The sequence below is a fragment of the Streptomyces sioyaensis genome (assembly GCF_004122735.1).
In the GTDB taxonomy this organism is placed as follows: Bacteria; Actinomycetota; Actinomycetes; order Streptomycetales; family Streptomycetaceae; genus Streptomyces; species Streptomyces sioyaensis.
The window spans coordinates 1-50,831 of record NZ_SDIF01000046.1 but is presented as its reverse complement, the minus strand read 5'-3'; the positions used below and the strand labels follow the sequence as shown (position 1 = coordinate 50,831).

Genomic DNA, 50,831 nt, shown 5'->3' with positions numbered 1-50,831 from the left:
CCCCCTCCGGCCCACCACCTCCCGTCCGGGAAGGCGACCCCCGTCCGGTGGGAGTGCAGAAGAAAGACAAAGACCAGAAGCTCGGCCCGAGTAGAACAGGGCCGAGCTTCTGGTTTTGACAGATCCCCCACCGGACGGGGGTCGCTTTCCCGGACGGGAGGTGGTGGGCCGGAGGGGGTGGGTGTTCGGACGTAAAGCGAAGCAGTCCGAACACCCACCCCCGGAGGCCCGCCACCGGCACCCACCACACACAGCCAGCGGCCCCCGCCCAACCACCCCACCCCGCCGAAGGCGAATCGCACGGCGCCGCAGCCGAGTACGTCCGCCGGGCCGCCAGGCAAAATGGCGCCGCAGCCGAATACGTCCGCCGGGCCGCCAGGCAAAATGGCGCCGAAGCCGAATACGTCCGCCGGGCCGCCAGGCTTCACGTCAACATGAGGCCGATCCCTATCACCATCAACCCCGCTGCCGCGATCCGCGGCCCGCCGAACCGCTCACGGAAGAAGACCGCACCGATCGCGGCGCCGACGATGATGGAGGACTCGCGCAGTGCGGCGATGGGGGCGAGTGGGGCGCGGGTCTGGGCCCACAGGACCAAGCCGTAGGCGAAGACGGAGAGCACCCCGCCGGCCAGCCCGCGCAGTGCGACGGGGCGCAGCTCGGTGAGGAGTTGGCGGCGGCGGGTGGCCAGCGCGTAGGCGGGGATCACGATGCCTTCGAGGAGCATCAGCCATGCGATGTAGCCGAGGGAGCTGCCGGAGGCGCGGACGCCCAGGCCGTCGACGGTGGTGTACGAGGCGATGGCCAGGCCGGTGGCGAGCGCGGCGATGATCGCCGGCCAGTGGGGGCGCGTGCCGGAGCCGCGGATGCCCCACAGGGCGACGCCGACCAGACCCGCGGAGGCCAGTGCCACGCCGGCCAGTGCCCAGCCGTCGGGGACCTCATGGACGAAGACGGCTGCCAGGACGGTGACGACCAGCGGCGCGGTGCCCCGGGCGATGGGGTACATCTGGCCGAACTCGCCCAGGCGGAACGACTGCATGAGCAGGGCCTGGTAGACGATGTGCAGCACGGCGGAGGCCAGGAGGTAGGGCCAGGCGCCGGCGGCGGGGAGCGGGGTGACGGCCGTCATGGCGAGCCCGCAGAGCGCACCGCCGCCGCCGACCAGGGTGAAGGCCAGCAGCTGATCGCGGATGCCGTGGGCGAGGGCGTTCCAGCTGGCGTGGGTGACGGCGGCCAGCAGGACGGCCGCGACGACGAGCGGCGTCACGAGGTGCGCTCGCGCACGTCCACGACACGGCCCTGGGCGTACTCGATCAGGGAAGCGGGGTCGAGCGGGAAGACGGTGTACGGGGTGCCGGCGGCGGCCCAGACCGTGTCGTGCGCGAGCAGCCCGCGGTCGGCGAGGACGCGGGTGCGGGTGAGGTGTCCGAAGGGCGGTACGCCGCCGATGGCGTAGCCGGTGGCGGCGCGGACGAGATCGGCATCGGCGCGGCCGACCGTGCCGGCGCCGAGTTCCGCGCGCAGGCGTTCCACGTCGACGCGTGCGGAGCCGTCCATGAGGACCAGCACCGCCTCACTGTCCGCAGTGAAGATCAGCGACTTGACGATCTGTGCGAGCTCGCAGCCGACGGCCGCGGCGGCCTCGGCGGCGGTGCGGGTGGCCTCGGGGAAGCGGCGGACCTCGACGGTCAGGCCGAGTTCGGCGAGGGCCGCGGCGAATCGGGGGTGAGCCGGTGAGGGGGTGGCGGTCTCCCGGGGGGTGTCGGACGTGGAATCGCTCATGGCCCGCACGCTAGCGAAAGCTGTACGGGCCATGCGACCTTCTTTTGACCGATGAGACGAGGGGCACGCGGCCGTGCCCCCGCTGCCTCAGCCGGCGGTGAGCATCGCGCGGACCAGCGGGCCCGCGTTGGAGCCGCCGTGGCCGCTCGCCGGGACGACGGCCGCCGCCGCGAGGTCGTCGCGGTAGGCGGTGAACCAGGCGTTGGGCTTCTTCTGGTTGTCGACCTCGGCGGATCCGGTCTTGGCGCCGATGTCACCGCTGACCCCGGCCATCGCCTGGGCGGCCGTCCCGGAGGTCGCGGTCAGCTTCATCAGCGACTTCAGACCGCTGAGGGTGGACGGCTTCATCGTGCGGGAGGCCTTGGCGAGCGTCCGGTTGTCCAGCGACGGCGCGACGATGTACGGCTGGTGGAAGGAGCCGGCCCGGACCGTCGCGGCGAGCGAGGCCACATTGAGCGGGTTCATCCGCACCCCGCCCTGACCGATCAGCGAGGCCGCCATCTGGGCGTCGTGCTGCACCGGCACCGCGCCGTCGAAGGTGGGGATGCCGGTCTGCCAGTTCAGACCGATGCCGAAGACGTCCCGGGCCTCGTTGGTCAGGTCGTCGTCCTTGAGGTCCTTGGCGTGCGAGATGAAGGCGTTGTTGCAGGACGCGGCGAAGCTCTGCGCGAAGGTGCCGTGCTTGATCTCGGACTTGTCGAGGTTCTGGAACTTCCAGCCGCCGACGGTCACGTACTTGGGACACGGGTTCTGCTTGCCGGGCGAGGTCAGGCCCTTGTCCATGAGCAGCGCCGAGGTCACGATCTTCATCGTCGAGCCGGGGGCCAGCGACCCCTGGGTGGCCATGTTGAAGCCCTTTTCCGGGGCGTTGGCGATCGCCAGGATCTCGCCGGTGCTGGGCTTGACCGCGGCCGCGGAGGCGGACTTCTTGCCCTTGACCGCCCGCTCGGCCGCCGACTGCATGGCGGCGTCCAGAGTGGTCTTGAGCGTGCCCGGCGTCCCCTTGGAGAGCACCTTCAGCGTCTTGTCGGGCAGCTGGTCGGCGGGCTTGGCGCTCTTGGCGCGCTGGATGAACAGCTCCACGCCGGGCTTGCCGTCGGTCTTGTCGCCGTACTTGTCGCGCAGGCTGTCCAGCACCCCGGCGAGCGCCGGATGCGCCTGCGGGGTCAGCACGGCGCCATGGCGGTCCACGGCCTTGATCGGCGGCGCCTCGGCCTCGCCGGTCCGCAGCTGGTCGCCCTTGGCCAGGCCCGGGTGCAGCACCGTCGGCCGCCAGGCGACCTGCGGCTTCCCGGTGGTGGTGTCCCGCTGCACGGTCGCGGACGTGCGGTACGAGTAGGCCGCTTTGGTGCCCTTGTAGTCGATCTGCGTAGAGACGGTGTACGGCACCTTCTCGCCGTCCGGTGTGCCGGGCGTCACGGTCATCTTGGAGAACTTCGCCTGCTTGCGGAAGGCCTCCATCGCGCTCTTGCAGGTCTCCGGACTGTCCGTCAGCCCGGCCGCCTTGGCGGTGTCGCCGGACTGCCAGGCGGACAGGAACTGCCGGGACGCCGTCTGCACTTCCTTGGCCGACAGGGGGCCGGTCGGCACCTTGGTCCCCTTGTCACCCGACTTGGCATCCGCCGACTTGACCTCGCGCGAAGACGAGTCGTCCGAGCCGAACAGCGTCAGGCCGCCCACAACTCCCGCGACCAGGGCCACCGATCCGCCGATCAGCCCGTACATCACCTCACGGCGCATGCCACCCATTCCCTCCGAAGCGTCGTCCTTGAATACGCACACAAGAACGTGCCTCGCACTCTAAGGGACACGGGGAAACCGTGAGTCTCGATCCGGGCACGGTCCGGTGACGCACTGTTGTAAGCCTGTGACAGAACTGTCGAATAAGCCGGTTCACACCCAGGTGTCGAACCACATCCGGTGGTGCCAGGCGCTTTTGGGGATCGGCATACCCGTGTAGAGCGGATAGAAGTAGATGAAATTCCACACGATGAGGAGGACCAGGACACCGGCGCCCACCGCGCCGGCCGTGCGGCGCCGCTCCGTTGAGCCCGGAGGCCCGATGAGCGCGCCGATCATCATCGCCAGCGCCAGACACAGGAACGGGACGAACACCACCGCGTAGAAGAGGAAGATGGTCCGTTCCTGGTAGAGGAACCACGGCAGATAGCCGGCCGCGACCCCGCAGGCGATCGCCCCGGCCCGCCAGTCCCGCTTGAACAGCCAGCGGTAGAGCACGTAGAGCAGCGCGAAGCAGGCGGCCCACCACAGCAGGGGGGTGCCCAGCGCCAGCACCTCGCGGGCGCAGCCCTCGGCCGCCGTGCAGCCGTCCTGGCCGGCCTTGGGGTCCTCGTAGAAGTACGAGACCGGGCGGCCCAGGACCAGCCAGCTCCACGGGTTGGACTGATAGGTGTGCGGGGTGGTCAGTCCGGTGTGGAAGGCGTAGACCTCGGTCTGGTAGTGCCACAGGCTGCGCAGCCAGTCCGGCAGCCAGGTCCAGGCGCCGGTACGGCCCTCCGGGGTGGTCGCCCAGTCGCGGTAGTAGCCGCCCTTGGTGGCGATCCAGCCGGACCAGGACGCGAGATAGGTGGCGAGGGCGAGGACGACCGTGGACCCGAACGCGGGCAGCACGTCGCGGCGCAGCACCGACCGGAAGGGGCGGCGGGCACCGGCCGTACGGCGGGCCGCGACATCCCACAGCACCGACATCAGGGCGAACGCGGCGAGGTAGTACAGACCGTTCCACTTCGTCGCGGCGGACAGGCCCAGACACAGCCCCGCCGCGATCCGCCACGGCCGCCACCCCAGCCGCAGCCGGTCACCGACCGCGTCGTCCGGGCGGGCCGGGCCCGCTCCGTCCCCGGCTTCACCGGCGAGCGGCAGCGCCGCCGCCAGCCGGGCCCGGGTGCGGTCCCGGTCCACCAGCAGGCAGCCGAACGCGGCCACCACCCAGAACATCACGATCAGGTCGAGGAGGGCGGTGCGGCTCATGACGAAGTGCAGCCCGTCGACCGCCAGCAGGGTTCCGGCCAGACAGCCCAGCGCCGTCGACCGCAGCAGCCGCCGGCCGATCCGGCAGACCAGCAGCACCGACAGCGTGCCGAGCAGCGCCACCATGAACCGCCAGCCGAAGGGGTTCATCCCGAAGGCCCACTCGCCCAGCGCGATCAGCCACTTGCCCATCGGCGGATGGACGACGTACGAGTGCTCGGGCGAGAGCAGCAGTTGCGGCGGATGCGCGACCAGCGCGTCATTGGCGTTCTTGGCCCAGGTGCCCTCGTAGCCGTACTGCAGCAGCGACCAGGCGTCCTTGGGGTAGTACGTCTCGTCGAATATCACCTTCCGCGGGCTGCCCAGGTTCCAGAACCGCAGCACCCCGGCGAACAGCGCCACCAGCAGCGGACCGGCCCAGCCCGACCAGCGCGCCAGCCGGGCCGCCGCGTCCGGACCCGCGCCGAACACCGCCCACAGGCGGCCGCTCGGCTCGGGGAAGGGGGGCACCAGCCGCGCCCGGACATCGGCCTGCGGGCGGGCGGGGTACCCGAAGCGGCGCAGCCGCCGCCGCCACACGGGCGGCCGTCCGGCCGGCTCCGGGGCGTGCTGCGCGGCGGCGTCGGTCGCGGTGGTGTCACTCGTCACGCGGCCCATCGTAGGGAAGCCGCCTGTGGACCTGCGGGGAGCGCCACCGTGCGAACCGGCGGGTCGGGGCGCGGCGCCGTCCTGGGAGGATGGGCGGGTGACTGGAACGCTGGTACTTGCAGGGACGCCCATCGGCGAGATCGCGGACGCGCCGCCGCGGCTCGCCACCGAGCTGGCCGCCGCCGATGTGATCGCCGCCGAGGACACCCGGCGGCTGCGCCGGCTGACCCAGGCGCTGGACGTCCAGCCGTCCGGGCGGATCGTGTCGTACTTCGAGGGCAACGAAGCGGCCCGGACGCCCGAACTGGCCGAGGCGCTGGCCGGCGGGGCGCGGGTGCTGCTGGTCACCGACGCGGGGATGCCCTCCGTCTCCGACCCGGGCTACCGGCTGGTCGCCGCGGCCGTCGAGCGCGACATCAAGGTCACGGCCGTACCGGGCCCCAGCGCGGTGCTCACCGCCCTGGCCGTCTCCGGTCTGCCGGTGGACCGCTTCTGCTTCGAGGGGTTCCTGCCGCGCAAGGCGGGGGAGCGGCGCTCCCGGCTGCGCGAGGTCGAGGGCGAGCGGCGCACGCTGGTCTACTTCGAGGCGCCGCACCGCCTGGACGACACCCTGGCCGCGATGGCCGAGATCTTCGGCGCGGACCGGCGCGCCGCGGTCTGCCGCGAGCTGACCAAGACGTACGAGGAGGTCAAGCGCGGACCCCTGGGCGACCTCGCGTCCTGGGCGGCGGAGGGGGTACGCGGCGAGATCACGGTCGTCGTCGAGGGGGCGCCGGACGCCGGGCCGCCGGAGCTGGGCGCCGAGGAACTGGTCCGCCGGGTGCGGGTCCGCGAGGAGGCCGGGGAGCGCCGCAAGGAGGCGATCGCCGCGGTCGCCGCGGACGCCGGGCTGCCCAAGCGGGAGGTCTTCGATGCGGTGGTCGCGGCAAAGACCGCGGAGAAGAGCGCGGAGAAGAGCGCGGCGAAAACCGACTCATCAGAAGGTAAATGACTGGCCTCGAAGGTAAAGGGTCGGGCTGCGCGATCGGGTGTTTTTCCTGCCGCCGGCCAAAACTGGGCCAATACGATAGAAGCACTACTGCGCTGTGGCCGGAAAAGGCGTTCCCTGGGTGAGGGGCGAACGGTTCCCCGAAGACCTTGTCCAGCGGACAAGAGGAGCGCACATGAGTGAGATCGCGAAGGCCACCGGCGTCACGACCAGCGAAGACCGCACCCTCTCCAGGCCCGAGGCCGCCGCACACGAGGCGTACTCCTTCGCCTGCATGAGGTGCGGCCATGGCTGGGAGCAGGCGTACGAAATAGTCCATCAGGTCGACGGCAAGGGCGATCAGCACGTCGTCTACTACGCCGACGGCGAGCGGGTCCCGTCGCCGCTGACCCACCCCTCCTGCCTGAACTGCGCCAGCGATGTCGTGCGCATCATGCGGTCGGGTCAGGTCTCGATGGTCTCCGACGCGATCGCGAACATGCACCAGCGTCAGCCCGGCAGCGAGAAGCGGAAGGAACCGACGCCCGCGGCGGACGCCGGCGGCAGCGGCAGCACCTCCGAGGGCACCGGCCGCCACCACTGGCACCTCTCCGACCTGCTGCACCCCTTCCAGCACCACCGCAAGTGAGGCCCGCGCCGCGGCCCTCGTAGGATCGCGGCCATGGCACCGCAGGACAAGGACACTCCGCCGCCGCTGCCCGAACCACTCCGGGTGGCGGTGGCGGATTCGCACACCCACCTGGACATGCAGGGGAGCACCGTCGACGAGGCGCTCGCCAAGGCCGCCTCGGTCGGGGTGACCACCGTCGTCCAGGTGGGCTGCGATCTGGCGGGTTCGCGGTGGGCCGCCGAGACCGCGGCCGCGTACGACAGCGTGCACGCGACGGTGGCGCTGCACCCCAACGAGGCGCCCAGGATCGTGCTCGGTGATCCGGACGGCTGGTCACGGCAGGGCGCCCGGGAGGCCGGTGGCGACGCCGCGCTCGACGCCGCGCTCGCCGGGATCGCCGAGCTGGCCGCGCTGCCGCAGGTGAGGGGCGTCGGCGAGACCGGCCTGGACTACTTCCGTACGGGTCCCGACGGCATGGCCGCCCAGGAGCGCTCCTTCCGCGCCCACATCGAGATCGCCAAGCGGCACGGCAAGGCCCTGGTCATCCACGACCGGGAGGCACACGACGACGTGCTGCGGATCCTGCGCGAGGAGGGCGCCCCCGAACGGGTCGTCTTCCACTGCTACTCCGGTGACGCCGCGATGGCCGAGATCTGCGCCGCGGCCGGTTACTTCATGTCCTTCGCCGGCAACGTCACCTTCAAAAACGCCCGGGCGCTGCGGGAAGCCCTCGCCGTCGCCCCGCCCGAGCTGGTGCTCGTCGAGACCGACGCCCCCTTCCTCACCCCCGCGCCCTACCGCGGGCGGCCCAACGCCCCGTACCTCGTTCCGGTCACCCTGCGGGCGATGGCGGAGGTCAAGGGGATGACGGAAGACGCCCTGGCCACCGCCGTCGCGGCGAACACCGCGCGGGCCTTCGGCTACTGAGCGGCCGGCGGCCCGCGGCGGCGGGCCGCCGACGGTCCCGCCCCGCGCCCACGCCCCCCTCGCGGCAACCGGAGCCCCCCGGAACGACCACTATCCGTACTGGTCCGACTTTGGAGAGTTACCGGGCACTCCGCTACATTCCGGCCGTCAACCGCAGCCGGGGCATGTGGAGCGCGCCGTGAGTCATTCGCAGAGCAGCCACCGCGTCGCGCGCGGCCGTCGCAGACGTCGCGCCGAACACCCCGACGCGCTGCGCCGGCTGCTGCCCAGAGCGCTGGTCGTCGCCTTCCTCGCCGGCGGCACCACCGCCTTCATCGCGCACGACAAGGCCGTCCGGCTCACCGTCGACGGCACCCCGCGCACCCTGCACACCTTCGCCGACGACGTCGACGACCTGCTGGCCGACGAGCATCTCGACATCGGCGCCCACGACATCGTCGCCCCCGCCCCCGGCACCGCGCTCGGCAGCGGCGACGAGATCGTCGTCCGCCACGGCCGCCCGGTCGTCCTGACCATCGACGGGCAGCGCCGCACGGTGTGGACCACCGCGGACACCGTCGCCGGCGCGCTCCACCAGCTCGGCGTGCGCGCCGAGGGCGCCGTGCTGTCCGCCGACCGCTCCCGGCGCATCGAGCAGCACGGCATGGAACTCGCGGTCCGCACCGAACGCTCGGTGATCATCGTCGCCGACGGCCGGGAACACCGGGTCCGCACCAACGCCGCCACCGTCCGCGAGGCCCTCGCCGAGGCCGGACTCGCGCTGCGCGACCAGGACACCACCTCGGTGCCGCCGGACAGCTTCCCGCGCGAGGGCCAGACCATCTCCGTGCTGCGGATCACCGGCTCCAAGGAGGTCCGCGAGCAGCGCCTCCCGTTCCGTACGATCCTGCGGGCCGATCCCCGTCTGGCCCGCGGCGTCCGGTCGGTCGTCCAGCAGGGACGGCCCGGCGTGCGGCGGGTCACCTACCGGGTGCGCACCGTCAACGGCGTCCGGCAGAAGCCGAAGCGGCTGCACAGCGAGATCGTGCACGCCCCCCGCCCGCAGATCGTGCACCTCGGCACCATGGTGCTGCCCACCTCCGTCCGCGGCGCCGACCATCTCGCCTGGCACGCGCTGGCACAGTGCGAGACGGGCGGGCGGCCGAACGCCGTCGACGCCTCGGGCACCTACGGCGGGCTCTACCAGTTCGATGCCGGCACCTGGCGGGCCCTCGGCGGCCGCGGACGTCCGCAGGACGCCTCCCCCCAGGAACAGACCTACCGAGCCAAGAAGCTCTACATCAGAAGGGGGGCGAGCCCGTGGCCGGTCTGCGGCCGTAAGCTTCACGGGTGAACGAGCGCACCGAGGCTGTGGCATGAGCAAGAGCACCACCGACGATTCCGGTCCCCTGCTGGGCGCCGCCGACATCCGCGAGCTGGCCGCCGCGCTGGGCGTCCGCCCCACCAAGCAGCGCGGCCAGAACTTCGTCATCGACGCCAACACCGTCCGCCGGATCGTGCGGACCGCGGGCGTGCGGCCCGACGACGTGGTCGTCGAGATCGGGCCCGGCCTCGGCTCGCTGACCCTGGCGCTGCTGGAGGCCGCCGACCGGGTCACCGCCGTCGAGATCGACGAGGTGCTGGCGGCCGCGCTGCCGGGCACCATCGCGGCCCGGATGCCCGAGCGCGCCGACCGCTTTGCGCTGGTGCACAGCGACGCGATGCACGTCACCGAGCTCCCCGGCCCCGCGCCCACCGCGCTGGTCGCCAACCTCCCCTACAACGTCGCGGTCCCGGTGCTGCTGCACATACTCGCCACGTTCCCCTCCATCGACCGCACCCTGGTCATGGTCCAGTCCGAGGTCGCCGACCGGCTCGCCGCCCGCCCCGGCAACAAGGTCTACGGCGTCCCGTCGGTCAAGGCCACCTGGTACGCCGAGGTCAAGCGGGCCGGCGCGATCGGCCGCAACGTCTTCTGGCCCGCCCCCAACGTCGACTCGGGGTTGGTCTCCCTCGTCCGCCGCGAGAAGCCGATCGAGACCTCGGCGAGCCGCGACGAGGTCTTCGCCGTCGTCGACGCGGCCTTCGCCCAGCGCCGCAAGACGCTGCGGGCCGCGCTGTCGGGCTGGGCCGGATCGGCCGCGGCGGCGGAGGCCGCACTCGTCGCCGCGGGCGTCTCCCCGCAGGCCCGCGGGGAGGCCCTGACCGTCGAGGAGTTCGCGCGGATCGCCGAGCACAAGGGACCGGGCGGGGAGCCCGGCATCCGGCAGACAGCGGCTGAGCAGACATCACGGGGAGAGCAGACCTCAGGGGGAGAGCAGGCATGACCACCACCACCTCGATCACCGTCCGGGTGCCGGCCAAGGTCAACGTCCAGCTGGCGGTGGGCGCCGCCCGCCCGGACGGCTTCCACGACCTGGCGAACGTCTTCCTCGCCGTCGGCCTCTACGACGAGGTCACCGCCACCCCCGCCGACACCCTCCGGATCACCGCCGAGGGCCACGACGTCGACCGGATCCCGCTGGACCGCACCAACCTGGCCGCCCGCGCCGCCGAACTCCTCGCGGCCCGCCACGGCATCGAGCCGAACGTCCACCTCCACATCCGCAAGGACATCCCCGTCGCGGGCGGCATGGCCGGCGGCAGCGCGGACGCCGCCGGTGCTCTGCTGGCCTGCGACACCCTCTGGTCCACGGGCGCCTCCCGTTCCGAACTCCTCGACATCTGCGCCGAGTTGGGCAGCGACGTGCCGTTCAGCCTGGTCGGCGGGGCGGCGCTGGGCCGCGGCCGGGGCGAGCTGCTGACCCCGCTGCCCGTCGGCGGCACCTTCCACTGGGTCTTCGCAGTGGCTGACGGCGGGCTCTCCACCCCGGCCGTCTACGGCGAGTTCGACCGGCTGACGGCGGGGACGGACGTGCCGGAGCCGGAGGCCGCACCTGCGCTGCTGGCCGCGCTGGAGTCCGGCGACGCCACGGCGCTGGCCGCGGCTCTGGCCAACGACCTGCAGCCTGCGGCGCTGTCCCTGCGGCCGTCGTTGTCGGCGACCTTGGAAGCCGGTACTGCCGCCGGTGCGCTGGCCGCGCTGGTGTCCGGCTCCGGGCCGACGACCGCCTTCCTGGCCAAGGATGCGGAGGCGGCCGGGCAGGTCGCCCGGGAGCTGCTGGCGTCGGGGACGTGCCGGCAGGTGCGGGTGGCGGGGTCCCCGGCGGCGGGGGCGACGGTGCTCTAGCCCCGTACTTCGCGGGTCGTTGATTCGTATGGACTCATGACGGTCGTCGCGCTGACGTCGGTCGACTTCCCCGTGGCGTGAAACACACCACGCAACCTCGTACGTCTGTTCGTCATCAATCAGGACGAAGCAGTCAAGCGGCGTACGGACATGAGGTGCTGGCGTGGGCGCGAACATCACGCGGTGGCGGCGGATCGCGGTGGCATTGCTCGCGGCGGGGCTGATACCCGGGCTCATATCGGGGTGCTCGACCGCTTCGGAGAAGTCGCCCACCGCGGACAGGGGGAATTCGGCCACGACCCCCGCGCCCGGGGGCGGCTCACATGCCGAGGCCGAGGGCGACGGGGCTGGTTCCGGCGGCGGTGGGGCGGGCTCCGGCGCCGCCTCGGCTGCCGCGTTCCGCAAGTGGGGCATCGAGCCGTTGGCCGCGCCGCCCGCGCCGCCGAAGACCAAGCCGGTGACCCTGCGCGCGAACGGCGACGTGCCCGTGATCAGCGACATCCCGGTGAAGGACAAGGTCGTCTTCATCACCGTCGACGACGGGGCCGAGAAGGACCCGAAGTTCGTGACGATGATGGAGGAGCTCAAGATCCCCTTCTCGATGTTCCTCACGGACTCGGCCGTCAACGGCAACTACGGTTACTTCCAGCGGCTGCGGCAGCAGGGCAACGGCATCCACAACCACACCCTGACGCACCCCAACCTCCGTGCCCTGGGCGCCGCGGCACAGAAGCGCGAGATCTGCGGCCAGCAGGACAAGCTCAAGGCCCGGTACGGCACCGCGCCGCGCCTCTTCCGCCCGCCCTACGGCAACTGGAACGAGGCCACCCGCGCCGCCGTGAAGGCCTGCGGCGCCCAGGCGATCGTGCTGTGGCGCGAGTCCATGCAGATCAAGAACATGCAGTACCAGCGCGCCGACCAGAAGCTGCACCCCGGCGACATCATCCTGGCCCACTTCCGCGGCCCCTCCGAACTCAAGGGCACCACGATGACGGAGATGACGGCGAACATGCTGCGCCACATCCAGGAACAGGGCTTCACGGTCGCGCGCCTGGAGGACTATCTCTAGGGCCCTGGCCCGGTCTAGCCGGCGAACGGGAGCGGAGCATCCTTGACGGCGGAGACGAAGGACGACCAGGCGGCGGCGGGGAAGATGATCGCGGGGCCGTGCGGGTCCTTGGAGTCGCGGACGGGGACGACGCCGGGGAGGTCGTCGACTACCTCGACGCAGTTCCCGCCCTCACCGCTGGTGTAACTGCTCTTGCGCCAGACGGCGGTGCTCAAGTCAATGTGGCTGCTTGCCATTTCGGTAGTCCTCTGCGGCCGCCTCGATCATGGTGAGGGACGCCTCCGGCGGTAGCGCGGCGGCCCTGAGCCGATCGTATGCCTTGCGGTACTTCTTCACGAGAGCCGGATCGTCGATGGTGTGACCGCTGTACTCCGATTCCAAATAGGCCAGCGGCGGGGCGTCCGGGAAGGTCATGAGCTGCAACAAGCCCACCAGCATGAGGGGGTGCGGGCCGCAGTTCCACGGCTGGATCTGTGGAATGACCCGGTGACGCCTCGCTAGCCGCGCGATGCGGTCGAGCTGATCGGCCATCTCCTCCGGAGGGAGGATCGGGCAGCGCAACACGTACTCGGACAGGATCACCCAGTATTCAGGGATCGTGTGGTCGTCCTCGAACAGGTGGGCCCGCACCATGCGGGCGTTGACCTTCTCCTCCACCTCCTCGTCGGTCGCCAGCGGTTGCGTCGCCCGCACCACTGCCCGCGTGTACGCCGCGGTCTCCAACAGGCCGGGGATGAGCGTCGGGCACCACTCCTCGATGGTCTCCGCGCGCTTCTCCGCCTCCAGGATGTGCTCGTAGTGGGCGGGATGGCTCGTCCGCCTCGCCTTCCGCACGTCCTCGCAACGCCGCTCGAAGAAGCCGTCCGTCTTCAGCACCTTGTCCACGTGCTCGGCCAGTTCCGCCGGCATCCGCCGTTCGCCGCGCTCGATCTCGCTGAGGTGACTGGGGCCGTAGAAACTGCCCTCCACCAGTTGCTGGAGCGTGAGCCCGGCCGACTCCCGCTGGTAGCGGAGTTCCTTGCCGTAGAAGGTCGGAACTCCCGCCGAGCCGTCAATGTCCTTGCCTCGTGCCACGGTTCACCGCCGTACGTGTAGCTGATTCACAGTCGTTGTGGACGAGCCCCGGCGATTCCCGCATTTCCACCACGTCACACCGCGCATTCCCCGGACCACGGCCGGGAGCCCAATCCCCTTTCACGCTACGCCGCGTCACGTCACTCTGTAATCGGTTCATTGCGATGCGTACAGAAAGGCGGGGTCCATGCCCCTCGACCGCTCCCTCCCCGACGACGTGCACCAAAGCGCCGAAGAGCTGCGCAGCGCGCTGAAGGAGCACGGCATCACGCTGCCGTCGCTCGGCGTCGATCTGCCCGGCTTCGCGGGCGTCTACGGCGTCTCGCTGGTCGCCCTCGGTAACTGCAACGCGGCCACCGCCCGCCGGCTCGCCGAGGTTCTCCGCACGGCGGCCGCCCGTTGAACGGTGGGCCGGGCCTCGTCCGGACAATCCCCGGAAAGCTGCTGAGCTGGTTACTTCCGGGGCGGGGCGGCCATCGGGCGACCATCGGTACCGGCATCAGTACCGGTGAGGACAGGGGCCCAGCCCGGCGGCCGTACGTCGCTGCCCCGCAGGCCCGGCAGCGCGCGGCTCAGGAGGCCCGGCGCCGGGAGCTGGAGGAGGCCGTGCGCAGGCTCAACACATGGTCGTCGGGTGGGGGCGGGCGCCGCTGAGGCACCGCGAGGAGCCGGCCGGAGGATTACGCCCCGGCAGCCTCGGCCAGTACCCCGGCCACCATCCGGCCCGCCGCTACGGCGCGTGCCTCGGTCGTCGGGACGCAGCGGTCCGCCGCCGGGTCGTACTCGGTCATGATCACGCCTGCGTGGTCGGTATCCGGCTCCTGGAGCGTCACCGCCGTGACCGCCCGGCCCGAGGCCCGCAGCGCCTCGGCGAGGTCGCGGGAGTAGTGGGCGTCCAGGACCGCGTCGCGGCTGCCGTGGACGAGGTGGACCGGGACGCCCGGGTCGCGGCCCGCGGCGAGATCGGCCAGCGGCGCGGTTCCGGTGGTGCGCGCCGGCAGGTCGTAGCGGCCCGCCACGCACACCACGGCCCGCGGCCGCCATCCGTCCGCGATCTCGGGCCGCAGCGCGACCCCCAGCGCGGCCCCGGCCCCCGCCGACCACCCGGCCAGCACATACGACTCCCCGTCGCCGCCCAGCCCGCCCGCTTCCTTCCGGGCGAACGCCAGCGACTCCAGGAGATGGGCCCGGCCGCCGTCCGCGGCGTCCGAGCGCCAGTCCGGGACCAGGGCCAGCAGGCCGTGCGCCGCCGCCGTGCGCGCCAGCGGTTCGAGCACATCCCGTTCGTCGGGGCCGATGCCGTGCCAGAGCAGCACGGCGGGCACCGGCCCGGACCTCCCCGCCGGCCGATACACGTCCAGCTGCTTGCCGCTGGGGCCGTAGACCAGCCCGCGAACCGTCTCCGTCTCCACTGCCATGCCCATGTCCGGTGCCATGACGGCACGTTATCCAACGCGCCGCGGCGGCACCCGGACGCCCACGAGGCCCGCACCACCACCCGCCGCGCACCGGTGCCCCGGGTACGCAGCACCGGCTCGGCGGCGGGACGCTTCCGCACGCCGACTACGCTGGGAAGGTCGCCCGATGTGAACCGCAGGAGTGAGATGGCCGTCAACCTCGTCAATCTGGAAGCCGTCGGCAAGGTGTACGGAACCCGTGCCCTGCTCGACGGTGTCTCGCTCGGCGTCAACGAGGGGGACCGGATCGGCGTCGTCGGACGCAACGGGGACGGCAAGACCACCCTGATCCGGATCCTCGCCAAGCTGGAGGACACGGACGACGGCCGGGTCACCCACAGCGGCGGCCTGCGCCTCGGCGTCCTCACCCAGCACGATTCGCTCGACCCGGCCGCCACCATCCGGCACGAGGTCATCGGCGACCTCGCCGACCACGAGTGGGCCGGCAACGCCAAGATCCGCGACATCCTGACCGGCCTCTTCGGCGATCTTCACCTGCCGGGCTTCACCCACGGCCTGGACACCGTCATCGGCCCGCTCTCCGGCGGTGAGCGCCGCCGCATCGCCCTCGCCAAGCTGCTGATCGCCGAGCAGGACCTGATCGTCCTCGACGAGCCCACCAACCACCTCGACGTCGAGGGCATCTCCTGGCTGGCCGGCCATCTGCGCGCCCGCCGCTCGGCGCTCGTGGTCGTCACCCACGACCGCTGGTTCCTCGACCAGGTCTGCACGCGGATGTGGGACGTCCAGCGCGGCGACGTCCACGAGTACGAGGGCGGCTACAGCGACTACGTCTTCGCCCGGGCCGAGCGCGAGCGGATCGCCGCCACCGAAGAGGTCAAGCGGCAGAACCTGATGCGCAAGGAGCTGGCGTGGCTGCGGCGCGGCGCTCCGGCCCGTACGAGCAAGCCGCGGTTCCGCATCGAGGCCGCCAACGAGCTGATCGCGGACGTCCCGCCGCCCCGCGACAACGCCGAGCTGATGAAGTTCGCCAGCTCCCGCCTCGGCAAGACCGTCTTCGAGCTGGAGGACGTCAGCGTCCAGGCCGGGCCGAAGGTGCTGCTGAAGCATCTGACCTGGCAGCTGGGTCCCGGCGACCGGATCGGCCTGGTGGGTGTCAACGGCGCCGGCAAGACCTCGCTGCTGCGGGCGCTCGCCGAGGCGGCCCGGACGCAGGGCGAGACCCAGCCGGTGGCCGGCCGGGTCACCGTCGGTAAGACCGTCAAGCTGGCGTACCTCTCCCAGGAGGTCGGCGAGCTCGACCCGGCACTGCGGGTGCTGGAGGCCGTCCAGCAGGTGCGCGAGCGGGTCGACCTGGGCAAGGGCCGGGAGATGACCGCCGGCCAGCTCTGCGAGAAGTTCGGCTTCACCAAGGAGAAGCAGTGGACGCCGGTCGGCGACCTCTCCGGCGGTGAACGCCGCCGCCTGCAGATCCTGCGTCTCCTCATGGACGAGCCCAACGTCCTCTTCCTCGACGAGCCCACCAACGACCTCGACATCGAGACCTTGACCCAGCTGGAGGACCTCCTCGACGGCTGGCCCGGCTCCCTCATCGTCATCAGCCACGACCGCTACTTCATCGAGCGCACGACCGACCGCGTCCACGCCCTCCTCGGCGACGCCACGCTCCGCATGCTCCCGCGTGGCCTGGACGAGTACCTGGAACGCCGCCAGAAGGTCATCGAGGCCGCGACGCCGGCGCCCGCCCAGCAGACCGCGGCGCCCAAGAAGGCCGCCGCCGTGAACCGCGCCGCTCAGAAGGAACTCCAGAAGATCGAGCGCCAGCTGGACAAGATCGGCGACAAGGAGACCAAACTCCACGCCCAGATCGCCGAAAACGCCACCGACTTCGAGAAGGTCGCCGGCCTCGACGCCCAGCTCCGCGAACTGACCTCGGAGAAGGACGAACTGGAAATGCGGTGGCTGGAGTTGGCGGAGGACGCGTAGGGGCCGACGGCGGGCCTTTGAGCGACGCCGGTCACCGCGGGAGGACGTCCTGCTGACCACCCGGTGACCGGCGATACGTCAGGGGCAGCCCGGCATCCGGCAGCGGGAACTCACCCCAGCGGTTTTCTGACCTCACCACGAATCTTGTCGGCCTTGTCAGCGAATTCCTGAAGGTCGATGGACTGCGGGTCCTCCGCCAGGTGCGCCGCGTCGGTTTCCGCGACATTCCCGCTCGTACTGGAATCGGCCCAGACGCAGAACGGCAGCGTGACCTTCTGCCCCATCTCCGTCCGCACATCCACACCGCAGGTGAGCGAATCTCCGCCCCCACTGGGCGTGAACTTCTTCTCCGCCACGGCGACTTCCGTCTTACCGTCGCGCGTCATGCCACGGATGGTGTGGTCGACCGCAGTCTCGGGATCATCAATGACGCCGTAGAGCCCCAACATCACCAGCGACTTGGTCCCGGACGAGTACTGTCCGCCCGCCGCTTTGATGTCGTGCTCATTGGCCCCGTCCTGCGGCACCGAACTGCCGGCCTGCTGGGATATGTCCTTCGCCAGCTTGTACTTTCCGCCTGCCAGCGTCTGCGGCACCGTGATCCGGTACTTCGGCCCGCCGGACCCACCGGATCCGCCGGACGAACCCCCTCCGCCCCTGAACGCCCCGGCCGACGCCAGCGTCCCGATCACCAGCACACCGGCCACGGCGCCGACGATGCCCCACACCTTCCCGGCTTTCCGTCTGGGCGGTATGGGCGGCGGCATCCCGGGCCCGCCGCCGTACCCGAACTGGGGCGCCTGCTGCGGCATCCCGTAGGGCCCCGGCCCCGGCTGCCCGTACGGCACCGGCCCGCCGGGGTACGGCTGCTGCCCATACGGCCCCGGCCCACCGGGGGCGGCACCTGGCGGATACCCGGCGGGCTGACCGGGCTGCGGGAAGCCTTGCGGTGCACCGTAACCCGGCGCCTGCCCGAAACCACCTGGTGGCTGCTGCGGTGTAGTCATCTATGTCCTTCTTTTCCGCTGTGTGGACGAAACCCAAGAAGGGCTTCTTGGGCAAACGGTCGCCGGCCTCGATGCCCAGCTGCCGGAGGTGATCGCGGAGCGGAACGAGTTGCAGATGCGATGGCTGGAGTTGGGGGACGACGTGCGGGGCGTCGCGGGGGCTCTTGCCGAGGGCGACGGGGCCGGACGGCGACGATATCGACGCTAGCAACTGCCCCGGACCTGCCGTTTACCTTCTCGGCAGGGGCTTCACGGTTCAGGTCGATTCGATCTTTTCCTTTTCGTCGTGATAGCAACCTACGGCCCACTCCTCGCCGTCCATGAGGCTTTCCCAAAACCCCGGCGCGTGCCATAGGGCAGGGCGGATGGAAATCCCCCCGTTCGTACCAATGAAGGTTCTCCAATTGATCGGAATTTCGGATTGCGTGACATGGAAAAGTCGCGAGTCGAAAAGTCCCGGAAGTTGCCCTGGAATACTCTCGATGCGGATGAAATTGGGACCTTCGGATTGGGTGTAGATTTCCAATACCTGGTACTCGATTCCTGTCTCCAGGGAGCTCGCCCCCTGGGTGATTCCCTCATTGTGGGATGCTGCGCCCGTGAATCGAACCTTCACTTTTGTCACCCTCCGAACTTCGCTTTGTAGTCGTAAAGAAGAATTTGTCCGGTCCCTCGGTTTCTGTAGAAGTGAACCTCGAAGTTTCCTGAGGGGCTGGTGTATCGCTTCGTTGTATATTTGCTCCAGTCGGAGAAATTTCCCGGCTGTTCGCGAAAATGGCCACCGACTCCATTTTCTCCGACCAGGTGTTTGTTTCCCATATCTTCAGCAGCAATAATTGGCCTTGATTCCTTGATGGCTTCATCGGTCAGGAACCCATCTTCGCGGAACGGAGAGCTGGCCTCCTCGTGGCGCAAGCGATCGGCGAGCCGTTGTCCTTCTGAAGAGCCGGGTTGGTAGTATCCAAGCTCATCTTTCCCCTCTTTCCCTAGATCGTTCAGGGACCTGCACCCTTTGAGCCCCATTGGGTCTATCGACGCATGAGGGTTCTGTACATAGGTGACCGGGTTTGATGCTGGTATCAAGCCGAGTGGGTCAGGCGACAGGTAGCGACTGGTACTCGGATCGTAATGGCGATGAAAATTGTAGTGTAGCTGAGTTTCCTCGTCGAAGTATTGACCGGGAAAACGCAACGGCGTGTATGCAGTGGCGGCTGCATTCCAGGTGGTTGTTCCCCAAACGGTGGCTCTCGTGTGCCATGCAATATCGCCGGACTCGGACAGTAGCTCCGTCGGTGTGCCGACCAGGTCAGTAACTATCGCGAAGAATCGTTGGTCGATGACCTGTTGGTTTTCCTGAGCGTGGCTCGGCGTAGTAAATTTCCGTTCGGTTTGGGTCAGCGCTCTTAGGCCCTGATGGTTCCACGTGAGAGTTACATTATCGGTGATACCTGAGGTGTGATTCGCCTGTTCACAAAGGGTCAATCCGTCCCAGGTGAACGTGGTGAACTCTGCGACCGTGTCACCGCCCTTGCGCAGGTGCTGTTTGGCTACGCGGCGACCAAAGGGGTCGTAAAGGTAGCGCCAGGTCGTGCCGTCCGGTGTGACGACGGACGTGATTCGATCCTCGGTATTCCAGGCGTAGTGCCAGGTGTCCGGCTTGCGAGAGAGGCGGGTTCTTTGGCGGAGGGTCACACGGCCGAGGGGGTCGTGCTTATAGCGGACGGCACCGGCGCGATTGATGCGGGTGCCGGTGTATGACCTTTCGCCCCGGGCTGAGGGGCTGGCGTGGCGGTCGGGCCAGGTGGCGTGGGTTTGGTTGCCGGCTTCGTCGTAGGCGTAGGTCTCGGTCCAGTCGGTGGCGTGGACGGCGGTGACGCGGCCGGCGCGGTCGAGGGCGAAGGTGCGGCGGCCGGTGTGGGAGTCGTCGATCGCGGTGAGGTTGCCGTCGGGGCGGTAGGTGTAGCCGCGGTGGAGGAGCCGTTGTGCTTCGTCGGCGGCAGGGTTCCGTGCCCCGGACGCCCCGGTGGGGGACTGGAGAGTGCCCGTGGCTGCTGTGGTGAGGGACTGGGTGGTGAGGCGGCCGGTGGGGTCCCAGGTATGGGAGAGCTGCAGGTGGTCGCCGATGGTGCGGGTGAGTTCTTGGCCGGCGGCGTCGTGGTCGAAGGCGAGGACGTGGCCGGCGATGTCCATGGTGGTGCGGTTGCCGGCCGCGTCGTAGGTGTAGGTGGTGGTGTGGCCGGTGGGGGTCGTGCGGGAGGTACGGCGGCCCAGGGCGTCGTAGGTGAACGTCATGGTGCGGCCGTTGACGGTCTCGGCGGTGACGCGGCCCAGGGTGTCGCGGGTGTAGGTGACGGTGGCGTCCGGGTTGGCTGCCTGGTGGAGGTTGCCGGCGGCGTCGTGGGCGTAGGTGGTGATGAGGCCGGCCGCGTCCTTGTGTGTGATGCGGCCGAGGGTGTCGCGGGTGTAGGTGGTGACTTCGCCGAGGGCGTTGGTGCGGGTGGCGAGTTGGCCAGCGCCGTCGTGGGTGTAGGTCAGGACGCGGTCGTCGAAGTCGGTCTCGGATATGAGGCGGCCGGCGCCGTCGTATCCGTAGTTCCAGGTCAGGCCCTGGGGGTTGGTGACCTGGGTGAGGCGGAGTTCGGTGTCGTGGGTGAAGGTGTGGCGGACGCCGTCGGGGTCGGTGCGGGCCGTCAGCAGGTCGAAGTGGCCGTATTCGTAGTGGGTGGTCTGGCCGATGGCGTCGGTGTGGGTGAGGCGGTTGCCCTCGCCGTCGTATGTCCAGTGCTCTGTGGCACCGGATGCGTCGATGCGCGCGGCGAGCTTCCCTTCCACCGTCCACACCATGTGTGTGGTCTCGCCCAGGGGGTCCGTCACGGACGTGGTGCGGCCGAAGGCGTCGCGCCGGTAGTGGGTGGTGGCGCCCAAAGGGTCGGTGACCGATACCGGTAGGCCGGTCTTGTTGCAGTAGAGGTGTGTGGTGTTGCCCAGGGCGTCGGTGACGCCGGCGATATGGCCGCGTTCGTCGTGCGTGTAGGCGGTGGTGGCGCCGCTGGGGTCCGTGGTGGAGGTGCGGTTGCCGTCGGCGTCGTAGGTGTGGGTCCAGGTGGTGCCGTCGGGCCCGGTGACGCTCACCGGGTGGCCGTCGGTGTCGTACGTGGTGGTGGAGCTGCTGCCGTCCGGGAGGGTGACGGTGACCGGGTGGCCGGCGTGGTCGTAGTCGATGTGGGTGGTGCGGCCCAGGGGGTCCGTGGTGGACAGGATGCGGTGCGCCGCGTCGCGGACCGTGCGGGTGGTGGCGCCGGTGGGGTCGGTCTCCGCGACGATCTGGTGGCGTTCGTTGACCTCGTACCGGGTGACCTGGCCGAGGGAGTTGTGGTGGAGGTTGGTGCGCAGTCCCGTCACCGGGTCCGGGTCGCCCCAGGTGAAGTGGGCGCGGAGGTGGCCTTCGATGCCGCCCTGGGAGGTGCATCGGTCCTGGTCGTCGTAGGCGTAGGTGTAGCTGCTGTTGTTGGTGTCGGTCCAGGACGTGATGCGGCCGAGGTCGTCGTAGGTGAAGCGGAGCGGGAGGCCGGAGGAGTTGGTGGTCGTGATGAGGTTGCCGGCGTCGTCGTAGCCGTACGTCATCAGGAGTTGGTCGGAGCCGTCGGGAGCCCCGCCCGCCAGGTGGAGGGCGGTGATGCGGCCGTCGTCCGTGGTGAGCAGGAGGCGGTAGCCGGCGCTGTGGGTGATGGCGGTCGGCGTGCCGTCTTCGGTGTAGTCGAAGGTGTGGTGATTGCCGCGGCGGTCGGATATCTCGTCGAGGACGGCGAGGTCTTCGGTGTAGGTGGTGAAGTAGCGGCGGGTGCCGGTGACCGGGTCGGTGAGGAGGTAGTCGCCGTCCGGGGTGAGTTCGAGGGGTGCGCCGTCGCCTTCGTGGGGGAGGGTGGGGACGCCGACGGCGGGGTGGGGGTAGAGGAGGAAGTTGCCCTCTTCGCCGATGAGGATGACGCCTTCGGCGTCGATCTCCAGGCGCTGGTCGACCGTGGACATCCACGTCGGGCCGAACCAGCGGCCGGTGCGGTAGGACGACTCGAAGGTGCGGGTGAAGGTGAGGGGGAGGCTGCCGGGGAGGGTGATGTCGGTCTGCGGCAGGATCATCCGGCCGGTGGCCATGTCGATGGGGTCGCTGCCGAAGGTCTTGCACCAGGCGGTTCGGGCCCGGTCCATGATGGTGCGCTTGCCGCCTTCCTTGACGGCTTCTCGTGCGGCCCCCTTGGCGGCGTCCTTCGCCCCCGCCTTCAGCAGGCCCTTGCCGACGGCGCCGGCGCCCTTGCCGCCGACGAGGTTGGCGAGGAGGCGCCCGAACGCGTCCCCCGGGTCGCTGCCCCAGCCGTCGCCGAGCATCCCCTTGGCCAGGCGCCCGGGGTGGGCGGCGGAACTGGCCAGGCCGAGTGAGGTCTTGGCGACGTTGGCCAGGTACATATGGGGGTGGGCGATGTTGTACGGCTCCATCGGGTTCAGCGTGCGGGCCAGATTGACCGTTTCGACAAGGCCCTTGCCCACGCCACCGACGACGTGCATCAGGTTCATACCGCCGGCCGCGACGCCGTCGGCGACATCGAAAGCCGCCTCGGTGGTGAACTTCGGTGCCTGCGGGGCGTGTTCCAGGGCGCCCTTGAGGGCGTGCTGCGCCTTCTCCGCGGCCTCGTTGCGCTGGCTGCGGGCGTTCTTGAGGATTTCCTGTGCCGCCTGGCGGCCCTGGTTGCCGGGGTCGTGGAAGTCGCCGGGCTTGTCGGGCCTGGGCCCGGGGTCGGAACCCTGGTCCCGCGCGGCGTTGTAGGCGTCGGCCTTCGCGTTGTACGCATCGACCTGGTGGCGGTAGGCGTCGAATGCCTTCTTGCTCTTGTTCTCGGCCGCCTGCCACGCGTCGATGGCCTCCTGGGCCTTCTTCTGGGCCCAGGAGACCGTCTCGGCGTAGGAATCGAGAGCCTTCCATGCCGACTCACAGGCATCCGCGGTGCGCATCCACTGTTTGGGGTGCACGTCGAACTTCTCGTGGAAGCTGTCGGCGGCCTTTCCCTTCCAGGATCCGGCGTCCAGTTTGCGGATTCCCTGTCCGACGCGTTCGAAGGCCGCGTAGAAGTCCTTCAGGTGCGCGGCGGATTCATTGATCTTCGCGACGTCGCCGTGGATCAGTTCCTTGGGGTCGTCACTCTCGCCCAGCTGCCGCTCGTCGACCTGCGCGCCCAGCGCATCGGCGACGTCGGCACCGGCTGAGCGGACGGCCTTGGCCGCGCCCTCCGCACCGACGTAGTCGAGAGTGTCGGCGGTTTTGTCCGCGGCGTAGCCGACCGCCTCCCCGGCCGCTTCCTTGACGTCATCGACGGCGTTGCCGACCTTGTCGGCCGTGGAATTGATGCCGTCCTTGACGTCCCCGAGAAAGTCGCCGAGGCCCATCGGTTCCCAACCCCCAGTGGTGCTGTGCAGCAGTGGATGTGCGGTAGTGGCGGTGCAGCGGAGACTCAGGATCCGTCGTGGTCGTCGGCCTGCGCCTGGCCGGCAGGGGGCGTTCTCAGTGGCCGCAAGGCCCAGTTGTGGTCCGCGTCGCCCGCCCACTTGGACGTCGAGAAGTCCTTGCCCGTCTGGTCCGCCGCCTGCCCGACTTCATGAAATGCCTTGAGGGACCTGGCCGAGGTGGGGTCCCAGTCCGCGTCGTCGAACTGGGTGACCGCGTTGTCCTCGCCCACCTGCTTCCACGTCCGGTGCTTCAGCCGTTCCTCCGTCATCGTCGGGTCCCCCATCAGCAGGGCGTTCGCCCCGACCTTCAGCGTCGTCGAAACGTACTGCTCCTGCTCGTGATAAAGCCCGGCCGTCAAATCAAGGCGGCGCGCGAATTCGTTGGCCTCATGGATGAGCAGGCGGACGCCCCAGCCCCAGCGTTCACAGAAGGAATCGAATACGGAACTCACGCCGGCATGACCGCTCTCCATCCCGGAGAGGGCCAGCTTGTCGAATCCCTGGCCGAGTTGGGCGCTGGTGTCGAAGCCCAGCTCCTTCAGTTCCGCGATCGCGTCGTGGATGCCCTTGGTGACCTGCTTCAGGGCCTCCGGGTCGAGCTCGTATCCCTCGGCGGATGTCATGCCGCACCCCCGGCCATGGGTGCTCCGGGTCCGCTTCCGGTGTGGCCCGGCTCGGTGAGGTCGACCGCCACGGAATCCGGGACGATGCCGCTGACCGGCGGAAACACCATCGCCTGTGCGCTGCCCGCGTCCAGCACCACGCCCGCCGGTCCCTCGATGGCGGGGATGACGATGTCGAGTAGACGGGCACCGGCCGTGCGGACGTAGTGCAGTTCGGTCTCGGGGCCGGCGCCCCGGGAGACGGCGAAGCGGGTCAGTTCCTGGTCGTCGGAGAAGGCGTACAACCAGCGGATACCGGTCATCTCGGCCGACATGAGGGATTCGTTGACAATCGGCACCCATACCGACGTCCGGCGGAACTCACCCACCAGCGCGGCCGGATTCGGGTGTCCTGCGTGAGCTGCCGCGACTTCGTCGGCCAATGACATGCCGGATCAGTCCCTCCCCCGATTTCTCCTCACCTGTCGAACCTACCTTCGCATACGACACCGACAGTGCCGACAAAGGCACTTCGGCGAAATACCGACCGCTGGTTCTTTTTGATTTCAACCAGGCGAGGGGGTGCGGCGTCCGGCTTGATGCGGCTGCACCGTGAGTGCCGGCCAACGGCGGGGAGGGGGGCGCGAATTGCCGGTCGGCGTCGTCGGAGTGGTCCGTACTCGGAGTGGTCCGTACCCGGCTCGGTCGAGTCCCGGCCACGCCCCCACCAACGCCAACCGGCCCACATTGGCCGGGATTCCAGCATTCCGGGGGCTTCTCCCCGGTTGGGGGCGCAGTATCGCAGCCGAGCGTGTAGCTTCCCGGGGACACAGCGGCCCGGCCAGGGGCCGCGCCGGGGTCCGCCGGAGCGGGGGAGGTTGCTCGATGGGCGTGCGGCTCATGGTGGTCGACGATCACCGTCTGCTCGCGGAGGCGCTCGCTTCGGCGCTGAAGCTGCGCGGGCATCGCGTGCTGGCGGCGGCCGCGCCGAGCGTGGGGGCCGCGGAGCTGGTGGTGAGCCGGGCGCCCGAGGTGTGTCTGCTGGGCACCGCCGCGCCCGCCCAGCCGGGCGCCTTCGACCCGGTCGTACGGATCAAGAAGGAGCGGCCGCAGGTGGCGGTGGTGGTGTTGGGGCCGGTGCCCAGCCCGCGTGGGATCGCCGCTGCTTTTGCCGCCGGGGCGTCCGGGTACGTTCGCAACGACGAGCGGATCGAGGGCGTGGAACGCGCCATGATGAAGGCGCGGGCGGGGGAGTCGGCGGTCTCGCCGCAGCTGTTGCAGCAGGCCTTCGAGGAGTTGTTGCATCCGGCGGCGCAGCCCGACGACGAGGGCGCGCGGCTGCTGGAGCTGCTCACCCCGCGCGAGGTCGAGGTGTTGATGCGGGTGGCGGACGGCGAGGACACCCGGCTGATCGCGGCGGGGATGGACATCGCGCCGAGCACCGCGCGGACGCATGTCCAGCGGGTGTTGATGAAGCTGGAGGTCGGATCCCGGCTGGAGGCCGCCGCGCTGGCGGCGCGTACCGGGCTGCTGGACCGGGCGGCGGGCGGCCGGGCGATACGCGCCACGGCGGCGGAACCGGGTGATCCGGTGCCGCCGCCGCAGTAGCCGGCGCCGCGCTCAGCCCTCCGCGGGGCCGTCCTCGGACGCGGCCCGCAGTTCGTCGGCGGTCGGCGGGACGGTCGGCCGCAGCTTCAGCCAGACCAGGAAGAACACCCCGAGCGCGAGCATGCCCACGCCCGTCCACAGGTTGATGTTGATGTCCTGGGCCTTCCTGAGGTCCGCGTCCGAGGCGGTCAGGCCGGCGATGGTCACGATCACGCCGTAGACGACGAACAGGCCGCCGATGATGCGCCGTACGTCGAAGAGCCGCGCGGCGGTCGCCGATTCGCGCTCCAGCTCCTCGACCTCGTGCTGGTAGTCACTCATGGTGCGTCAACTCCGCTGGTTCGGACGGGTTCAGAAGGAGAACGGGATGTAGCAGACGGCGGCGAGGACGAGCGCGCCCCAGCCCAGCAGCGCGGGCTTGCGGTACCAGGCGTCGTCGCCCTCGGCCGGCGGCTCTTCCATGCCGGGTGACCGGGTGCCGTAGACCAGGCCGGCGAGGGATGCGGCGGGCTTGGGCTTGGTGACCATGGTGACGACGACCATGACGAGCGCGCCGACGACGAAGGCGACGATCGAGGAGACGAAGTTGGCGCCCTGGTCGGAGGGGATCGAGATGATGCCCTGCTTGTAGAACCAGAAGTAGTTGACCATCGCGGCCACGGTCCCGGAGAGCAGCCCCCAGAAGCCGGCCGCGGCGCTGGTCCGCTTCCAGAACATGCCGATGATGAAGACGACGAACAGCGGCACGTTGAAGAAGGAGAAGAGCGTCTGGAGGTAGTTCATGATGTTGCTGAAGGACGAGGCGATGAAGGCGGTACCCATGCCGATCAGCACGCCGACCGCGGTGACCACCCGCCCGGTCGCCAGGTAGTAGCGGTCCTCGCGGCCCTTCTTGAGGTACGCGGCCCAGATGTCGTTGGTGAAGACCGTGTTGAACGACGAGACGTTGGCCGCCATACCGGCCATGAAGGCGGCGAGCAGGCCGGTGACGGCGATGCCGAGCACACCGTTGGGGAGCAGGTCCCGCATCAGCACCGGAATCGCGTCGTTGTACTGCAGCCCGCCCGCGGACTTGCCCAGCGTCGGCTCCATGACCAGCGCGATCAGGCCGGGGACGACCACCACCAGCGGGATGAAGATCTTGGGGAAGGCGGCGATCAGCGGGGTGCGCTGGGCGGCGGAGAGGTTCTTCGCGGACAGCGCGCGCTGGACCTCGGCGAAGTTGGTGGTCCAGTAGCCGAAGCTCATCACGAAGCCCAGGCCGAGGACGATGGTGAGCCAGTTGGCGCCGAGCGGGTTGGACTCGCCGATGCCGGTGCCCTTCCAGGCGGTCAGGAAGGCGTCGCCGTGCGAGGAGGTCAGTGAGTGGGTCAGCCCGTCCCAGCCGCCGACGCGCTTGAGGCCGACGACGGTCAGCGGGATCAGCGCGGCCAGGATGACGAAGAACTGGAGCACCTCGTTGTAGATCGCCGAGGACAGACCGCCGACGGTGATGTACGCGAGGACGAACAGCCCGGCGATCACGATCGCGACCCACTGCGGCCAGCCGAGCAGCGCCTGCAGCACGATCGCCATGGCGTAGAGGTTGACGCCCGCGATCAGGACCGACGAGACGGCGAAGATCACGGACGACAGCAGGTGGGAGGACGGTCCGAAGCGGTGCAGCAGGAATTCCGGCACCGAGCGGACCTTGGAGCCGTAGTAGAACGGCATCATCACCAGGCCGAGGAAGACCATGGCCGGGATGGCGCCGATCCAGTACCAGTGGACGGTGTAGGCCCCGTACTGCGCACCGTTGGCGGCCATCCCGAGGATCTCGGTGGCGCCGAGGTTGGCGGCGACGAAGGCGAGGCCGGTGACCCAGGCAGGCAGTGACCGCCCGGAGAGGAAGAAGTCCAGGCTCGTCTTCACACTGCGCCTGGCCGCGAATCCGATGCCGAGGACGACGGCGAAGTAGATGGCCAGGATGGTGTAGTCGAGCCCGTTGGTGGGGAGCCGTAGCCCTTCGGCCAGCGTGATCATGAGGGCACTCTTTTCGGGGGTCCGGGGGGTGTCCCCCAGGAGACAGAGCGGTGTGCGCGAGCTGAACGCACAAAAAGCTACGCTCGGTCGTTGAGAAACTGAACACTTCTGTTCGTTTGAGTTGTTGATTCGTGACCGGGGTAGACGGTTTGTCCTAAATGTCGGGCCGTGGGCCCCACATTGACGCTGCTGTTTAGTTGTGCTTCATTGTGTTTGTTTGTGTTTGGAGTGGATGAGGAGCTCCCGTGAAGAAGACGACGACCCGGCTGGCGGACGGCCGGGAGCTCATCTACTACGACCTGCGCGACGACGCCGTACGCGACGAGCCCGACCCCCGCCCCCTCGACCCCGTCGCCACCGCCGCCGAGATCCGCGAGGACCGCCTGCTCGGCGACCGGGTCGCCATCGCCTCGCACCGTCAGGCCCGCACCTACCACCCGCCGGCCGACGAGTGCCCGCTGTGCCCCTCCCGCGAGGGGCGGCACTCCGAGATCCCCGCCCCCGACTACGACGTCGCCGTCTTCGAGAACCGCTTCCCCTCCCTCGCCGGGGACCGCGGCCGCTGCGAGGTGGTCTGCTTCACCTCCGACCACGACGCCTCCTTCGCCGACCTCACCGACGAGCAGGCCGCCCTGGTCCTGGAGGTCTGGACCGACCGCACCGCCGAACTGTCCCAACTTCCGGGCGTGGAACAGGTCTTCTGCTTCGAGAACCGCGGCGAGGAGATCGGCGTCACCCTCGGTCATCCGCACGGCCAGATCTACGCGTACCCCTTCGTCACCCCGCGCACCTCGCGCATGCTCGGCTCGCTCGCGGCGCACCGTACGGCCACCGGCGGGGGCAACCTCTTCGACGAGGTGGTCGACGGGGAGCTGGCCGACGGCCGCCGCATCGTCCTGGAAGGTGCGCACTGGGTGGCCTTCGTCCCGTACGCCGCCCACTGGCCGTACGAGGTGCACCTCTACCCCAAGCGCCGGGTACCCGACCTGCTCGCGCTCGACGACGCGGCGCGCACCGAATTCCCACAGGTTTACCTGGAAGTCTTGCGGCGGTTCGACCGGATCTTCGACGAAGGGGACGGGGAGCGCACCGCCCGCACGCCGTACATCGCGGCCTGGCACCAGGCTCCGCTGCACGCCGAGCACCGCGGAGAATTTGCACTCCACCTCGAGCTTTTCACCATTCGCCGCACTTCCGGCAAGCTGAAGTTTCTCGCGGGTTCCGAATCCGGCATGAACGTGTTCATCAATGATGTGCCGCCGGAGGCCGCGGCCGAGCGACTGCGAGAGGTAGCGAGCAAGTGAGCAAGAAGTACCTGGTCACGGGCGGTGCCGGATATGTCGGCAGTGTCGTTGCGGCGCATCTGCTGCAGGCCGGCCACGAGGTCACCGTGCTGGACGACCTGTCCACCGGCCACCGCGACGGCATCCCCGCCGGAGCCCATTTCCTTGAGGGCCGCATCCAGGACGCGGCGAAGTGGCTCGACCCCTCGTACGACGCGGTGCTGCACTTCGCCGCCTTCTCCCAGGTCGGCGAGTCCGTGGCCGACCCCGAGAAGTACTGGCGCAACAACGTCGGCGGCACCATGGACCTGCTCGCCGCCATGCGCGACGCCGGTGTCCGCACCCTCGTCTTCTCCTCCACCGCGGCCACCTACGGCGAGCCGGCGTCCACGCCGATCACCGAGTCCGCCGAGACCGCGCCCACCAGCCCCTACGGCGCCAGCAAGCTCGCCGTCGACCACATGATCAGCGGCGAGGCCGCCGCCCACGGCCTGGCCGCCGTCTCGCTGCGCTACTTCAACGTCGCCGGCGCCTACGGCAGCTGCGGCGAGCGCCACGACCCCGAGTCGCACCTCATCCCGCTCGTCCTCCAGGTCGCCCAGGGCAAGCGCGAGGCGATCTCCGTCTACGGCGACGACTACCCCACCCCCGACGGCACCTGCGTACGCGACTACATCCACGTCGCCGACCTCGCCGAGGCCCACCTCCTCGCCCTCGACGCGGCCGGCGCGGGCGAGCATCTGATCTGCAACCTCGGCAACGGCAACGGCTTCTCCGTCCGCGAGGTCATCGAGACCGTCCGCAAGGTCACCGGCCACCCCGTCCCCGAGATCGCCGCCCCGCGCCGCGCCGGCGACCCCGCCGTACTGGTCGCCTCCGCACAGACCGCCATCGACCGCCTCGGCTGGCGGCCCAGCCGCGCCGACCTCTCCGGCATCGTCGCCGACGCCTGGCAGTTCGCGCAGCACCTCGATCGGACGAAGGAGTCCTGATGACCGCTCACGGAGCCGTCACCCCGGCCACCGGGCACGCGCAGCGCGCCCGGCACGCGGCGGAGCGGTTCGCCGCCGTGTACGGCGCCGCGCCCACGGGCCTGTGGGCGGCGCCCGGCCGGGTCAATCTGATCGGTGAACACACCGATTACAACGACGGTTTCGTGATGCCGCTGGCCCTTCCGCACACCACGATCGCCGCCGCCTCGGCCCGCACCGACGGGGTGCTGAGGCTGCACTCCGGCGGCGTCGGCGGCGGCATCGTCGAACTGCGCACCGACGCGCTGCGGCCGGCGCCGGGCCCGGCGTCCGAGGCGCTGGAGCGCAGCCGGGGCGGAGCGCAGCGCAGCGGGGGCTGGGCCGCGTATCCGGCCGGCGTCGTCTGGGCGATGCAGGAGGCCGGTCTGTCCGTCGGCGGTGCGGATCTGCACTTCGAGAGCACGGTCCCCACCGGAGCCGGACTCTCCTCCTCCGCCGCCCTGGAGGTCGCCACCGCGCTCGCCCTCAACGATCTTCATGCGCTCGGCCAGCAGTCGCAGCGGCTGGCGCAGCTCGCCCAGCGGGCCGAGAACGCCTTCGTCGGGGTGCCCTGCGGGATCATGGATCAGACCGCCGCGGCCTGCTGCACCGCGGGCCACGCCCTGTTCCTGGACACCCGCGACCTCACCCGGCGGCAGATCCCGTTCGACCTGGCGGGGGAGGGGCTGCGGCTCCTCGTGGTGGACACCCGGGTGCAGCACGAGCTGGGCGACGGCGCATATGCCGAGCGGCGCGCCGGCTGTGAGCGTGGCGCGCGGGCGCTCGGGGTGCGGGCCCTGCGTGACGTGCCGTACGCGCATCTGCCCGAGGTCCTCGTCGAGTTGGCCCACGATCCCGTCGTCCAGGCCCTCGTCCGGCACATCGTCACCGAGAACCACCGCGTCGAAGAGGTCGTCGCCCACCTCGACGCAGGCCGCATCCGGGCCATCGGCCCCCTGCTGACGGCCGGTCACGCCTCGCTCCGCGACGACTTCGCGATCTCCTGCCCCGAACTCGATCTCGCCGTCGACGCCGCTCGGGAGGCGGGCGCCCTCGGGGCCCGGATGACCGGCGGCGGCTTCGGCGGCTCGGCGATCGTGCTCGTCGAGGAGGCGGACGCCACGGAGGTCGGCGCGGCCGTCACCGAGGCGTTCGCGGCGGCCGGCCATGCCCGGCCGCGGATCTTCGAGGCCGTCCCCGGTGCGGGGGCGCACCGCATCGAGTAGGGCACGCCGGCGCGCGGCCGCCTGACGGCTGCCGAATGGCCCGCCCGGGCAAGCAGTTTCGTCAATCACCTTCCCTCGCCGCACCCCGTCCGTACGCTGAGATCCTGCACCGGTGGGGGCCGGTGCCGATCAGGGGGCGAGACCGTTCGGGTACGACACCCGGGGTGGGGTGGCGAAGCCGGCGCGGCGGCGGCCGTGCGGCTGAGGCGATCTTCAATCCGGGTGTCGTGCCCGCTATGGTCCGTTCACCGGGACAGGGGGTCTCTGTGCAACGCATCCGGGTTCTGGTGGTCGACGACCACCGCATCTTCGCCGAATCCCTGGCGGCCGCGCTCGCCGCGGAGCAGGACGTGGACGTCGCGGCCGCGGGCAGCGCGCCTGCGGCCCTGCGCAATCTGGACCGCGCGGCCACCGACGGCCGCCGCTTCGACGTGCTGCTCGCCGACGCCGACCTCACCGCGCCGCTGCTCGCGGTGCCGCCGCAGTCGTCGGCACCACTGCGCGAGAGCGTGCCGCGCGCCTGCCCGCGGGACGGCATCGCGCTGGTCTCCGGCCTGCGCACCAGCCATCCGTATCTGCGCACCGTCGTTCTCGCCGACCGCGACGACCCGCGCCGCGCGGCCGCCGCCCTCCAGGCCGGCGCCTCCGGCTGGGTCGCCAAGGACTGCTCGCTCTCCCGGCTGCTCGCCGTGATCCGTGGCGTCCTCCGTGACGAAACGCATCTGCCGCCCGCGCTTCTCACCGGTGTGCTCCGGGAGCTGACGGCCGCCCGCAAGCACCGCTCGGAGAGCGAGCGGCTGGTGGAGTCGCTGACCCCGCGCGAACACGAGGTACTGCGCTGCATGGTGGCGGGCCTGGGCCGCAAGGCGGTCGCCGAGCGGCTGTTCCTCTCCCCGCACACGGTCCGCACCCACATGCAGAACGTGCTCGGCAAGCTTGGCGTGCACTCCACCCTCGCGGCAGTGGCCCTGGCCCGCCGGGCCGGCGTCGGCCCGGTCGAGCTGGAGGCCGCGGCGGCGTCGGTACCGGTGCCGTGAGCGGCGGGGGGCGGGGGCGTTGTTCCGGCGCGTACGCCTAGGGCCTGTCCGGCGATCACGAGCCAAGCCGAGTAGCGCGTGCCCCTCTCTCAGGGGCTGACTCCGCGCCGGCAGCCCGCCGCTGCGGTCGCTGTCGGGCACGGCGTTGCCGGCGGTCTCCACCGCCTCAGCGAGCGACGCATAGTCTCCGCCGCAACAGAAGTACACGCCGTGTCCAAAGGAATCGGGGACCCCCATGCCCGCTTACGTCATCGTCAACGTCAATGTGCTCGACGAGGAGGCCGGCCTGGCCTACGCACACGTGGCCCAGAAGTCCATCCTCAGCTACGGCGGCCGGTACCTGGTCGCGGGCCCCACTCCCGAACCCGTCGAAGGCACCTGGGACTCCTCCCGGCTCGTGGTCATCGAGTTTCCCGATATGGACCGGATCCGGGAGTGGTACGACTCCTCCGAATACCGACGGGCCCGGGAGATACGAGAGGGCAAGGTCACGGTGGGGATGCTGTTCGTCGAGGGCACGCCGCCCGAGGGCTTCTCCCTCCCGGACTAGGACGTGTTGGGCGACCATGTGCGGAGCCAGATGATCAGGGCTGCCCTCAACCGCACCCTCCTAGGCCTCGGTCAGGACCGCCACGCCCCGGGCCCCCAGCGTGATCCGGTCGACGACCGCTTCCTCGGCCCCGTCCGCTCCGTCCGCTCCATCTGTTCCGTCCGTTCCGTCCGCTCCGTCCGCTCCGTTCGCCGCCGCGAGTGCGTCCCGCATCGGGGTCGGCAGTCCGACCTCCACGGGCCGCGTCCCGTGGTTGAGCAGGAAGAGATAGCCCCCGCCGGTGCCCTCGCGGAGGGTGGCCTGGACGCCCGTCGGTAGGCCCGGCAGTACGGGGGCCACGCCGGCCGCCGCACGGACATCGTCCAGCAGGGTCCGCATCAGGGTCGCTTCGAGTCGGGTGCCGAGGTACCAGGCCGTGCCCTGCCCGTAGGTGTGCCGGGTGAGCGCGGGCCGGCCGGCGAGGTCGCCGTCCGTGAAGTGGGCCAGCGCCTCGGCCCCTTCGAGTTCGATGGCCTCCGACCACAGGTCAGCCCGCCCCGCGTAGGTTCCGCGGCCGACCGCCACCGATCGTCCCGCGTCCAGCGGCCAGAACTCCTCCACCCGCAGCCCCAGCAGCTCCCGCAGCGGCGCCGGATAGCCGCCGGGGTGCACCCGGTCGTACTCGTCGACGATGCCGGAGAAGAAGGACACCAGTAGTTGGCCGCCGGCGTGGACATAGGCGGTCAGCCGGCGGGCGTCGGACGCGGTGAGCAGATACAGGTTGGGCACCACGACCAGCCGGTAGCCGGACAGCTCGCGCCGCGGTGGCACCACATCGCAGGCCACGCCCGCCTCGAAGAGCGGCCGGTAGTGGTCCAGCGCGATCCGGGAGTGGTCCAACGCGGTCGACGGTTTGGAGTCCAGCTCCAGCGCCCACCAGCTGGGCCAGTCCGCCAGCAGCGCCACATCTGCCCGCGAACGGGTCCCCTCGATGTCCGGCAGGGCCGCCAACTCCCGTCCCAGCTGCGCCACTTCACGGAAGATCCGGGTGTCGGTGCCGCCGTGCGGCAGCATCGCCGAGTGGAACTTCTCCGCGCCGCCCAGCGACTGCCGCCACTGGAAATACAGCACCGCATCCGCGCCCTGGGCGACCGCCTGCCAGCTCCACAGCCGCATCGCGCCGGGCGGCTTGGGGCCGTTACGGGGGCGCCAGTTGACCGCGCCCGGCGCCTGTTCCAGCAGCATCCAGGGCTTCCCGTCGCGGGCCGAGCGCATCAGGTCGAAGACGTAGCCCGCCCGGATGTGGTCGTCGGGCACATACGGGTCCTGGTAGAAGTCCAGCGCCATCGCGTCCATGTGCGGGGCCCAGGCGAACGCGTCGACGGGCTTGTGCTGCGGCATCAGATTGGTGGTGACCGGCACCCCGGGCGTGACGCGCTCCAGTACGGCCTTCTCCGCCAGGTAGCAGGCGCGCAGCGCCTCGTCGCCGAAGCGCAGATAGTCCAGCTGCTGTGCGGGGTTGGGGAAGGTGGGGGCGGTGCGGGGCGGCAGCACCTCGTCGAAGTCGCCGTACGCCTGCGACCAGAAGGCCGTCGACCAGGCGGCGTTCAGCGCCTCGATGCCGCCGTAGCGGGCGCGCAGCCAGCGCCGGAAGTCGTCGGCCGACACCTCGCAGTAGCACTGGCGGGTGTGGCAGCCGTATTCGTTGCCGACGTGCCACATGGCGAGCGCCGGGTGGCCGGCGTAGCGGGCGGCGAGCTGTTCGACGAGGCGTACGGCATGTGTGCGGTAGACGGGGCTGGAGGGGCAGTAGTGCTGCCGGCCGCCGGGCCAGCGGCGCCGGCCGTCGGCGTCCTCGGGCAGGATCCCGGGGTGCGCGCGGGAGAGCCAGGGCGGTGGTGAGGCGGTCATGGTCGCCAGGCAGACGGCGATCCCGGCGCCCGCCAGGCCGTCCATGACGCGGTCGAACCAGCCGAAGTCCCAGGCGCCGGGCCGGGGTTCGACCCTGGCCCAGGAGAAGATCCCGGCGGTGACCATGTTGACGTGGGCCGCCTTCATCAGCTTCAGATCCTCGGCCCACACCTCCTTGGGCCACTGCTCGGGGTTGTAGTCGCCGCCGAATCGGATGCCCATCGGACCTCCTGCGTCGAAGCTCGGGCGGGGCGCGCGGCCCCGCCGCCCGGTTCAAGAAGAGTTCTTGTACACGCTCCAGCCGCCGTCGACGACGAGGCTCGCGCCGGTGACGAAGGACGCCTCGGGGGAGAGCAGGAAGGCGATGGCGGCGGCGACCTCCTCCGGCCGCCCCAGCCGCCGGGCCGCCGTCTGCGCGGCGCTGGCCTGCCGGTCCTCCTCGTCGATACCGTCCCAGGCCGCGGTCAGTACGGGGCCCGGCAGCACGCAGTTGACCCGCATCGCGGGCCCGTATTCGACGGCCAGCTGCCGCCCGAGACCGGTCAGCCCGGCCTTGGCCGCGGCGTACGCGGGCCGCCCCGGGAGCCCGATCAGCGCGTGCACGGACGAGGTCAGCACCACCGCGCCGCCGCGCGCCCGCAGATCGTCCAGGGCGGCGCGCACCCCGAGGAACGAGCCGGTGAGATTGACCGCGAGCTGCCGTTCCCAGTCGGGGAGCGGGGTGTCGCCGACGGTCGCCACATACGGCAGAAAGGCGTTGCTGACCAGCCCGTCCACCGGGCCGTAGCGCCGCCGGGCCGCCTCGACGGCCCGCCGCCAGTCGTCCTCGACCGCCACATCGCAGTGCTCGTACGAGGCATGGCCGCCGGCCGCCCGGATGCGGCGGGCGGTGTGCTCGCCGCGGGCGTCGTCGATGTCCAGCAGCAGGACGCCGGCGCCCTCGGCCGCCAGCCGGTCGGCGGTGGCCGCCCCGATCCCGGCGGCGGCGCCGGTCACCAGGACCGTACGGCCCTCGAACCGCTTGCCGTACGGGCCGTTCGACGGATGCGGTGCGCGCTGCTGGCTCATGGCGCGATCCAAGCCCACGGGCCGAGCGGCGGGCAAGGGGACGTGGCGCGAGGGGGCGCGCACAGAATCAGGGGGCGCACGCGAAGTGCTGACGCATCGTCATATACGCGCGTGCCAACCCGTCGTGCGCCCGTATCGAGCCGCTTCCGCGGGTGCCCGCCGGGCGGCTCCGCCGCCGCGTCGACAGCGCCCGCGCGCCTGGCCGGGAGTCACCGCCTCTCGCCCGTCCGCGAAAGAAACCGGCCATGGGGGGGAGGGGGAATGCCGCCCGCTCGGCCCGGAATGTGCCGGATGTCGCCGGGAGATGCGGCGAACGGATCGGTCGGCCGGCCGGGAATGTCGTCGAACGGACCGGGGGGTTGGCCGGCTGGCCGGGAAGGTTGTCGAACGGACCGGACCGCTGGCCGGTTAGCCGGGGATGTTGTCGAACGGACCGGACCGCTGGCCGGTTAGCCGGGGATGTTGTCGAACGGGCCGGTCAACCGCCGCAGTAGTCCGGCCAGTTCGCCGCGCTGCTCGCGGGAGAGTTCGGCGAGGATGGCGCGCTCCTGGATCAGCAGTCCGGCCAGCGACCGGTCGGCCTTGTCGCGGCCCGCCGCGGTCAGTCTGACCAGCACTCCGCGCCGGTCGCTGGGGTCGGGCAGCCGCTCGACGAGGTCCTTCTTGGCGAGCCGGTCGATGCGGTTGGTCATCGTCCCCGACGTGACCAGGGTCTGCGTCAACAGCGCCCCGGGGGAGAGCTGATAGGGGGCACCGGCGCGCCGCAGCGCGGTGAGTACGTCGAATTCCCAGGGCTCCAGGCCGACCTCGGCAAAGGCGATCCGGCGAGCCCGGTCGAGGTGCCTGGCGAGCCTGGAGACGCGGCTGAGGACCTCAAGCGGCTCCACGTCGAGGTCCGGGCGCTCACGGCGCCATGCTGCCACCAGTCGGTCGACCTCGTCCTCCATGACGATCAGTGTAGAGGGTCTGTCGACATGAAGTCTCTTGACGTCGAGATATATTTCGCTGGACTATGGGCATCGTCGGCGGGGACTCGGTTTCCGGCCGAGACGGCCCGAACCAGACCGTGTCAGCTTTGTGCCTGCCCTGCACCAGTAAAGGGGTTTCGACCATGCACGACGCACCAACCTGGGATCCGCAGCAGTATCTCCGCCACTCCGGGCACCGGACCCGCCCCTTCCTCGACCTCCTCGCCCGGATATCGGAGCTGCCCCGCCCCGACCGCCCCGCCCGCATCGCCGACCTCGGCTGCGGCCCGGGAAACGTCACCACCCTGCTCACCGCCCGCTGGCCGGACGCGCACATCACCGGATACGACAACTCCCCGGAGATGCTCAAGGAGGCCGAGGCCCACGCCGGCCCCACCCCGGGCGGCGGCCACCTCGACTTCGCCCCCGCCGACGCCACCGACTGGGCGCCCGAGGAGACCTACGACCTGATCGTCTCCAACGCGGCACTGCAGTGGGTCCCCAACCACCCCGATTCCTTCGCCCGCTGGATCGACGCGCTCGCGCCCGGCGGCACGTTCGCCTTCCAGGTCCCCGGCAATTTCACCTCGCCCAGCCACGCCCTCCTCGGCGAGCTGTGCGACTCCCCGCAGTGGCGCGAGCGGCTCACCACCCACGGCCGTCGCTTCGTGCACATCCTCGAACCAGCCGACTACCTGGAGCGCCTCGCCGACCTCGGCTGCGCCACCGACGTGTGGGAGACCACCTACGTCCAGCTCCTGGAGGGCGAGGACCCGATCCTCGACTGGGTCAAGGGCACCGCGCTGCGCCCCGTGCTGACCGCGCTGGAGAACGATCCGGACACCCGCGAGGCCTTCCTCGCCGAATACCGCGACGCCCTGCGCAAGGCCTACCCCACCGGCGCCCACGGCACCGTCTTCCCCTTCCGCCGCATCTTCGCCGTGGCCCGCAAACCGGCTGACGGCTGACGCCCGCCGACCCTTCTCTCCCCCCGAGGTGACGCCCGTGATCACCGGCCTCGACCACATCCAGCTCGCCGCCCCACCCGGCATCGAAGACGCCCTGCGGACCTATTACGCGGACCTCCTCGGCATGACCGAGGTCCCCAAACCGGCGGCGCTCGCGGCACGTGGTGGGTGGTGGTTCGAGGCCGGCACGGCCCGGCTGCACCTGGGCATCGAGCCGGACTTCCGCCCCGCCCGCAAGGCCCACCCCGGCATCCGCGTCCAGGGCATCGACGCCTTCGCCGCCCGCCTGACCGCCGCCGGGGCCGCCGTCACCTGGGACGGCGACCTCCCGGGCCACCGCCGCTTCTACTCCGTCGACCCGGCCGGCAACCGGCTGGAGTTCCTGGAGCCGCAGGCCTGACCCGGCAGGCCAGGCCCGACGCCGGTCCTCAGTTCTTGCGATGCCCTATCAACCGCGGCCGGGCCTCCAGATTGCCCAGGCCGTGCCAGGCCAGATTCACCAGATGGGCCGCCACCTCGGCCTTCTTCGGCTTGCGGGTGTCCACCCACCACTGGCCGGTCAGGGCGACCATGCCGACGAGGGCCTGCGCGTACAGCGGCGCCAGCTTGGGGTCGAAGCCGCGGGCCTTGAACTCCAGGCCCAGGATGTCCTCGACCTGGGTGGCGATATCGCTGATCAGGGAGGCGAAGGTGCCCGTCGACTGGGCCACGGGGGAATCCCGGACGAGGATGCGGAAACCGTCGGTGAAGGTCTCGATGTAGTCGAGCAGCGCGAAGGCCGCCTGTTCGAGGAGTTCGCGGGGGTGGCCGGCGGTCAGTGCGCCGGTCACCATGTCCAGCAGCTGCCGCATCTCGCGGTCCACGACGACCGCGTACAGGCCCTCCTTGCCGCCGAAGTGCTCGTAGACCACCGGCTTGGAGACCCCGGCCTTCGCCGCGATCTCCTCCACCGACGTGCCCTCGTAGCCCCGCTCGGCGAAGAGCGTGCGACCGATGTCCAGCAGCTGCTCCCGGCGCTCCGCACCGGTCATCCGGACCCTGCGGGTCCGCCGGGCCCCCGGAGCCGGGGACGGCTTGCCCTTGCTGTTGCTCGCGCTGCTGTTGTCGATCGCCACCCGTCAATCATGCCTTCCCTGGTTACCGCTGAGAGGTACCCCCGGCGGTCACCGCCGCGCGGCGGGCCGCCAGCCGGGAGGTGTCCGGCCAGCGCACGTCGTACGCCCAGCCCGCCTTCTCGAACCAACGGATCAGCCGGGCGCTGGAATCCAGCTGCCCCTTCAGCACGCCGTGCCGGGCGCAGGTCGGGTCCGCGTGGTGCAGGTTGTGCCAGGACTCACCGCAGGACAGGACGGCCAGCCACCAGACGTTCCCCGAGCGGTCGCGGGACTTGAAGGGGCGCTTGCCGACCGCGTGGCAGATGGAGTTGATCGACCACGTGACGTGATGCAGCAGCGCGACCCGGACCAGGGAACCCCAGAAGAACGCGGTCAGCGCACCCTGCCAGGACCAGGTGACCAGGCCGCCGACCAGCGGCGGGATCAGCAGCGACACCGCCGTCCACAGGACGAACTGGCGGGAGACCGTACGCATCGCCTCGTCCTTGACCAGGTCCGGCGCGTACTTCTGCTGCGAGGTCTGCTCCTCGTCGAACATCCAGCCGATGTGCGCCCACCACAGCCCCTTCATCAGGGCGGGCACCGTCTCGCCGAAGCGCCACGGGGAGTGCGGGTCGCCCTCCGCGTCGGAGAACTTGTGGTGCTTGCGGTGGTCGGCCACCCAGCGCACCAGCGGCCCCTCCACGGCCAGCGACCCCATGATCGCGAGCGCGATCCGCAGCGGGCGCTTCGCCTTGAACGCACCATGGGTGAAGTAGCGGTGGTAGCCGATCGTGATGCCGTGGCAGCCGATGTAGTACATCGCTGTCATCAGCGCCAGGTCCAGCCAGCTCACACCCCAGCCCCAGGCCAGCGGCACCGCGGCGAGCAGTGCCACGAACGGGACGGTGATGAAGAGCAGCAAGGCGATCTGTTCGAGCGATCGGCGCTGCTCGCCGCCCAGCGTCGCGGACGGCACGCCGGCACCGGCGATGGATGAATCGGCAGGAATCGGGGCATCTTCTACGGCTTCAGGACCAGCGGTCATGGTGTCCCTCGTCGGGGCTCGGGGGCACGGCTACGGCTACGGGACCGTAACCTACGGTTTCGTAAGTATGGCAGTGAGACCGTCACGGGCAAGGCCGTGACAGGCGCCACACCTGCCGGTGCCGCGGCAGATGCCCACTAAGCGGACGGTGTGATTCTCCGTGGCTGGGCAGACCTATCCTGGGGACGTCGGACAGCGTGGTCCGCGCACGCCCGCATCAGACCAGCCCATTCGTCGCCCGCCACCCCTCATGCCAGAGCCGCGGCGCGACGTCCCTGATCGCTGCAAGGAGCCGCACCCGTGAGCAGTGCCGACCACACTCCGGCCGAATCCGCGACCGCTGAGAGCCTTGACGCCGGCCCGAGCGACAACATCGCCCTGCGTGCCGACATCCGCCGTCTCGGTGACCTCCTCGGCGAGACCCTCGTCCGCCAGGAGGGGAAGGACCTCCTCGACCTCGTCGAGCGGGTCCGCGCCCTGACCCGCGAGGACGGCGAGGCAGCAGCCCGGCTCCTGGGCGACACCGACCTGGCCACCGCCGCCAAGCTGGTGCGCGCCTTCTCCACCTACTTCCACCTCGCAAACGTCACCGAGCAGGTCCACCGCGGCCGCGAGCTCGCCGCCCGGCGCGCCGCCGAGGGCAGCATCCTGGCCCGCACCGCCGACATGCTGAAGGACGCCGATCCCGCGCACCTGCAGGACACCGCCCGCAACCTCGGCGTACGCCCCGTCTTCACGGCGCACCCCACCGAGGCCGCCCGCCGCTCCGTCCTGACCAAGCTCCGCAAGGTCGCCGAGCTGCTGGAGATCGCCGACGGCAGCGAGCGCCGCCGCGCCGACCTCCGCCTGGCCGAGAACATCGACCTCATCTGGCAGACCGACGAGCTGCGCGTCGCCCGGCCCGAGCCCACCGACGAGGCCCGTAACGCCATCTACTACCTCGACGAGCTGGGCCGCGGCGCCGTCGGCGACGTCCTCGAAGACCTCGCCGCCGAGCTGGAGCGGGCCGGCACCGAGCTGCCCGCCGGCACCCGCCCGCTCACCTTCGGCACCTGGATCGGCGGCGACCGCGACGGCAACCCCAACGTCACCCCGCAGGTCACCTGGGACGTCCTGCTCCTCCAGCACGAGCACGGCATCACCGACGCCCTGGAGCACGTCGACGAGCTGCGCGGCGCGCTGTCCAACTCCATCCGCAACTGCGGAGCCACCGACGAGCTGCTGGAGTCCCTCCAGCGCGACCTCGATCTGCTGCCCGAGATCAGCCCCCGTTACAAGCGGCTGAACAGCGAAGAGCCCTACCGCCTCAAGGCCACCTGCATCCGGCAGAAGCTCGTCAACACCCGCGAGCGGCTGGCCGGCGACACCCCCCACGTCCCCGGCCGCGACTACCTCGGCACCCCGGAGCTCCTCGACGATCTCGCCCTGATCCAGACCTCGCTGCGCGCACACCGCGGCGGTCTGGTCGCCGACGGCCGCCTGGAGCGCACCCTGCGCACCATCGCCGCCTTCGGTCTGCAGCTCGCCACCATGGACGTCCGCGAGCACGCCGACGCCCACCACCACGCCCTCGGCCAGCTCTTCGACCGTCTCGGCGAGGAGTCCTGGCGCTATGTGGACATGCCGCGCGACTACCGCCGCAAGCTCCTCGCCAAGGAACTGCGCTCCCGCCGCCCGCTGGCTCCCACCCCCGCCCCGCTCGACGAGGCCGGCGCCAAGACCCTCGGGGTCTTCCGCACCATCCTGCGGGCCAAGGAGACCTTCGGCCCCGAGGTCATCGAGTCCTACATCATCTCGATGTGCCAGGGCTCCGACGACGTCTTCGCCGCCACCGTCCTCGCCCGTGAGGCCGGTCTGATCGACCTGCACGCCGGCTGGGCCAAGATCGGCATCGTGCCGCTGCTGGAGACCACCGACGAGCTGAAGATCGCCGACCAGCTGCTCGACGAGATGCTCGCCGACCCCTCCTACCGGCGCCTGGTCGCCCTGCGCGGCGACGTCCAGGAGGTCATGCTCGGCTACTCCGACTCCTCCAAGTTCGGCGGCATCACCACCTCCCAGTGGGAGATCCACCGCGCCCAGCGCCTGCTGCGCGACGTCGCCCACCGGCACGGCGTCCGGCTGCGCCTCTTCCACGGCCGCGGCGGCACCGTCGGCCGCGGTGGCGGCCCGTCCCACGACGCGATCCTCGCCCAGCCCTACGGCACCCTCGAAGGCGAGATCAAGGTCACCGAGCAGGGCGAGGTCATCTCCGACAAGTACCTGGTGCCGTCACTGGCCCGGGAAAACCTGGAGCTGACGGTCGCGGCCACCCTCCAGGCCTCCGCCCTGCACACCGCGCCCCGGCAGTCCGACGAGGCGCTGGCCCGCTGGGACGCGACCATGGAGACGGTCTCCGAGGCCGCGCACGGCTCCTACCGCCGGCTGGTCGAGGACCCCGACCTGCCCGCGTACTTCTTCGCCTCCACCCCCGTCGACCAGCTCGCCGAGCTCCACCTCGGCTCGCGCCCGTCCCGCCGCCCCGACTCCGGCGCCGGCCTCGACGGACTGCGCGCCATCCCGTGGGTCTTCGGCTGGACCCAGTCCCGCCAGATCGTCCCGGGCTGGTACGGCGTCGGCACCGGCCTCAAGGCCGCCCGTGAGGCCGGACTCGACAGCGTCCTGGACGAGATGCACGAGCACTGGCACTTCTTCCGCAACTTCCTGTCCAACGTCGCCATGACGCTGGCCAAGACGGATCTGCGGATCGCCCAGCACTACGTCGACACCCTCGTCCCCGACGACCTCAAGCACGTCTTCGAGCACATCAAGGCCGAGCACGAGCTCACCGTCGCCGAGGTCCTGCGGGTCACCGGCGAGAAGCAGCTCCTCGACTCCAACGAGGTCCTCCAGCAGACGTTCCACATCCGCGACGCCTACCTGGACCCGATCTCCTACCTCCAGGTCTCGCTGCTGCACCGCCAGCGGACCGCCGCCGAGCGCGGCGAGGAGCCGGACCCGGTCCTCGCCCGGGCGCTGCTGCTCACCGTCAACGGTGTCGCGGCCGGCCTGCGCAACACCGGCTGACCCGGCGGCCCGGTACACCACGGCGGCCCGTCCTCTCACCGGAGAGGACGGGCCGCCGTCGTATCTGCCCCTGCCCTACATCGCCGCGAAGGCCGCGCCCAGCAACACCGCCCCCAGCAGCCCCATCACCCACGCCGTACGCCGCAGCCGCATGCCTCCGGCCACCACCAGCGCCGCCAGCAGCAGCGCCCCCGCGAACGGCACCCAGGCGTGCAGGATCCCGGCCGGCCCGGTCCGCACCGCATGTGTCGTCCCCGGCTCGACGGTCACCTCGACCTGCTCGCCTTTGTCGGGCGCGGCCGCCTGCGCGATCGACACCTTCGCCCGCTGTGTGCCGTCACCGCCCGTCGGCCGGTACGGCCCCGTGCACCGCTCACCCGCGCACGCCGAGACCGTCATCGTCCCGCGCTCCCGCGCCTTGACGAGCATCGCGTACTGCGCCGTGTGCCATGACGTCCACGCCCCCGCCACCAGCAGCAGCAAGGCGAGCAGACCCATCACGCCGATCCTGACGACGAGCAGCGCCCCATAGGCGCTCTCACCGACCCGGCGGCTACGACTGCGTCTGACCGAAGGGGTGCGCGTACTGCTTCTGGGCATGGCGGCGATCCTTGGCCATGGACCAGCGCCCGGTCAACCTCCGACAACGGTTCGTCAGCGCCTGACCCCCGCTGTCCCATTCAGGAGTTGTACGTACTCTGCGCCCGTTCCAGACCGTCCACGATCAACGTTTCCACCGCATCCGCGGCGCGGTCCACGAAGTAATCCAATTCGCGCCGTTCCGCCGAGGAAAAGTCCTTCAGCACGAAATCCGCCACCTGCATACGGCCCGGCGGACGCCCGATCCCGAACCGCACCCGGTGATACTCCGCACCCAGGGATTTCGTGATCGACTTCAGACCGTTGTGGCCGTTGTCACCGCCGCCGAACTTCAGCCGCAGCGCACCGTAATCGATGTCCAACTCATCATGAATGGCAATGATGTTGGCGACCGGCACCTTGTAGAAATCCCGGAGCGCGGTGGTCGGCCCGCCCGACACATTCATGTACGACGACGGCTTCGCCACCACCACCCGCCGGCTTCCCGGCCCCGGCGCACCGCAGCGGCCCTCCACCACCTGCGCCCGCGACTTGTGCGCCTTGAAACGGCCCCCCATCCGCTCCGCCAGCAAATCCGCCACCATGAACCCCACGTTGTGGCGATTTCCCGCATACTCCGGGCCCGGATTACCCAGCCCGACGACCAGCCACGGATCCGCGTCCGACATCTGAGTCACTCCCACATCCCGCCGACCGCTGCCGGCCCCGACCGCAATTGCCCATGAAACAGGCCAACCGCCGCCCCGCACCCAAAGGCACGCGGCGGCGGTTGGACGACTCGCTGAGAAATCTACCCAGCCAGAGCGACTCAGGCCTCGGCGGCCGCTTCGCCCTCACCCTCGGCGGCCTCCTCGGCCGGTGCCTCGGCCTGTGCGGCGATGACCTGCACCACGACGGCGTCGTCCTCGACGGCCAGCGAGGAACCGGACGGCAGGACGATGTCCTTGGCCAGCACCGAGGCACCGGCGTCCAGGCCCTCGACGGAGACGGTGACCGACTCCGGGATGTGGGTGGCCTCGGCCTCGACCGGCAGCGTGTTCAGGACGTGCTCCAGCACGAGCTGACCCGGGGCGAGGTCGCCCTCGACGTGGATCGGGATCTCGACGGAGACCTTCTCGCCCTTCTTCACGGCGAGGAAGTCGACGTGGACCAGGAACTGGCGGATCGCCTCACGCTGCACGGCCTTGGGGATGACCAGCTCGGTCTTGCCGTCGAACTCCAGGCGGATCAGGGCGTTCGGCGTCTTCAGCGCCATCATCAGCGCGTGGTTGTTGATCGCCAGGTGCTTCGGCTCCGCGCCGTGGCCGTAGACGACGGCCGGAACCAGGTCGGCGCGGCGCGCACGACGGGCGGCACCCTTACCGAAGTCGGTACGGACCTGGGCGGCGAGCTTGACCTCAGCCATAACAGCACTCCTCGTTTTGCAGAAACATCTGGTGGGCGTCACCCGGCCCACGACAGACCTGCTACGAAGAGCGCGTCGATAACGGACAGCCACCACAAAGGGCGGCCTCCCTCGCCGAGCAACTCGATGAGTCTACCCGGCCGGGAGGCCGCCCCAAAGTCGATCAGTGCCGGCTAGCGCACCGGCCCGCTCACTGCTCCTCGAAGAGGCTCGTCACCGAGCCGTCCTCGAACACCTCACGGATCGCCCGGGCGATCGTCGGCGCCATCGACAGCACCGTGATCTTGTCCAGCTCCAGCTCCGACGGCGTCGGCAGGGTGTTGGTGAAGATGAACTCGCTGACCTTCGAGTTCTTCAGCCGGTCCGCGGCCGGGCCGGAGAGCACGCCGTGCGTCGCCGTCACGATCACGTCCGACGCACCGTTCGCGAACAGCGCGTCCGCCGCGGCGCAGATCGTGCCACCGGTGTCGATCATGTCGTCGACCAGGACGCACACCCGGTCCTTCACATCGCCGACGACCTCGTGCACGGTGACCTGGTTCGCCACGTCCTTGTCGCGCCGCTTGTGCACGATCGCCAGCGGCGCACCCAGCCGGTCGCACCAGCGGTCCGCGACCCGCACCCGGCCGGCGTCCGGCGACACCACCGTGAGCTTGTCGCGGTCCACCTTCGCGCCCACGTAGTCCGCGAGGACCGGCAGCGCGAAGAGGTGGTCCACCGGGCCGTCGAAGAAGCCCATGATCTGGTCCGTGTGCAGATCCACGGTCACCACACGGTCCGCGCCCGCGGTCTTCATCAGATCCGCGATCAGCCGCGCCGAAATCGGCTCCCGGCCGCGGTGCTTCTTGTCCTGCCGCGCATAGCCGTAGAACGGCACGATCACGGTGATGCTCCGGGCCGAAGCCCGCTTCAGCGCATCGATCATGATCAGCTGTTCCATGATCCACTTATTGATCGGAGCGGTGTGGCTCTGAATCAAAAAGCAGTCCGCGCCGCGTGCCGATTCCTGATAGCGGACGTAGATCTCGCCGTTGGCGAAGTCGAAAGCCTTCGTCGGGACCAGGCCCACACCCAGCTGGTGTGCAACCTCCTCGGCAAGCTCGGGGTGGGCGCGGCCGGAGAAGAGCATCAGCTTCTTCTCGCCGGTCGTCTTGATCCCGGTCACAGCAAATCTCCTCGAATCACAGTTTGCGTGCGCTCAACAAAGGTACGCCCCGCACGGCGCACCCCTTGCACGATCACCGCTCGCCCTCGGATTCCTGGCGAGCGGCCGAAGCCGCCTGCGCGGCGGCGCTTCCGGGCCGCTTGCGCGCGACCCAGCCCTCGATATTCCGCTGCTGGCCACGGGCGACCGCCAGCGAACCCGGGGGCACATCCTTGGTGATGACCGAGCCGGCTGCCGTATAAGCGCCGTCCCCGATCGTGACGGGAGCCACAAACATGTTGTCCGAGCCCGTCTTGCAATGTGATCCGACCGTGGTGTGGTGCTTCGCCTCACCGTCGTAATTCACAAAGACGCTCGCCGCACCGATATTGGTGAACTCGCCGATCGTGGCATCTCCCACATAGGACAGATGCGGAACCTTCGTGCCCTCGCCGATCGTGGCGTTCTTCATCTCCACGTAGGTGCCGGCCTTCGACTTCGGACCAAGATCCGTCCCCGGCCGCAGATATGCATAGGGGCCGACATTCGCGCCCTCGCCGATCCGCGCGCCCTCCGCGACCGTGAACGAGGCCACCGCGCCCGCGCCCACCGACGTGTCCGTCAGCCGCGAGTGCGGACCCACCTCGGCACCGGTGGCGAGATGCGTGCTGCCCAGCAGCTGGGTCCCCGGGTGCACCGTCGCGTCCGGCTCGAACGTCACCGACACGTCCACCCAGGTCGACGCCGGGTCGACCACCGTCACGCCGGCCAGCATCGCCCGCTCCAGCAGCCGCTCGTTCAGCAGCGCACGCGCCTGGGCCAGCTGTACGCGGTTGTTGATCCCGAGGATCTCGCGGTGATCGGCCGCCACCGCGGCGCCCACGCGGTGCCCAGCCTCGCGGACGATCCCCAGCACATCGGTGAGGTACTCCTCGCCCTGGCTGTTGTCCGTCCGCACCTTGCCCAGGGCGTCCACGAGCAGCCGGGCGTCGAAGGCGAACACCCCGGAGTTGATCTCCCGGATGGCCCGCTGGCTGTCGGTGGCGTCCTTGTGCTCGACGATCGCCGTCACCGCGCCGTGGCCCGCCTCGCGCACGATGCGGCCGTAGCCGGTCGCGTCCGGGACCTCGGCCGAGAGGACGGTCACGGCGTTGCCGTCCGCGGCGTGGGTGTCGCTCAGCCGCGTGAGCGTCTCGCCGGTCAGCAGCGGGGTGTCGCCGCAGACCACGATCACGGTGCCGTCGAGGGCGACACCGCTCCGGCTCAGCTCCTCCAGGGCCGTACGGACCGCATGGCCGGTGCCCTTCTGCTCGTGCTGCACGGCGGTGCGCACGGCGGGGTCGGCCTCGGCGAGATGGGCCCGTACCTGCTCACGGGCGTGGCCGACGACCACGACGAGGTGTTCGGGGTCCAGCTCGCGGGAGGCGGCGACGACATGTCCGACGAGGGAGCGGCCGCAGAGGGCGTGCAGGACCTTGGGGGTCGCCGACTTCATGCGGGTGCCCTCACCCGCTGCGAGAACGACGACGGCTGCCGGGCGGTTGGCGCTCACGGGGATGCCCTTCGGCTTCTTGGCTACTTCGGGTGGTGGTCACCCGAAGGATACCGGGGCGTATTGCGGCCGAAACGCGTGCGGGTCCTGACGCGGTGGTCAGGACCCGGAAATTGCCTGTTATGTGTGTGCTCCCCTGCCAGGACTCGAACCCGGACATAAGGCACCAAAAGCCTCAGTGCTGCCAATTACACCACAGGGGATGGTAGGGCGAACCAGACCGGAGAGTGTGCCGGTCCAGCCGCTCGGCCTCCCACACTATGCCGTACCGCCCGCCTCCGATGCGACGGTATAGCGCCGCACTTTGCCGCCGACGGATCACCGGGCGGCCATGATCCCCTCTCGGCTGCCGCTGTGTGTGGCGAGGTGAGGGGTGGTGCGGGAGTGGGTGATCGCGCGCGAGCATACGGGGCGGACGTCCTGAGGTGTCGAAAATGCGCGTGATTTTATAGTTCGAGGGATATCCACGGGTCAGACCTGGTAATGGGCTGCGCAACTCCTAGGGGGATCCCGCACGAGCGCCCGTAGGCTGGTCGGCATGACCGCGACGGGGGCAAGTGAAGAAAGTGTGGGCGCGCGGGGTGCGCCGGAGAGCGGGCCGTGGTGGTGGGCCCGGCGGCGGAGTGCCGTACTGGATGTGTTTCTGGCGGCGGCATCCGCGCTGGAGTGTGTGATCGAGGGAACGGGCTTCGCCGACGAGGCGCAGCTGCCCCAGCTGCTCGGGCTGTTGCTCGGTCTGCTGGCGGGGTCGGTGCTGTTGGTGCGCCGGCGGTGGCCGGTCGCGGTGGTGCTGGTCTCGATCGCCGTGATGCCCGCGGAGATGGGCGGGATGCTGAGCGTGGTGGGGCTGTACACGCTCGCCGCGTCGGACGTGCCGCGCCGGATCACCGCGCTGCTGGCGGGGATGACGGTGGTGGGGACGCTGGTGACGACGTACCTCACCGTGCAGCAGGAGATGGTCGGGCAGGACGACTTCCATCCGCCGGTGTGGTTCGCGCCGGCGCTCGCGGTGGCGATGGGGCTGCTGCTGACGGCGCCGCCGGTGCTGTGGGGCCTGTACATCGGGGCCCGGCGGCGGCTGGTGGAGAGCCTGCGGGAGCGGGCCGACGGTCTGGAGCGGGAGCTCTCGCTGCTGGCCGACCGCGCCGAGGAGCGGGCGGAATGGGCCCGTAACGAGGAGCGCACCCGCATCGCGCGCGAGATGCACGACGTGGTCGCGCACCGGGTGAGCCTGATGGTGGTGCATGCGGCCGCGCTGCAGGCGGTGGCGCTGAAGGACCCGGAGAAGGCGTCGCGGAACGCGGGCCTGGTCGGCGACATGGGGCGCCAGGCGCTGACCGAGCTGCGGGAGATGCTGGGGGTGCTGCGTACGGCCGAGGGGGCGGCGGTGCGGGGCGCTTCGGCGTCGGGCGCGCCCGAGCGGCTGGCGGCGGTGGCCTCCCGGGCCGGGGCGCAGGCAACGGAGCGGGAGCGGCCCGCGGAGCTGTCCGGGATCGGGGCCGCGGCGGAGTCCGCGTCCGCCGGGACGTCCTCCGGCGGGGCGCCGGTCCCGGAGCAGCGGGCGGGGGAGACGGCGTCCGAGGGGCCCTGCCTCGCGGAGCTGGCGGATCTGGTGGGGCAGTCCCGGGCGGCCGGGATGGCCGTCGAGCTGCTGGTGAGCGAGGCAGCCGAGACCGCTGAGGCCGCCGAGGTGGCTGAGATCGCCGCGGGGGAGCCGGCGGCCGACTGCGGGCGCCGGTATGCGGCGCGCGTGGAGCGGACCGTCTATCGCGTGGTCCAGGAAGCGCTCACCAATGTGCACAAGCATGCGCCGGGTGCGCAGGCGCGGGTGCGGCTGGCGCACCGGGAGGGCGAGCTCGCGGTCCAGGTGGAGAACGGTCCCGGCGAGAGCGACGCGGCCGGTGCCGGGCTGCCGAGCGGCGGCAACGGCCTGGTGGGGATGCGGGAGCGGGTGACGGCGCTGGGCGGCGTGTTCGTCTCCGGCCCGACCGAGGCCGGCGGCTTCCGGGTGTCGGCGGTCCTGCCGGCGTCCCGGGCGGCGGCCTGATCCGCCGTACCCGGCTCACCCGGCCGCGTGGGGAGCCAGCCGCGTGGGCCGGCTCCCCAGCACCAGCATCCCCAGCGCGGTGTCGAGGTCGGGCCCCAGGTACCAGTCGCCGGTGTGGTCGAGGCTGTAGATGCGGCCCTCGGCATCGATGGCGAGGGTGGCCTGGCTGTAGGTGGTGCTGTCGGGGCCGGTGAGCTCCTCGCGGCCGAGCGGGGCCACATCGGTCTCCAGGGCGCGGCCGAGGTCGCCGAGGGTGCGGGCGAGGTGGAGGCCGTGCAGGGGGTCGAGCACGAAGGGGGCGGGCGCGATGTGGCGGCCGGGCCCGGGGCCGGTGATGTGCAGACCGCCGAATTCGGCCCAGGCTTCGACGGCGGCGGGGAAGACGGTGTGGCGGTGGCCCGCGGGAGAGGTGTGGGCGCGCAGGGTGTCGGCCCAGTGCTCCGCCTGCTTTATGTCCCAGCGGCCGGGGTGCCAGCCGGCGTCCTGGAGGGCGACGTCGACGGCGGCGGGGAATCGGGTGGAGTCGCCGCGGTCGTGGGCGGCGGTGCGGGGGCCGGGGGTGGTCGGCATGGTGACGGTCAGCTTCCTGTGGGCGTCGCGCCGATGGGCATGACGCCGAAGTGGGCGAGGAGGGCGTCGCAGGAGCGGCAGGGCGGGGCGTAACTGCCGTGCTGGGGGTCGCCGTCCTCGCGGATGTGGCGTGCGGTGATCTTGGAGTGTTTCAGGGAGCGGCGGGCCTCGCCGTTGGTCAGGGGCTTGCGGGAGGCGCGCTTGCCGCGGTTGGCCTCGACGGCGGTGAGGTGGCGGGAGAGCAGGACCGCTTCGGGGCAGCGCCCGGTGAAACGTTCGCGCTGTGCGGTGGCGAGGGTGTCGAGGAAATCCTGGACCAGGGGGTGGAGCGTGGGCGGCTGTTCCGCCTTGCTCGCGGTGCAGGTGAGGGTTTGTCCGCGTACTGACAGGGCGGCACCGATGGTGGGGAGGATGCCGTCGCGGCGGTGGTGGAGGGCGGGCGCGCGATGGGTGTCGGCGGTGCCGCTCCAGCCGATGCGGGGGTCGCCGGCTGAGTTGTGGTGGCGTGCAGTGGTGCTCATGGTGGTGCTTTCCCTCCCCGAATCCCCGTGGTGCTAGGGGGTGTCTCTCCGATCTCCGTGGGCCTGCGACGCCTGGTACCGCACCTCGCGGCGTTGTCGCATCACCCACGGACACCCAGTCCGAGGGAGACGCTCCGCCTTGCGATGCATGGCACCAGGCGCCGCAGGCTGATCCACGGAGATCGAAGAGACACCCCCTAGGGGTCCCCCCGCCCAAGGTGGGGGAGGGTCAGCCTGCCAAATCTGCTGGGTGTTGCGGTAGTCGGGCGGCCTGTCGATGATCTCACGAGGAGCTGACGGGGCGTCGGCGGTGGGGAAACGGGGCTGGTCGGCGGGGTGGTGCGC

General features: G+C 70.5%; 45 protein-coding genes and 1 tRNA gene. 19 read left to right on the top strand and 27 right to left on the bottom strand.

What is annotated here, in order from left to right:
* Positions 1–424: 424 nt before the first annotated feature.
* From EST54_RS17715 to EST54_RS17700, 4 genes are all read right to left on the bottom strand, one after another.
* Complete coding sequence (locus EST54_RS17715) at positions 425–1,270, bottom strand: DMT family transporter (RefSeq protein ID WP_129248611.1); 846 nt, start codon at positions 1,268–1,270, stop codon at positions 425–427.
* Positions 1,267–1,785 (bottom strand): YbaK/EbsC family protein, encoded by a 519-nt coding sequence (locus tag EST54_RS17710; protein ID WP_239013232.1) that lies wholly within the window; start codon positions 1,783–1,785, stop codon positions 1,267–1,269. Before EST54_RS17710 ends, EST54_RS17715 begins: the two co-directional genes overlap by 4 nt.
* Before the next feature lie 87 nt (positions 1,786–1,872).
* Positions 1,873–3,525, bottom strand: coding sequence for a penicillin-binding transpeptidase domain-containing protein (locus tag EST54_RS17705; RefSeq protein ID WP_129248609.1), 1,653 nt, complete (start codon positions 3,523–3,525; stop codon positions 1,873–1,875).
* Positions 3,526–3,678: 153 nt separating this feature from the next.
* A complete protein-coding gene (locus EST54_RS17700) occupies positions 3,679–5,433 on the bottom strand; it encodes a dolichyl-phosphate-mannose--protein mannosyltransferase (RefSeq protein ID WP_129248608.1) in 1,755 nt (584 codons plus the stop codon).
* Between the two features lie 88 nt (positions 5,434–5,521).
* Between EST54_RS17700 and rsmI the strand changes: the two genes are divergently transcribed.
* The 7 genes from rsmI to EST54_RS17665 all read left to right on the top strand — a co-directional run bounded on the left by rsmI (position 5,522) and on the right by EST54_RS17665 (position 12,226).
* Positions 5,522–6,415: a 16S rRNA (cytidine(1402)-2'-O)-methyltransferase gene (gene rsmI, locus EST54_RS17695; protein ID WP_129248607.1), complete on the top strand. Its 894-nt coding sequence runs from the start codon at positions 5,522–5,524 to the stop codon at positions 6,413–6,415.
* 172 nt (positions 6,416–6,587) lie between these two features.
* On the top strand, positions 6,588–7,040 hold the full coding sequence (locus EST54_RS17690; protein WP_129248606.1) for a hypothetical protein: 453 nt from the start codon (positions 6,588–6,590) through the stop codon (positions 7,038–7,040).
* 33 nt (positions 7,041–7,073) lie between these two features.
* Positions 7,074–7,949, top strand: coding sequence for a TatD family hydrolase (locus EST54_RS17685; protein WP_129248605.1), 876 nt, complete (start codon positions 7,074–7,076; stop codon positions 7,947–7,949).
* A gap of 178 nt (positions 7,950–8,127) precedes the next feature.
* Complete coding sequence (locus tag EST54_RS17680) at positions 8,128–9,282, top strand: resuscitation-promoting factor (protein ID WP_129248604.1); 1,155 nt, start codon at positions 8,128–8,130, stop codon at positions 9,280–9,282.
* 22 nt (positions 9,283–9,304) lie between these two features.
* Positions 9,305–10,255, top strand: a complete 951-nt coding sequence (gene rsmA, locus EST54_RS17675; RefSeq protein ID WP_129248603.1) for a 16S rRNA (adenine(1518)-N(6)/adenine(1519)-N(6))-dimethyltransferase RsmA — start codon at positions 9,305–9,307, stop codon at positions 10,253–10,255.
* Complete coding sequence (locus EST54_RS17670; protein WP_129248602.1) at positions 10,252–11,157, top strand: 4-(cytidine 5'-diphospho)-2-C-methyl-D-erythritol kinase; 906 nt, start codon at positions 10,252–10,254, stop codon at positions 11,155–11,157. Before rsmA ends, EST54_RS17670 begins: the two co-directional genes overlap by 4 nt.
* A gap of 163 nt (positions 11,158–11,320) precedes the next feature.
* The gene (locus tag EST54_RS17665; RefSeq protein ID WP_129248601.1) at positions 11,321–12,226 is read left to right on the top strand and encodes a polysaccharide deacetylase family protein; all 906 of its coding nucleotides are present in this window, start codon (positions 11,321–11,323) and stop codon (positions 12,224–12,226) included.
* 14 nt (positions 12,227–12,240) lie between these two features.
* Here the strand turns inward: EST54_RS17665 and EST54_RS17660 are convergent, their stop codons facing one another.
* Complete coding sequence (locus EST54_RS17660) at positions 12,241–12,462, bottom strand: DUF397 domain-containing protein (RefSeq protein WP_129248600.1); 222 nt, start codon at positions 12,460–12,462, stop codon at positions 12,241–12,243.
* Positions 12,443–13,300: a helix-turn-helix domain-containing protein gene (locus EST54_RS17655; protein WP_129248599.1), complete on the bottom strand. Its 858-nt coding sequence runs from the start codon at positions 13,298–13,300 to the stop codon at positions 12,443–12,445. The genes EST54_RS17660 and EST54_RS17655 overlap by 20 nt, the downstream gene beginning before the upstream one ends.
* 187 nt (positions 13,301–13,487) lie before the next feature.
* On the opposite strand from EST54_RS17655, the gene EST54_RS17650 reads away from it, so the two are divergent.
* Positions 13,488–13,703 (top strand): hypothetical protein, encoded by a 216-nt coding sequence (locus tag EST54_RS17650; RefSeq protein WP_129248598.1) that lies wholly within the window; start codon positions 13,488–13,490, stop codon positions 13,701–13,703.
* A 277-nt stretch (positions 13,704–13,980) separates the two neighbouring features.
* Here EST54_RS17650 and EST54_RS17640 read toward each other — a convergent pair whose 3' ends face one another.
* Positions 13,981–14,736, bottom strand: coding sequence for an alpha/beta hydrolase (locus EST54_RS17640; protein ID WP_129248596.1), 756 nt, complete (start codon positions 14,734–14,736; stop codon positions 13,981–13,983).
* Between the two features lie 168 nt (positions 14,737–14,904).
* Here EST54_RS17640 and EST54_RS17635 point away from each other — a divergent pair, with 168 nt between their 5' ends.
* Complete coding sequence (locus EST54_RS17635) at positions 14,905–16,704, top strand: ABC-F family ATP-binding cassette domain-containing protein (RefSeq protein WP_129248614.1); 1,800 nt, start codon at positions 14,905–14,907, stop codon at positions 16,702–16,704.
* A 110-nt stretch (positions 16,705–16,814) separates the two neighbouring features.
* Here EST54_RS17635 and EST54_RS17630 read toward each other — a convergent pair whose 3' ends face one another.
* The 5 genes from EST54_RS17630 to EST54_RS17610 form a co-directional block, all read right to left on the bottom strand.
* Positions 16,815–17,411, bottom strand: coding sequence for a hypothetical protein (locus EST54_RS17630; protein WP_129248595.1), 597 nt, complete (start codon positions 17,409–17,411; stop codon positions 16,815–16,817).
* Between the two features lie 556 nt (positions 17,412–17,967).
* A complete protein-coding gene (locus tag EST54_RS17625) occupies positions 17,968–18,327 on the bottom strand; it encodes a hypothetical protein (RefSeq protein ID WP_129248594.1) in 360 nt (119 codons plus the stop codon).
* Between the two features lie 5 nt (positions 18,328–18,332).
* On the bottom strand, positions 18,333–23,147 hold the full coding sequence (locus EST54_RS17620; protein WP_239013233.1) for a putative T7SS-secreted protein: 4,815 nt from the start codon (positions 23,145–23,147) through the stop codon (positions 18,333–18,335).
* Between the two features lie 65 nt (positions 23,148–23,212).
* A complete protein-coding gene (locus tag EST54_RS17615) occupies positions 23,213–23,830 on the bottom strand; it encodes a hypothetical protein (protein ID WP_129248593.1) in 618 nt (205 codons plus the stop codon).
* Positions 23,827–24,258, bottom strand: a complete 432-nt coding sequence (locus tag EST54_RS17610) for an SseB family protein (protein ID WP_129248592.1) — start codon at positions 24,256–24,258, stop codon at positions 23,827–23,829. The genes EST54_RS17615 and EST54_RS17610 overlap by 4 nt, the downstream gene beginning before the upstream one ends.
* A gap of 436 nt (positions 24,259–24,694) precedes the next feature.
* Between EST54_RS17610 and EST54_RS17605 the strand changes: the two genes are divergently transcribed.
* The gene (locus EST54_RS17605; protein WP_129248591.1) at positions 24,695–25,417 is read left to right on the top strand and encodes a response regulator transcription factor; all 723 of its coding nucleotides are present in this window, start codon (positions 24,695–24,697) and stop codon (positions 25,415–25,417) included.
* A gap of 12 nt (positions 25,418–25,429) precedes the next feature.
* On the opposite strand, the gene EST54_RS17600 is transcribed toward EST54_RS17605, so the two are convergent.
* The gene (locus EST54_RS17600; protein ID WP_129248590.1) at positions 25,430–25,738 is read right to left on the bottom strand and encodes a hypothetical protein; all 309 of its coding nucleotides are present in this window, start codon (positions 25,736–25,738) and stop codon (positions 25,430–25,432) included.
* 30 nt (positions 25,739–25,768) lie between these two features.
* Positions 25,769–27,439 (bottom strand): sodium:solute symporter family protein, encoded by a 1,671-nt coding sequence (locus tag EST54_RS17595; RefSeq protein WP_129248589.1) that lies wholly within the window; start codon positions 27,437–27,439, stop codon positions 25,769–25,771.
* Between the two features lie 245 nt (positions 27,440–27,684).
* Here EST54_RS17595 and galT point away from each other — a divergent pair, with 245 nt between their 5' ends.
* From galT to EST54_RS17565, 5 genes are all read left to right on the top strand, one after another.
* Positions 27,685–28,743 (top strand): galactose-1-phosphate uridylyltransferase, encoded by a 1,059-nt coding sequence (gene galT, locus EST54_RS17590; RefSeq protein WP_129248588.1) that lies wholly within the window; start codon positions 27,685–27,687, stop codon positions 28,741–28,743.
* Positions 28,740–29,714 carry a UDP-glucose 4-epimerase GalE gene (gene galE, locus EST54_RS17585; RefSeq protein ID WP_129248587.1) on the top strand — a complete coding sequence of 325 codons (975 nt, stop codon included), beginning with the start codon at positions 28,740–28,742 and terminating at the stop codon, positions 29,712–29,714. Before galT ends, galE begins: the two co-directional genes overlap by 4 nt.
* Positions 29,714–30,958: a galactokinase gene (galK, locus tag EST54_RS17580; protein ID WP_129248586.1), complete on the top strand. Its 1,245-nt coding sequence runs from the start codon at positions 29,714–29,716 to the stop codon at positions 30,956–30,958. Before galE ends, galK begins: the two co-directional genes overlap by 1 nt.
* 266 nt (positions 30,959–31,224) lie before the next feature.
* Positions 31,225–31,995 carry a response regulator transcription factor gene (locus EST54_RS17575; protein ID WP_129248585.1) on the top strand — a complete coding sequence of 257 codons (771 nt, stop codon included), beginning with the start codon at positions 31,225–31,227 and terminating at the stop codon, positions 31,993–31,995.
* Between the two features lie 235 nt (positions 31,996–32,230).
* Entirely contained in the window at positions 32,231–32,545 is a 315-nt protein-coding gene (locus tag EST54_RS17565; protein ID WP_129248584.1) for a DUF1330 domain-containing protein, read from the top strand.
* Positions 32,546–32,605: 60 nt separating this feature from the next.
* On the opposite strand, the gene EST54_RS17560 is transcribed toward EST54_RS17565, so the two are convergent.
* The 3 genes from EST54_RS17560 to EST54_RS17550 form a co-directional block, all read right to left on the bottom strand.
* A complete protein-coding gene (locus tag EST54_RS17560) occupies positions 32,606–34,657 on the bottom strand; it encodes a beta-galactosidase (RefSeq protein WP_129248583.1) in 2,052 nt (683 codons plus the stop codon).
* 51 nt (positions 34,658–34,708) lie between these two features.
* Positions 34,709–35,503 carry an SDR family NAD(P)-dependent oxidoreductase gene (locus EST54_RS17555; RefSeq protein WP_129248582.1) on the bottom strand — a complete coding sequence of 265 codons (795 nt, stop codon included), beginning with the start codon at positions 35,501–35,503 and terminating at the stop codon, positions 34,709–34,711.
* 449 nt (positions 35,504–35,952) lie between these two features.
* Positions 35,953–36,450, bottom strand: a complete 498-nt coding sequence (locus EST54_RS17550) for a MarR family winged helix-turn-helix transcriptional regulator (protein ID WP_006605131.1) — start codon at positions 36,448–36,450, stop codon at positions 35,953–35,955.
* 164 nt (positions 36,451–36,614) lie between these two features.
* Between EST54_RS17550 and EST54_RS17545 the strand changes: the two genes are divergently transcribed.
* Positions 36,615–37,439, top strand: coding sequence for a trans-aconitate 2-methyltransferase (locus EST54_RS17545; RefSeq protein WP_129248581.1), 825 nt, complete (start codon positions 36,615–36,617; stop codon positions 37,437–37,439).
* 37 nt (positions 37,440–37,476) lie between these two features.
* Positions 37,477–37,839: a VOC family protein gene (locus tag EST54_RS17540; protein ID WP_129248580.1), complete on the top strand. Its 363-nt coding sequence runs from the start codon at positions 37,477–37,479 to the stop codon at positions 37,837–37,839.
* Positions 37,840–37,867: 28 nt separating this feature from the next.
* Here the strand turns inward: EST54_RS17540 and EST54_RS17535 are convergent, their stop codons facing one another.
* Positions 37,868–38,554 carry a TetR/AcrR family transcriptional regulator gene (locus EST54_RS17535; RefSeq protein ID WP_174244002.1) on the bottom strand — a complete coding sequence of 229 codons (687 nt, stop codon included), beginning with the start codon at positions 38,552–38,554 and terminating at the stop codon, positions 37,868–37,870.
* A 22-nt stretch (positions 38,555–38,576) separates the two neighbouring features.
* A complete protein-coding gene (locus EST54_RS17530; protein WP_129248579.1) occupies positions 38,577–39,581 on the bottom strand; it encodes an acyl-CoA desaturase in 1,005 nt (334 codons plus the stop codon).
* A 300-nt stretch (positions 39,582–39,881) separates the two neighbouring features.
* On the opposite strand from EST54_RS17530, the gene ppc reads away from it, so the two are divergent.
* Entirely contained in the window at positions 39,882–42,647 is a 2,766-nt protein-coding gene (gene ppc, locus EST54_RS17525) for a phosphoenolpyruvate carboxylase (RefSeq protein ID WP_174857454.1), read from the top strand.
* Positions 42,648–42,722: 75 nt separating this feature from the next.
* Here ppc and EST54_RS17520 read toward each other — a convergent pair whose 3' ends face one another.
* The 6 genes from EST54_RS17520 to EST54_RS17495 form a co-directional block, all read right to left on the bottom strand.
* On the bottom strand, positions 42,723–43,247 hold the full coding sequence (locus EST54_RS17520; protein ID WP_129248578.1) for a hypothetical protein: 525 nt from the start codon (positions 43,245–43,247) through the stop codon (positions 42,723–42,725).
* An 80-nt stretch (positions 43,248–43,327) separates the two neighbouring features.
* The gene (gene pth, locus EST54_RS17515; RefSeq protein ID WP_129248577.1) at positions 43,328–43,915 is read right to left on the bottom strand and encodes an aminoacyl-tRNA hydrolase; all 588 of its coding nucleotides are present in this window, start codon (positions 43,913–43,915) and stop codon (positions 43,328–43,330) included.
* Between the two features lie 140 nt (positions 43,916–44,055).
* Positions 44,056–44,652 carry a 50S ribosomal protein L25/general stress protein Ctc gene (locus EST54_RS17510; RefSeq protein WP_129248576.1) on the bottom strand — a complete coding sequence of 199 codons (597 nt, stop codon included), beginning with the start codon at positions 44,650–44,652 and terminating at the stop codon, positions 44,056–44,058.
* Between the two features lie 190 nt (positions 44,653–44,842).
* The gene (locus EST54_RS17505; protein ID WP_129248575.1) at positions 44,843–45,817 is read right to left on the bottom strand and encodes a ribose-phosphate diphosphokinase; all 975 of its coding nucleotides are present in this window, start codon (positions 45,815–45,817) and stop codon (positions 44,843–44,845) included.
* 73 nt (positions 45,818–45,890) lie between these two features.
* Entirely contained in the window at positions 45,891–47,348 is a 1,458-nt protein-coding gene (gene glmU, locus EST54_RS17500) for a bifunctional UDP-N-acetylglucosamine diphosphorylase/glucosamine-1-phosphate N-acetyltransferase GlmU (RefSeq protein WP_129248574.1), read from the bottom strand.
* A gap of 131 nt (positions 47,349–47,479) precedes the next feature.
* A tRNA-Gln gene (locus EST54_RS17495) sits at positions 47,480–47,551 on the bottom strand.
* 335 nt (positions 47,552–47,886) lie between these two features.
* On the opposite strand from EST54_RS17495, the gene EST54_RS17490 reads away from it, so the two are divergent.
* Positions 47,887–49,395: a sensor histidine kinase gene (locus EST54_RS17490; RefSeq protein ID WP_129248573.1), complete on the top strand. Its 1,509-nt coding sequence runs from the start codon at positions 47,887–47,889 to the stop codon at positions 49,393–49,395.
* Positions 49,396–49,410: 15 nt separating this feature from the next.
* On the opposite strand, the gene EST54_RS17485 is transcribed toward EST54_RS17490, so the two are convergent.
* Both EST54_RS17485 and EST54_RS17480 read right to left on the bottom strand, forming a co-directional pair.
* Positions 49,411–49,965, bottom strand: a complete 555-nt coding sequence (locus EST54_RS17485) for an SUKH-3 domain-containing protein (RefSeq protein WP_129248572.1) — start codon at positions 49,963–49,965, stop codon at positions 49,411–49,413.
* An 8-nt stretch (positions 49,966–49,973) separates the two neighbouring features.
* The gene (locus EST54_RS17480) at positions 49,974–50,486 is read right to left on the bottom strand and encodes a YwqJ-related putative deaminase (protein WP_006605144.1); all 513 of its coding nucleotides are present in this window, start codon (positions 50,484–50,486) and stop codon (positions 49,974–49,976) included.
* Between the last annotated feature and the right edge of the window lie 345 nt (positions 50,487–50,831).

What these genes read in the sequence shown, in the direction of transcription:
- EST54_RS17685 (WP_129248605.1), top strand. Translation starts at nt 7,074, where the DNA reads ATGGCACCGCAGGACAAGGACACTCCGCCGCCGCTGCCCGAACCACTC.
- EST54_RS17510 (WP_129248576.1), bottom strand. Translation starts at nt 44,652, where the DNA reads ATGGCTGAGGTCAAGCTCGCCGCCCAGGTCCGTACCGACTTCGGTAAG.
- EST54_RS17545 (WP_129248581.1), top strand. Translation starts at nt 36,615, where the DNA reads ATGCACGACGCACCAACCTGGGATCCGCAGCAGTATCTCCGCCACTCC.
- EST54_RS17635 (WP_129248614.1), top strand. Translation starts at nt 14,905, where the DNA reads ATGGCCGTCAACCTCGTCAATCTGGAAGCCGTCGGCAAGGTGTACGGA.
- EST54_RS17620 (WP_239013233.1), bottom strand. Translation starts at nt 23,147, where the DNA reads ATGGGCCTCGGCGACTTTCTCGGGGACGTCAAGGACGGCATCAATTCC.
- EST54_RS17550 (WP_006605131.1), bottom strand. Translation starts at nt 36,450, where the DNA reads ATGGAGGACGAGGTCGACCGACTGGTGGCAGCATGGCGCCGTGAGCGC.
- pth (WP_129248577.1), bottom strand. Translation starts at nt 43,915, where the DNA reads ATGTCGGACGCGGATCCGTGGCTGGTCGTCGGGCTGGGTAATCCGGGC.
- EST54_RS17670 (WP_129248602.1), top strand. Translation starts at nt 10,252, where the DNA reads ATGACCACCACCACCTCGATCACCGTCCGGGTGCCGGCCAAGGTCAAC.
- EST54_RS17700 (WP_129248608.1), bottom strand. Translation starts at nt 5,433, where the DNA reads ATGGGCCGCGTGACGAGTGACACCACCGCGACCGACGCCGCCGCGCAG.
- EST54_RS17565 (WP_129248584.1), top strand. Translation starts at nt 32,231, where the DNA reads ATGCCCGCTTACGTCATCGTCAACGTCAATGTGCTCGACGAGGAGGCC.
- EST54_RS17555 (WP_129248582.1), bottom strand. Translation starts at nt 35,503, where the DNA reads ATGAGCCAGCAGCGCGCACCGCATCCGTCGAACGGCCCGTACGGCAAG.
- EST54_RS17690 (WP_129248606.1), top strand. Translation starts at nt 6,588, where the DNA reads ATGAGTGAGATCGCGAAGGCCACCGGCGTCACGACCAGCGAAGACCGC.
- EST54_RS17710 (WP_239013232.1), bottom strand. Translation starts at nt 1,785, where the DNA reads ATGAGCGATTCCACGTCCGACACCCCCCGGGAGACCGCCACCCCCTCA.
- EST54_RS17480 (WP_006605144.1), bottom strand. Translation starts at nt 50,486, where the DNA reads ATGAGCACCACTGCACGCCACCACAACTCAGCCGGCGACCCCCGCATC.
- EST54_RS17705 (WP_129248609.1), bottom strand. Translation starts at nt 3,525, where the DNA reads ATGCGCCGTGAGGTGATGTACGGGCTGATCGGCGGATCGGTGGCCCTG.
- EST54_RS17615 (WP_129248593.1), bottom strand. Translation starts at nt 23,830, where the DNA reads ATGACATCCGCCGAGGGATACGAGCTCGACCCGGAGGCCCTGAAGCAG.
- rsmA (WP_129248603.1), top strand. Translation starts at nt 9,305, where the DNA reads ATGAGCAAGAGCACCACCGACGATTCCGGTCCCCTGCTGGGCGCCGCC.
- EST54_RS17610 (WP_129248592.1), bottom strand. Translation starts at nt 24,258, where the DNA reads ATGTCATTGGCCGACGAAGTCGCGGCAGCTCACGCAGGACACCCGAAT.
- EST54_RS17640 (WP_129248596.1), bottom strand. Translation starts at nt 14,736, where the DNA reads ATGGCACCGGACATGGGCATGGCAGTGGAGACGGAGACGGTTCGCGGG.
- EST54_RS17485 (WP_129248572.1), bottom strand. Translation starts at nt 49,965, where the DNA reads ATGCCGACCACCCCCGGCCCCCGCACCGCCGCCCACGACCGCGGCGAC.
- EST54_RS17605 (WP_129248591.1), top strand. Translation starts at nt 24,695, where the DNA reads ATGGGCGTGCGGCTCATGGTGGTCGACGATCACCGTCTGCTCGCGGAG.
- EST54_RS17530 (WP_129248579.1), bottom strand. Translation starts at nt 39,581, where the DNA reads ATGACCGCTGGTCCTGAAGCCGTAGAAGATGCCCCGATTCCTGCCGAT.
- EST54_RS17660 (WP_129248600.1), bottom strand. Translation starts at nt 12,462, where the DNA reads ATGGCAAGCAGCCACATTGACTTGAGCACCGCCGTCTGGCGCAAGAGC.
- galK (WP_129248586.1), top strand. Translation starts at nt 29,714, where the DNA reads ATGACCGCTCACGGAGCCGTCACCCCGGCCACCGGGCACGCGCAGCGC.
- EST54_RS17595 (WP_129248589.1), bottom strand. Translation starts at nt 27,439, where the DNA reads ATGATCACGCTGGCCGAAGGGCTACGGCTCCCCACCAACGGGCTCGAC.
- EST54_RS17650 (WP_129248598.1), top strand. Translation starts at nt 13,488, where the DNA reads ATGCCCCTCGACCGCTCCCTCCCCGACGACGTGCACCAAAGCGCCGAA.
- EST54_RS17490 (WP_129248573.1), top strand. Translation starts at nt 47,887, where the DNA reads ATGACCGCGACGGGGGCAAGTGAAGAAAGTGTGGGCGCGCGGGGTGCG.
- EST54_RS17560 (WP_129248583.1), bottom strand. Translation starts at nt 34,657, where the DNA reads ATGGGCATCCGATTCGGCGGCGACTACAACCCCGAGCAGTGGCCCAAG.
- EST54_RS17520 (WP_129248578.1), bottom strand. Translation starts at nt 43,247, where the DNA reads ATGCCCAGAAGCAGTACGCGCACCCCTTCGGTCAGACGCAGTCGTAGC.
- EST54_RS17600 (WP_129248590.1), bottom strand. Translation starts at nt 25,738, where the DNA reads ATGAGTGACTACCAGCACGAGGTCGAGGAGCTGGAGCGCGAATCGGCG.